General features: G+C 53.2%; 55 protein-coding genes, 4 tRNA genes and 1 pseudogene (2 of these 60 cut by a window edge). 26 read left to right on the top strand and 34 right to left on the bottom strand.

Features of this window, described 5'->3' with window-relative positions; translation table 11 throughout:
• The 3 genes in view from urtC to urtE are tightly spaced (at most 1 nt apart) and all read left to right on the top strand, a layout consistent with a single transcriptional unit that may run on beyond the window.
• On the top strand, window positions 1-53 hold the 3' end of the coding sequence (gene urtC, locus ACPUC8_RS10025) for an urea ABC transporter permease subunit UrtC (protein ID WP_039329499.1). 1,024 nt of this gene lie to the left of the window's left edge; the window shows 53 of its 1,077 coding nt (coding positions 1,025-1,077); the start codon falls outside the window, past its left edge; its stop codon occupies window positions 51-53.
• On the top strand, window positions 46-837 hold the full coding sequence (gene urtD / locus ACPUC8_RS10020; protein WP_039329501.1) for an urea ABC transporter ATP-binding protein UrtD: 792 nt from the start codon (window positions 46-48) through the stop codon (window positions 835-837). The genes urtC and urtD overlap by 8 nt, the downstream gene beginning before the upstream one ends.
• 1 nt (window position 838) lies before the next feature.
• The gene (gene urtE / locus ACPUC8_RS10015; protein WP_494926115.1) at window positions 839-1,537 is read left to right on the top strand and encodes an urea ABC transporter ATP-binding subunit UrtE; all 699 of its coding nucleotides are present in this window, start codon (window positions 839-841) and stop codon (window positions 1,535-1,537) included.
• A gap of 70 nt (window positions 1,538-1,607) precedes the next feature.
• Here urtE and ACPUC8_RS10010 read toward each other — a convergent pair whose 3' ends face one another.
• From ACPUC8_RS10010 to rbsK, 4 genes are all read right to left on the bottom strand, one after another.
• Window positions 1,608-3,194 carry a methyl-accepting chemotaxis protein gene (locus ACPUC8_RS10010; RefSeq protein ID WP_494926114.1) on the bottom strand — a complete coding sequence of 529 codons (1,587 nt, stop codon included), beginning with the start codon at window positions 3,192-3,194 and terminating at the stop codon, window positions 1,608-1,610.
• 209 nt (window positions 3,195-3,403) lie between these two features.
• On the bottom strand, window positions 3,404-4,417 hold the full coding sequence (locus ACPUC8_RS10005) for an aldose 1-epimerase family protein (RefSeq protein ID WP_494926113.1): 1,014 nt from the start codon (window positions 4,415-4,417) through the stop codon (window positions 3,404-3,406).
• The gene (gene fucP, locus ACPUC8_RS10000; protein WP_039329509.1) at window positions 4,414-5,739 is read right to left on the bottom strand and encodes an L-fucose:H+ symporter permease; all 1,326 of its coding nucleotides are present in this window, start codon (window positions 5,737-5,739) and stop codon (window positions 4,414-4,416) included. Before fucP ends, ACPUC8_RS10005 begins: the two co-directional genes overlap by 4 nt.
• A gap of 9 nt (window positions 5,740-5,748) precedes the next feature.
• Window positions 5,749-6,666, bottom strand: a complete 918-nt coding sequence (gene rbsK / locus ACPUC8_RS09995) for a ribokinase (protein WP_494926112.1) — start codon at window positions 6,664-6,666, stop codon at window positions 5,749-5,751.
• Between the two features lie 362 nt (window positions 6,667-7,028).
• On the opposite strand from rbsK, the gene deoR reads away from it, so the two are divergent.
• A complete protein-coding gene (gene deoR / locus ACPUC8_RS09990; RefSeq protein ID WP_039329513.1) occupies window positions 7,029-7,793 on the top strand; it encodes a DNA-binding transcriptional repressor DeoR in 765 nt (254 codons plus the stop codon).
• A 2-nt stretch (window positions 7,794-7,795) separates the two neighbouring features.
• Here the strand turns inward: deoR and ACPUC8_RS09985 are convergent, their stop codons facing one another.
• On the bottom strand, window positions 7,796-8,743 hold the full coding sequence (locus tag ACPUC8_RS09985; protein WP_494926111.1) for a 2-hydroxyacid dehydrogenase: 948 nt from the start codon (window positions 8,741-8,743) through the stop codon (window positions 7,796-7,798).
• A gap of 184 nt (window positions 8,744-8,927) precedes the next feature.
• Between ACPUC8_RS09985 and ettA the strand changes: the two genes are divergently transcribed.
• Window positions 8,928-10,595, top strand: a complete 1,668-nt coding sequence (gene ettA, locus ACPUC8_RS09980; protein ID WP_071885751.1) for an energy-dependent translational throttle protein EttA — start codon at window positions 8,928-8,930, stop codon at window positions 10,593-10,595.
• A 53-nt stretch (window positions 10,596-10,648) separates the two neighbouring features.
• Here ettA and nadR read toward each other — a convergent pair whose 3' ends face one another.
• The 3 genes from nadR to serB all read right to left on the bottom strand — a co-directional run bounded on the left by nadR (window position 10,649) and on the right by serB (window position 14,439).
• Entirely contained in the window at window positions 10,649-11,875 is a 1,227-nt protein-coding gene (gene nadR / locus ACPUC8_RS09975; RefSeq protein ID WP_039329519.1) for a multifunctional transcriptional regulator/nicotinamide-nucleotide adenylyltransferase/ribosylnicotinamide kinase NadR, read from the bottom strand.
• Window positions 11,876-12,065: 190 nt separating this feature from the next.
• The gene (gene radA, locus ACPUC8_RS09970; protein ID WP_039329521.1) at window positions 12,066-13,448 is read right to left on the bottom strand and encodes a DNA repair protein RadA; all 1,383 of its coding nucleotides are present in this window, start codon (window positions 13,446-13,448) and stop codon (window positions 12,066-12,068) included.
• 13 nt (window positions 13,449-13,461) lie between these two features.
• Entirely contained in the window at window positions 13,462-14,439 is a 978-nt protein-coding gene (gene serB / locus ACPUC8_RS09965) for a phosphoserine phosphatase (RefSeq protein ID WP_039329523.1), read from the bottom strand.
• 107 nt (window positions 14,440-14,546) lie between these two features.
• Here serB and ACPUC8_RS09960 point away from each other — a divergent pair, with 107 nt between their 5' ends.
• Window positions 14,547-15,218: a YtjB family periplasmic protein gene (locus ACPUC8_RS09960; protein WP_039329525.1), complete on the top strand. Its 672-nt coding sequence runs from the start codon at window positions 14,547-14,549 to the stop codon at window positions 15,216-15,218.
• Here ACPUC8_RS09960 and yjjJ read toward each other — a convergent pair.
• From yjjJ to ACPUC8_RS09940, 4 genes are all read right to left on the bottom strand, one after another.
• On the bottom strand, window positions 15,215-16,537 hold the full coding sequence (gene yjjJ / locus ACPUC8_RS09955; protein WP_039329586.1) for a type II toxin-antitoxin system HipA family toxin YjjJ: 1,323 nt from the start codon (window positions 16,535-16,537) through the stop codon (window positions 15,215-15,217). The genes ACPUC8_RS09960 and yjjJ overlap by 4 nt on opposite strands.
• Before the next feature lie 115 nt (window positions 16,538-16,652).
• The gene (gene yjjG, locus ACPUC8_RS09950; protein ID WP_494926110.1) at window positions 16,653-17,336 is read right to left on the bottom strand and encodes a pyrimidine 5'-nucleotidase; all 684 of its coding nucleotides are present in this window, start codon (window positions 17,334-17,336) and stop codon (window positions 16,653-16,655) included.
• Window positions 17,337-17,347: 11 nt separating this feature from the next.
• The gene (rimI, locus tag ACPUC8_RS09945) at window positions 17,348-17,788 is read right to left on the bottom strand and encodes a ribosomal protein S18-alanine N-acetyltransferase (protein ID WP_039329528.1); all 441 of its coding nucleotides are present in this window, start codon (window positions 17,786-17,788) and stop codon (window positions 17,348-17,350) included.
• A complete protein-coding gene (locus ACPUC8_RS09940; RefSeq protein ID WP_039329530.1) occupies window positions 17,760-18,170 on the bottom strand; it encodes a DNA polymerase III subunit psi in 411 nt (136 codons plus the stop codon). Before ACPUC8_RS09940 ends, rimI begins: the two co-directional genes overlap by 29 nt.
• A 254-nt stretch (window positions 18,171-18,424) precedes the next feature.
• On the opposite strand from ACPUC8_RS09940, the gene rsmC reads away from it, so the two are divergent.
• The 4 genes from rsmC (at window position 18,425) to ACPUC8_RS09920 (ending at window position 19,925) form a co-directional block, all read left to right on the top strand.
• Window positions 18,425-19,456, top strand: a complete 1,032-nt coding sequence (gene rsmC / locus ACPUC8_RS09935; protein WP_039329532.1) for a 16S rRNA (guanine(1207)-N(2))-methyltransferase RsmC — start codon at window positions 18,425-18,427, stop codon at window positions 19,454-19,456.
• A gap of 144 nt (window positions 19,457-19,600) precedes the next feature.
• Window positions 19,601-19,687: transfer RNA gene (locus tag ACPUC8_RS09930), tRNA-Leu, on the top strand.
• Between the two features lie 30 nt (window positions 19,688-19,717).
• Window positions 19,718-19,804: transfer RNA gene (locus tag ACPUC8_RS09925), tRNA-Leu, on the top strand.
• Window positions 19,805-19,838: 34 nt separating this feature from the next.
• A tRNA-Leu gene (locus ACPUC8_RS09920) sits at window positions 19,839-19,925 on the top strand.
• 98 nt (window positions 19,926-20,023) lie between these two features.
• Here ACPUC8_RS09920 and ACPUC8_RS09915 read toward each other — a convergent pair.
• On the bottom strand, window positions 20,024-20,308 hold the full coding sequence (locus tag ACPUC8_RS09915; protein WP_039329534.1) for a DUF1435 domain-containing protein: 285 nt from the start codon (window positions 20,306-20,308) through the stop codon (window positions 20,024-20,026).
• A 229-nt stretch (window positions 20,309-20,537) separates the two neighbouring features.
• Here ACPUC8_RS09915 and ACPUC8_RS09910 point away from each other — a divergent pair, with 229 nt between their 5' ends.
• The 3 genes from ACPUC8_RS09910 to ACPUC8_RS09900 all read left to right on the top strand — a co-directional run bounded on the left by ACPUC8_RS09910 (window position 20,538) and on the right by ACPUC8_RS09900 (window position 23,156).
• On the top strand, window positions 20,538-21,632 hold the full coding sequence (locus ACPUC8_RS09910; protein ID WP_039329536.1) for a GGDEF domain-containing protein: 1,095 nt from the start codon (window positions 20,538-20,540) through the stop codon (window positions 21,630-21,632).
• 169 nt (window positions 21,633-21,801) lie between these two features.
• Window positions 21,802-22,596: a siderophore-iron reductase FhuF gene (fhuF, locus tag ACPUC8_RS09905; protein ID WP_039329539.1), complete on the top strand. Its 795-nt coding sequence runs from the start codon at window positions 21,802-21,804 to the stop codon at window positions 22,594-22,596.
• Between the two features lie 95 nt (window positions 22,597-22,691).
• Window positions 22,692-23,156, top strand: a complete 465-nt coding sequence (locus ACPUC8_RS09900; RefSeq protein ID WP_039329541.1) for a YbaK/EbsC family protein — start codon at window positions 22,692-22,694, stop codon at window positions 23,154-23,156.
• Here ACPUC8_RS09900 and ACPUC8_RS09895 read toward each other — a convergent pair.
• The 4 genes from ACPUC8_RS09895 to ACPUC8_RS09880 form a co-directional block, all read right to left on the bottom strand.
• On the bottom strand, window positions 23,153-24,373 hold the full coding sequence (locus ACPUC8_RS09895) for an MFS transporter (RefSeq protein WP_039329544.1): 1,221 nt from the start codon (window positions 24,371-24,373) through the stop codon (window positions 23,153-23,155). The two genes, ACPUC8_RS09900 and ACPUC8_RS09895, sit on opposite strands and share 4 nt — an antisense overlap.
• A gap of 226 nt (window positions 24,374-24,599) precedes the next feature.
• Window positions 24,600-25,583, bottom strand: a complete 984-nt coding sequence (locus ACPUC8_RS09890; RefSeq protein ID WP_039329546.1) for a nucleoside hydrolase — start codon at window positions 25,581-25,583, stop codon at window positions 24,600-24,602.
• Between the two features lie 12 nt (window positions 25,584-25,595).
• The gene (locus ACPUC8_RS09885) at window positions 25,596-26,618 is read right to left on the bottom strand and encodes a LacI family DNA-binding transcriptional regulator (protein WP_039329547.1); all 1,023 of its coding nucleotides are present in this window, start codon (window positions 26,616-26,618) and stop codon (window positions 25,596-25,598) included.
• A gap of 76 nt (window positions 26,619-26,694) precedes the next feature.
• Window positions 26,695-28,089 carry an MFS transporter gene (locus ACPUC8_RS09880; RefSeq protein ID WP_494926109.1) on the bottom strand — a complete coding sequence of 465 codons (1,395 nt, stop codon included), beginning with the start codon at window positions 28,087-28,089 and terminating at the stop codon, window positions 26,695-26,697.
• A 581-nt stretch (window positions 28,090-28,670) separates the two neighbouring features.
• Between ACPUC8_RS09880 and ACPUC8_RS09875 the strand changes: the two genes are divergently transcribed.
• Window positions 28,671-29,225, top strand: coding sequence for a histidine phosphatase family protein (locus ACPUC8_RS09875; RefSeq protein ID WP_058970958.1), 555 nt, complete (start codon window positions 28,671-28,673; stop codon window positions 29,223-29,225).
• On the opposite strand, the gene ACPUC8_RS09870 is transcribed toward ACPUC8_RS09875, so the two are convergent.
• Complete coding sequence (locus ACPUC8_RS09870) at window positions 29,218-30,168, bottom strand: YncE family protein (protein ID WP_039329552.1); 951 nt, start codon at window positions 30,166-30,168, stop codon at window positions 29,218-29,220. The two genes, ACPUC8_RS09875 and ACPUC8_RS09870, sit on opposite strands and share 8 nt — an antisense overlap.
• A 417-nt stretch (window positions 30,169-30,585) precedes the next feature.
• On the opposite strand from ACPUC8_RS09870, the gene ACPUC8_RS09865 reads away from it, so the two are divergent.
• Window positions 30,586-31,599 carry a glycosyltransferase family 32 protein gene (locus tag ACPUC8_RS09865; RefSeq protein WP_039329553.1) on the top strand — a complete coding sequence of 338 codons (1,014 nt, stop codon included), beginning with the start codon at window positions 30,586-30,588 and terminating at the stop codon, window positions 31,597-31,599.
• On the opposite strand, the gene ACPUC8_RS09860 is transcribed toward ACPUC8_RS09865, so the two are convergent.
• A complete protein-coding gene (locus ACPUC8_RS09860) occupies window positions 31,573-32,496 on the bottom strand; it encodes a LysR family transcriptional regulator (RefSeq protein WP_494926108.1) in 924 nt (307 codons plus the stop codon). The genes ACPUC8_RS09865 and ACPUC8_RS09860 overlap by 27 nt on opposite strands.
• Window positions 32,497-32,616: 120 nt before the next feature.
• On the opposite strand from ACPUC8_RS09860, the gene ACPUC8_RS09855 reads away from it, so the two are divergent.
• The 4 genes from ACPUC8_RS09855 to ACPUC8_RS09840 all read left to right on the top strand — a co-directional run bounded on the left by ACPUC8_RS09855 (window position 32,617) and on the right by ACPUC8_RS09840 (window position 38,331).
• A complete protein-coding gene (locus ACPUC8_RS09855) occupies window positions 32,617-33,006 on the top strand; it encodes a tautomerase family protein (RefSeq protein WP_039329557.1) in 390 nt (129 codons plus the stop codon).
• Between the two features lie 214 nt (window positions 33,007-33,220).
• Window positions 33,221-35,512 (top strand): phosphatidylglycerol--membrane-oligosaccharide glycerophosphotransferase, encoded by a 2,292-nt coding sequence (gene opgB, locus ACPUC8_RS09850; protein WP_039329559.1) that lies wholly within the window; start codon window positions 33,221-33,223, stop codon window positions 35,510-35,512.
• Window positions 35,513-35,824: 312 nt separating this feature from the next.
• On the top strand, window positions 35,825-37,426 hold the full coding sequence (locus ACPUC8_RS09845) for an APC family permease (RefSeq protein WP_039329561.1): 1,602 nt from the start codon (window positions 35,825-35,827) through the stop codon (window positions 37,424-37,426).
• Window positions 37,427-37,596: 170 nt separating this feature from the next.
• Entirely contained in the window at window positions 37,597-38,331 is a 735-nt protein-coding gene (locus ACPUC8_RS09840) for a coiled-coil domain-containing protein (protein WP_494926107.1), read from the top strand.
• 25 nt (window positions 38,332-38,356) lie between these two features.
• Here ACPUC8_RS09840 and ACPUC8_RS09835 read toward each other — a convergent pair whose 3' ends face one another.
• On the bottom strand, window positions 38,357-39,067 hold the full coding sequence (locus tag ACPUC8_RS09835; RefSeq protein WP_494926106.1) for a GNAT family N-acetyltransferase: 711 nt from the start codon (window positions 39,065-39,067) through the stop codon (window positions 38,357-38,359).
• 104 nt (window positions 39,068-39,171) lie between these two features.
• On the opposite strand from ACPUC8_RS09835, the gene pdxR (ACPUC8_RS09830) reads away from it, so the two are divergent.
• Window positions 39,172-40,620 carry a MocR-like pyridoxine biosynthesis transcription factor PdxR gene (gene pdxR, locus ACPUC8_RS09830; protein WP_494926105.1) on the top strand — a complete coding sequence of 483 codons (1,449 nt, stop codon included), beginning with the start codon at window positions 39,172-39,174 and terminating at the stop codon, window positions 40,618-40,620.
• A 33-nt stretch (window positions 40,621-40,653) separates the two neighbouring features.
• Here pdxR (ACPUC8_RS09830) and ACPUC8_RS09825 read toward each other — a convergent pair whose 3' ends face one another.
• From ACPUC8_RS09825 to ACPUC8_RS09810, 4 genes are all read right to left on the bottom strand, one after another.
• Window positions 40,654-41,148 (bottom strand): RcnB family protein, encoded by a 495-nt coding sequence (locus ACPUC8_RS09825; protein WP_039329564.1) that lies wholly within the window; start codon window positions 41,146-41,148, stop codon window positions 40,654-40,656.
• Between the two features lie 157 nt (window positions 41,149-41,305).
• A complete protein-coding gene (locus tag ACPUC8_RS09820) occupies window positions 41,306-42,487 on the bottom strand; it encodes a serine hydrolase domain-containing protein (protein WP_494926119.1) in 1,182 nt (393 codons plus the stop codon).
• Window positions 42,488-42,634: 147 nt separating this feature from the next.
• A complete protein-coding gene (locus ACPUC8_RS09815) occupies window positions 42,635-43,417 on the bottom strand; it encodes a MetQ/NlpA family ABC transporter substrate-binding protein (protein ID WP_039329567.1) in 783 nt (260 codons plus the stop codon).
• Between the two features lie 21 nt (window positions 43,418-43,438).
• Window positions 43,439-44,452: an isopenicillin N synthase family dioxygenase gene (locus ACPUC8_RS09810; protein WP_039329569.1), complete on the bottom strand. Its 1,014-nt coding sequence runs from the start codon at window positions 44,450-44,452 to the stop codon at window positions 43,439-43,441.
• Between the two features lie 207 nt (window positions 44,453-44,659).
• On the opposite strand from ACPUC8_RS09810, the gene ACPUC8_RS09805 reads away from it, so the two are divergent.
• A complete protein-coding gene (locus tag ACPUC8_RS09805; protein WP_039329571.1) occupies window positions 44,660-45,337 on the top strand; it encodes a YecA/YgfB family protein in 678 nt (225 codons plus the stop codon).
• Between the two features lie 345 nt (window positions 45,338-45,682).
• Here ACPUC8_RS09805 and ACPUC8_RS09800 read toward each other — a convergent pair whose 3' ends face one another.
• Complete coding sequence (locus ACPUC8_RS09800) at window positions 45,683-46,732, bottom strand: DUF1176 domain-containing protein (protein ID WP_039327660.1); 1,050 nt, start codon at window positions 46,730-46,732, stop codon at window positions 45,683-45,685.
• An 84-nt stretch (window positions 46,733-46,816) separates the two neighbouring features.
• Complete coding sequence (locus tag ACPUC8_RS09795; protein ID WP_058970992.1) at window positions 46,817-47,707, bottom strand: LysR family transcriptional regulator; 891 nt, start codon at window positions 47,705-47,707, stop codon at window positions 46,817-46,819.
• Between the two features lie 90 nt (window positions 47,708-47,797).
• On the opposite strand from ACPUC8_RS09795, the gene ACPUC8_RS09790 reads away from it, so the two are divergent.
• Window positions 47,798-48,574, top strand: a complete 777-nt coding sequence (locus ACPUC8_RS09790) for an NAD(P)H-dependent oxidoreductase (protein ID WP_039327656.1) — start codon at window positions 47,798-47,800, stop codon at window positions 48,572-48,574.
• 15 nt (window positions 48,575-48,589) lie between these two features.
• Here ACPUC8_RS09790 and ACPUC8_RS09785 read toward each other — a convergent pair whose 3' ends face one another.
• The 5 genes and pseudogenes from ACPUC8_RS09785 to ACPUC8_RS09765 all read right to left on the bottom strand — a co-directional run.
• Window positions 48,590-48,919 carry a DUF1493 family protein gene (locus ACPUC8_RS09785; protein WP_039327654.1) on the bottom strand — a complete coding sequence of 110 codons (330 nt, stop codon included), beginning with the start codon at window positions 48,917-48,919 and terminating at the stop codon, window positions 48,590-48,592.
• Between the two features lie 114 nt (window positions 48,920-49,033).
• A complete protein-coding gene (flhC, locus tag ACPUC8_RS09780) occupies window positions 49,034-49,606 on the bottom strand; it encodes a flagellar transcriptional regulator FlhC (RefSeq protein ID WP_039327652.1) in 573 nt (190 codons plus the stop codon).
• A gap of 10 nt (window positions 49,607-49,616) precedes the next feature.
• Entirely contained in the window at window positions 49,617-49,958 is a 342-nt protein-coding gene (flhD, locus tag ACPUC8_RS09775; RefSeq protein ID WP_494926104.1) for a flagellar transcriptional regulator FlhD, read from the bottom strand.
• 276 nt (window positions 49,959-50,234) lie between these two features.
• On the bottom strand, window positions 50,235-50,963 hold the full coding sequence (fliA, locus tag ACPUC8_RS09770; protein ID WP_494926103.1) for an RNA polymerase sigma factor FliA: 729 nt from the start codon (window positions 50,961-50,963) through the stop codon (window positions 50,235-50,237).
• A 328-nt stretch (window positions 50,964-51,291) separates the two neighbouring features.
• Window positions 51,292-51,414 (bottom strand): annotated as a pseudogene (locus ACPUC8_RS09765) (methyl-accepting chemotaxis protein); the annotation flags it as partial.
• Between the two features lie 356 nt (window positions 51,415-51,770).
• Here ACPUC8_RS09765 and ACPUC8_RS09760 point away from each other — a divergent pair.
• The 3 genes from ACPUC8_RS09760 (at window position 51,771) to ACPUC8_RS09750 (ending at window position 53,378) form a co-directional block, all read left to right on the top strand.
• Complete coding sequence (locus ACPUC8_RS09760; RefSeq protein WP_158649444.1) at window positions 51,771-52,448, top strand: winged helix-turn-helix domain-containing protein; 678 nt, start codon at window positions 51,771-51,773, stop codon at window positions 52,446-52,448.
• Window positions 52,414-52,938: a hypothetical protein gene (locus ACPUC8_RS09755; protein WP_494926102.1), complete on the top strand. Its 525-nt coding sequence runs from the start codon at window positions 52,414-52,416 to the stop codon at window positions 52,936-52,938. Before ACPUC8_RS09760 ends, ACPUC8_RS09755 begins: the two co-directional genes overlap by 35 nt.
• A gap of 146 nt (window positions 52,939-53,084) precedes the next feature.
• The gene (locus ACPUC8_RS09750; RefSeq protein WP_167347665.1) at window positions 53,085-53,378 is read left to right on the top strand and encodes a flagellar protein FlhE; all 294 of its coding nucleotides are present in this window, start codon (window positions 53,085-53,087) and stop codon (window positions 53,376-53,378) included.
• Between the two features lie 47 nt (window positions 53,379-53,425).
• Here ACPUC8_RS09750 and ACPUC8_RS09745 read toward each other — a convergent pair whose 3' ends face one another.
• Window positions 53,426-53,812 (bottom strand): DUF1090 domain-containing protein, encoded by a 387-nt coding sequence (locus ACPUC8_RS09745; RefSeq protein ID WP_039327643.1) that lies wholly within the window; start codon window positions 53,810-53,812, stop codon window positions 53,426-53,428.
• Between the two features lie 166 nt (window positions 53,813-53,978).
• Window positions 53,979-54,063 (bottom strand) — tRNA-Leu (locus tag ACPUC8_RS09740).
• Window positions 54,064-54,409: 346 nt separating this feature from the next.
• Between ACPUC8_RS09740 and ACPUC8_RS09735 the strand changes: the two genes are divergently transcribed.
• On the top strand, window positions 54,410-54,928 hold the full coding sequence (locus ACPUC8_RS09735) for a YjjA family protein (RefSeq protein ID WP_494926101.1): 519 nt from the start codon (window positions 54,410-54,412) through the stop codon (window positions 54,926-54,928).
• Between the two features lie 150 nt (window positions 54,929-55,078).
• On the opposite strand, the gene pdxR (ACPUC8_RS09730) is transcribed toward ACPUC8_RS09735, so the two are convergent.
• Window positions 55,079-56,383, bottom strand: the 3' portion of a protein-coding gene (gene pdxR, locus ACPUC8_RS09730; protein ID WP_494926100.1) for a MocR-like pyridoxine biosynthesis transcription factor PdxR. The gene runs 72 nt beyond the window's last position; 1,305 of the gene's 1,377 nt are visible here — the last part of the coding sequence; its start codon lies off the right edge, out of view; its stop codon occupies window positions 55,079-55,081.

The raw sequence follows: 56,383 nt of genomic DNA, 5'->3' as shown, positions 1-56,383 counted from the left end.
TGTTCCTGCCGCGTGGTGTGATTGGCCTGCTGCGCCGGAGGCGTGATGACTGAGCAACTGTTTACCCAACCCCATCCAGCAGACCGCCACCGCGATCAGAGCGATCCGGTGCTGCAGCTGGAGAAGATCAACGTCTCATTTGATGGCTTCCGTGCCCTGACCGATCTGTCACTGAAGATCGGCGTTGGCGAACTGCGCTGTGTGATCGGCCCCAACGGCGCGGGCAAAACCACCTTGATGGATGTGATCACCGGCAAAACCCGTCCTGATAACGGGCAAGTGATCTACGACCAGGACACCGATCTCACCAAAATGTCACCGGTGGAGATCGCGCGCGCTGGCATTGGCCGTAAGTTCCAGAAACCCACGGTGTTTGAAGCGTTAACGGTGTTTGAGAATCTGGAGATCGCGCTGAAAAATGATAAATCCGTGTGGGCCAGCTTGCGGGCAAAGCTCAATGGCGAGCAGCAAGACCGCATTGATGAAGTGCTGAAACTGCTGCGCCTCGGGGGCGAACGCCAGCGCAAGGCGGGTTTGCTGTCGCACGGCCAGAAGCAGTTTCTTGAAATCGGCATGCTGCTGGTGCAAGACCCCCATCTGCTGCTGCTCGACGAACCCGCAGCGGGCATGACCGATGCAGAAACTGAGTACACCGCCGAACTGTTTCGTAGCCTGGCAGGCAAGCACTCGCTGATGGTGGTCGAACACGATATGGGCTTTGTGGAAACTATCGCCGATCATGTCACGGTGTTGCATCAAGGCCAGGTGCTGGCGGAGGGATCGTTACGCGAAGTGCAGGCGGACGATCGCGTTATCGACGTTTATCTGGGGCGTTAAGATGCTACAAGTCTCCGAACTGAACCAATATTACGGCGGCAGCCACATTCTGCGCGGTCTCTCTTTTGAGGCTAAATCAGGCGAGATTACCTGCCTGCTGGGTCGCAACGGCGTGGGGAAAACCACACTGCTGAAGTGCCTGATGGGGTTGATCCCCGCGAAGTCCGGTGAAATTCGCTGGCAGGATAAAGTGATCAATAGCCGTAAACCGCATCAGCGCGTGCAGTCTGGGATCGCTTATGTGCCACAGGGGCGTGAAATTTTCCCGCGTCTGACGGTGGAAGAGAACCTGCTGATGGGGCTGGCTCGTTTTTCCGGATCGCAGGCCAAAACGGTGCCAGAGGAGATCTACCAACTGTTCCCGGTGCTACGAGAGATGAAAGCACGACGCGGCGGCGATCTTTCTGGCGGGCAACAACAACAGTTGGCGATCGGGCGTGCGCTGGCCTGTCAACCACAGTTATTGATCCTCGATGAACCCACCGAAGGGATCCAACCGTCGGTGATCAAAGAGATCGGCGCGGTGATCCGCCAGTTAGCACAGCGCGGTGACATGGCGATCCTGCTGGTGGAGCAGTTTTACGATTTCGCCGCCGAGTTGGCCGACAGCTATCTGGTGATGTCGCGCGGGGAGATTGTACAACGTGGCGCAGGTGCCAATATGGAAGCCGAGGGCGTACGCGGGTTGGTGGCGATTTAATATATTGAAACGCGCGATGAATCGCGCCGCTACAGCCCAGTGCCGCAGCGGCGCCATTTATTAGCGGAAATTAATGCGCCGGTTTTGTATCCAGTTGGAACACGCTGATATTCTCCACCAGCGAGCCAACCTGCTGATTCAGCGCACGTGCTGACTGTGCTGATTGCTGTGACAGCGTGGCATTCTGCTGTGTCGCCGCATCCATATGCGTCACCGCCAGATTCACCTGCTCGATCCCCACGCTCTGTTCCGCGCTGGCTGCCGAGATATTTTCCATCAGCTCACACAACTGCTTCACGCTTTCGACAATCTCCTGCATCGACGATCCCGCACCTTTGACCAGCGTGTTGCCCTGCGCAATCAGATTCACCGATCGATCGGTAAGACCACGAATATCACGCGCGGCGGAGGCCGATCGCTGTGCCAGCGTCCGCACTTCTGAAGCCACCACGGCAAAGCCACGGCCATCGTTTCCAGCTCGGGCCGCCTCGACAGCAGCATTCAATGCCAGAATATTGGTCTGGAACGCGATGCCATCGATCACCGTGACGATCTCGTTGATCTCACGCGAGAACTGGTGAATTTCCCCCATCGCCACCACCACTTTTTCCACCACCTCACCGCCTTCTCCGGCGCGCTGGCGTGTATCCCGGGCGATGTCGCTGGCATGACGTGCATTCTCGGCGTTGTTTTTGACCACCGACGTCAACTGCTCCATGGAAGCCGCCGTCTCTTCCAGTGCGCTTGCCTGCGCTTCATTGCGCGCCGACAATTCACGGCTGCCATGCGCCACCTGATCGGTGGTATCCGCAATCGCTTCGGTGCCGGATCGCACACCAGTGACGATGCGCGTCAGGTTGTGGTTCATGTCGCGCAGTGCCGCCATCAGTTGCGCGGTTTCATCGCGTCCTGATACTTCAATTTGCGCACGCAGATCTCCAGCGGCCACGGTTTTTGCCACGCTGATCGCCTGCTTCAAAGGGCGGGTGATGCTTTGCACCAGCCAGGCGGTAATGCCGATACCCACCAGCAGAATACAGACCATGGCGATGAGCAGCAGCATGCGGGTTTTCTGGTAGTGGGCGAGGTTATTCGCCTCGATCTCCTGATGCATCTGCTGCGCGCGCTTCAGGGTGGCAGCCACCAGATCGTCGATTTGCTGCGTGGGTGCGCGGTCAATCCCTGTCACCAGATGGTCAACGCGGGTGGCGCTGCTACTGTCGCTGATGCGGTAGTTTTCCAGCGCCGCCAGATATTGGCTCTCCAGCCCTGCATGCACCTGGCGTGCCTGCTCAACTGGTGCAGTAGGCAGCCCCAGCGCCGTCTGGATTTGACTGAGTTTACTCAGCAGTGCCTGCGTTTGCTGGCTCTCTTTCAAAAATGCCTTTTTGTACTTATCGAAGGTCTCCTGCCCTTGCGTGCCGCGTAACAGGGTATTTTTCCACTCCTGCACTTGTATCTTGAACTGCACCTGCGCACTGCGCGCGGTGTCGATGCTGTCAGCAATCAAGACTTCACGTGCCATCACATCTTGATTGTTTTCCAGCGCCTGCATATTGACTTGCAGTCCGTGCAGTCCCATCAACAACGTTGCGAACAGCAGCAGCGTGGCGAGAAACCCCAGCCGCTGGCCAATTTTAAACTGGTTGAGCTTCATAAATCTGAACCCTGGTAAAAAGAGAGGAGAACGACTGTGACGAATGTCGCAGGAGTTATCGTCCAACAGGGGGATGGGCTTTATACGATTGGCGAGGATATTGCGTGACAGTTTTATGACGGCACGCACGAGGACCGCCAGCCTCTGTGCGGTCCCAGACGGCGTTACCGCTGGGCCTTCATGCTTCAGGCCCCCCGCCGTCAAAAAAATTACAGAATTCCCGTCTCCACGCTAAAGTGGCGCTTCTCACCTGGAGCCAATTCAATCAGCGTGCCGGCACGCTGCGCCGCCTTAAATCCTTCCGGTCGGCAGGTGGAGGGCAGCACATAGGCCGCGACCTGCTGATCGTGGTTGTACAGCATCCAGCGCGTGGCGTGCGGGAACTGGCGGCTATCGAAGCGGGTCATCAGTGCGAAGCCTTCCGGCGCATGCAACTCAAACTGCACTTCGTTGCCGTACTGCGGCAAATTATCGGCAAAGAACACAATCTCCGGATCGCACATCTCCGGCTGATCTAACTGCTGGAAGGCTTGCGGATCGCGTGCCAGTTGATCGGTATAGGCGCTCCACTGCGGTGTCGGCTTCACATGGGCCGGAATCGACGTCCGTAACTGAAAGGCATCCTGTGGGATCGACTGATTAAAGCGGCCATTTGCCAGCCAGGCGCTGTTCAGATGACACATATACTGTAGCGGCATCGGTGCCCCCGCCAGATTGGTGACGTTCATTTCAATCTGCAGGCGCGGCGTGTCGGCGTGCAACCGCACCGCCGGAGAGGCTAAATAGTGATGGCCGAAACCTTTTACATACTCGGTTTCGCCTTCCAACGACACACGATCCTGCTCCAGCACGATCCATGCGCTGTCCATGCGGGCGCAGGCCATTTCACCGTGCAGCGGATGGTCATCCTCCGGGGCCGGACAACCGTTGGCCAGCAAACCCGAATGGAAGGCAAAACAGCCATAGGTATCGATAATCGAACTGCCGAGCAGCGGCTGTTTGAAACTGTGCCCCATGGTCAGCGAGTGGCCATCGAACGTGGCATCCCACACCATCTGGCCGTAAAACGGCAGCACGATCACCGTACCGCGCAGATTGCTGATACGCACCGCTTCAACACCCGCCGGATAGCGGAATAACTCGACGTGGAAAGAGGCATTGTGCAGCAGCGTGCTGGGCGTTTCATGAAACTGCTCCCGGCGCAGCGGTAAACGGGTTTTCATGGCATCTCCTCCACTAAACGGCCTGCCTGAATCGCCTGGTTTTTATGGCGCAGCTCGCCCCAGAAGTAGAAGCCGACCCACGCGAAGCACAGCAGCGAAACGCCGAACGCCAACTGCATCGATCCCAGATGATCGGAAACAAAGCCCTGAATGGCCGGAATAAAGGCGGCACCCACAATCGACATCACGATGAAAGCACCCGCGACTTCCGTGTACTTGTTATCCACCGTAGCCAACGTGCCGGCATAGATGGTGGCCCAGCATGGTCCGAACAGCACGCTCACAAATACCGCCGCGTACACCGCAGTAAAGTTGGGGACAAACATCACCCACGCGAGGGTGATGACACCGAGGACTGAGTAGGCAATCAGCACTTTCTCTGCACGGAAGCGCGTCATCAGGAAGTTAGCGACAAACTTACCAATGAAGAAACAGATAAAGCTGTAAATCATAAAGTTAGAGGCATGACGTTCGTTGGTCGCCCCCAGCGTCAAGGCCAGACGAATGGTAAAGGACCAGACGGCTACCTGCATCCCGACATACAGGAACTGCGCGACGATACCGCGCTTAAAGTGACGATTCCCCGCCAGATAGCGGAAGGTCTCACCCAGTGAAGGCAGCGACTTTTCGCTCGACTGAGGTTTGCAGCGGGGATAGCGAGTGAACAGGAACAGCAACATCACCACCACTAACACCATCACCAGATATTTATAAGGTTCCAATGTATGTTCCAGCATGCTGAGACGGAAAGCATGCGCCTGCTCCGCGTTCATGCCCGCCATTTGCGCATGCAGGCTTTCACCGTCCTGGAACACCAGATACTTGCCCAACACGATGCCCATCAGCGCGCCAATCGGATAGAACGTCTGGCTGATATTGAGACGCAGCGTGGCGTGATCGCGATGCCCAATCATTGAGCTGTAGGTATTAGCTGCGGTTTCGAGGAAGCTTAAGCCAATGGCGATGGCGAAAATCGCCGCAAGGAACATGGTGTAAGTCGCCATGTGCGAGGCGGGATAAAACAGCACGCAACCCACAATGTAGAGCACAAGACCCATCAGGATCGCCAGCTTGTAAGTGGCTTTGCGGATCACCAAAGAAGCCGGGATCGCAATCAGAAAATAGCCGCCGTAAAACGCACTCTGCACCAGTGCGCTGGCAAAGTCGCTCAACGCGAACACGCTTTTGAACTGGGTGATCAGGATGTCGTTCAGGCTCGCAGCACAGCCCCACAACGGGAACAGGCACGAGAGCAAAATGAACTGAAACAGCGGCGTCTTATTCAGATAGCCGTCAGGTTGCTGAACAATGTTCGGTTGCATAGCTCGACCTCAGTGTACGTTGAGAAAACGCTGGAAGGTTTCCGCGTCAGGATAGGAACGCTGCGTACCGCGACCGGTCACGCTGCAAGCGGCGTAGGCCGAGGCTTGCGCCATCGCCGCCGCGATATCACCACTTTTCACCAGCGCATGCGCGAAGCAGCCGATGAAAGCATCACCCGCACCGCTGGTGTCCACAGCCTTCACTGGCGTGGGGGCCACATGGTGCAGAGTGTCACCCGCCATCCATAGCGAACCGCGCCCTCCGAGGGTAATAATCAGGTTTTTCAGACCGCGCTTAAGCAGCGTCTGCCCTGCCCGTTTCACCTCGTCATCCGTGCCCACCGGCATGCCCGTGAGGATCTCCAGTTCGGTTTCATTGGGCATAAAAAAATCGCACTTGCAGGCATAGTCGATATCGAGATTCGCCACCGCCGGTGCCGGGTTAAGGATCACTTTGATATCGTGCTGACGCGCAAAATCGATGGCGTAATAGACGGTTTCCAGCGGGATTTCTAACTGCAGGATGATCAGCTTGCAGGCTTTCAGCGCCTCAGCGGCCTCATCAATGTCTGCTGGTTTGAGCTGCTGATTGGCACCCTTGATAATCAAAATGCGATTCTGTGATTGATCGTCAACGAAGATGGGCGCCACGCCGCTGGACGTACCCGCTGCGGTGGTCACATATTGGGTATCCACGCCCTGCTGTTTGAGGTTCGCCACGGTGTTAGGCGCAAACAGATCGTCGCCCACTTTGCTCACCATCATCACGCGACCGCCCATTTTCGCTGCTGCCACCGCCTGATTTGCCCCTTTCCCTCCGCAGCCGATAGCGAAATCGGGAGCTTCCAGCGTCTCCCCGGCTTTCGGTAGCTGATTGGTGTAGGTAATAAGGTCCACCATATTTGACCCAATAACCGCGATATCCATTGTTAACTCCCCGGTGAATTTTTAACCTTATAATGTTATTAAATTAACAATAACAGTTAAATTAAGGTTGTAATGTGACAAAATTCACACCTCAACATCATCAACAAAAGCGATATAACGCCAAAGATTACCGAGCGAGAGTGTTATTATTCTAACAATGTAACATCATCGTGTTGCAGAGATAGCGTTAAGCGAAACGGCCATCACGGACCGGAGAGAGGGGTTTGCGGGCCGATCCTATTACAGGTAATATTGAAAATCGTTGTGCTACAGGTATCGCAAATCATTAAATTTTTTATCATTTATCGTGATTTCACCTTCAGCATCCTCGACCTCAGCCTACTCAATCAACAGAGATCATCATGGAAACCCGGCGCGACGAACGAATTCACAAGCTGGCACAGGCGCTGAAGCGTACCGACAAGCTACACCTGAAAGATGCGGCTCAATTGTTGGGTGTATCAGAGATGACGATTCGCCGCGATCTGACGGAACCGGCTTCGGCGGTCGTACTGTTGGGGGGGTATATTGTCAGCGATCCGAAAAGCCACGCCGGACACTATTTTATCTCCGACCAACACAGCCAAAACGCCGCACGTAAACAACGTCTGGCGCAGGTGGCGGCAAGTTTGATCAGCGAAAACGATACGGTGTTTTTTGACTGCGGTACCACCTTGCCCTACATCGTGGATGCTATCCCGGACGCCTTGCCCTTCACCGCGATTTGCTGCGCCATGAATACCTTTCTCGCGCTGAAAGAGAAACCGGCCTGTAATGTGATCCTGAGCGGCGGAGAGTTTCATGCCGATAACGCGCTGTTCACGCCGATCGGTGCCCACTCGATCCTCGACGATCTCTGCCCCACGCTGGCCTTTATCTCGGCAGCGGGCATCGATCAGGAACAGGGCGCAACCTGCTATAACATCAATGAATTAGCCATGAAGCATCACGCCATGTTACGGGCGCGCACCCGTGTGTTGGTGGCCGATAGCAGCAAATTTGGCAAAGTACTGCCCGCCCGCATCGGTGAGCTGCGTCGTTTTGATCTGCTGGTGAGTGACAGTGCGCCAGAAGCGGCGCTGAAAAACTGGCTGGCGCAACAGAATATCCCACTGCGCCTGCCTTGAGATCAGGCTTTACGATCGATCACCGCGTCGCCATCGCGCAGACGGCGCAGGTTATCGCAGATCCCTTTGATGTTGCCTGCCAGGGAAATGTCCGTCACGCCACCAATGTGCGGGGTGGCGATCACGTTATAGCGGAACACCGGATCCTGCGGATCGGGCGGCTCCTGCCAGAACACATCCAGCCCGGCCCCGGCTAATTTTTTGCTCTCCAGCGCCGTCAGAAAAGCCTGTTTCTCTATCAACCCACCGCGTCCGAGATTAATCAGGAAACTGTCCTGTTTCATCTGCGCCAGCGCATCCGCGTTGATGATGTTATGAGTATCGGCGTTGTCTGGCAGGCTGAGCACCACAAAGTCCGCCTGCTGTAGCAGTTCCGGTAACTGCGACATTGTACCGATCCAGTCGAGCTGATGCTGACGCGCAAAGGCTTCATCCGCCTCGCGTTTTACGCCAATCATACGCATACCAAACGGGGCAAGGCGCTTCGCCAGCGCTTTGCCGATGCCACCTAATCCCACCAGCCCGACGGTTTTGCCCATCAGTCCCAATCCAATTGGCTGTCCGAGCCTCTGCTGTGCAAGGCAATCGGCAATCTCATGCTGGCGACGCGCCAGCCCAATCATCATCCAGATACCCAGCTCCGCCACTGAATCGGCATTGCCTGAATTATCGGAAGGGACATTCGCCACCATAATGCCGGCTTGCTTTGCCGCCGCAAGATCAACACCTTCCAGCCCGACGCCCGCCTGCTGAATCAGCTTTAGTCGATCGGCAGTGGCGATTAACCGTGCATCCACACGACACATGCCGGGGATCAGCGCATCGAAACCGGCCAGGCTCTCCGCCGCATGGCCCGCCGAGGCGATAAATTCCATATCAGGTAACGTCTGGCGGATCGCGGGAATCAATCCACCCCAGGCATGTTCATCTGCTGCAATCAGCACTTTCATCGAACTCCCTCCGTTTTCAGGCAAAAAAGCAGCATAGCGACTGTTGAGTGAGAATCAATCAGTTATCGGCTCTGTTACCCCACTCCAGAAGATTCAACGCCATGCGGCTGTGATTGCCGGGTGAAAACGGCTAAACTTCACCATCTGAAGTTCCACCATTCACAGACCAGAGGCTCATTACAACGTGGCTCAATTCGTCTATAGCATGCATCGCGTCGGCAAAGTGGTTCCGCCGAAGCGTCACATCCTGAAGAACATCTCTCTTAGCTTCTTCCCTGGCGCCAAAATCGGTGTACTCGGCCTGAATGGCGCGGGTAAATCCACCCTGCTGCGCATCATGGCCGGTATCGATACCGATATCGAAGGGGAAGCACGCCCACAACCGGGCATCAAAGTGGGCTATCTGCCACAGGAACCGAAACTTAACCCAGAGCACACCGTGCGTGAATCTGTGGAAGAAGCGGTTTCTGAAGTGGTTGGGGCGCTGAAACGTCTTGATGAAGTGTACGCCCTGTACGCTGATCCGGACGCGGATTTCGACAAGCTGGCGGCAGAACAGGGTCGTCTGGAAGAAGTGATCCAGGCACACGATGGCCACAACCTCGACACCCAGCTGAACCGTGCTGCTGATGCGATGCGTCTGCCAGACTGGGATGCCAAAATTGGCAACCTGTCCGGTGGTGAGCGCCGCCGCGTCGCGCTGTGCCGCCTGCTGCTGGAAAAACCAGACATGCTGCTGCTGGATGAACCGACTAACCACCTGGATGCAGAATCCGTGGCCTGGCTGGAACGCTTCCTGCACGACTTCGAAGGCACCGTGGTAGCGATTACGCACGACCGTTACTTCCTGGATAACGTTGCAGGCTGGATTCTGGAGCTGGACCGCGGTGAAGGTATTCCGTGGGAAGGTAACTACTCCTCCTGGCTGGAGCAGAAAGATCAGCGTCTGGCGCAGGAAGCCTCTTCTGAAGCGGCGCGTCGCAAGTCGATTGAGAAAGAGCTGGAGTGGGTTCGTCAGGGCGCGAAAGGCCGTCAGTCTAAGGGCAAAGCCCGTCTGGCGCGCTTCGAAGAGCTGAACAACACCGAATACCAGAAACGTAACGAAACCAACGAACTGTTCATTCCACCTGGTGCGCGCCTTGGCGATAAAGTGCTGGAAGTGACCAACCTGAACAAATCGTATGGCGATCGTGTCCTGATTGATGACCTGAGCTTCTCTGTGCCGAAGGGTGCAATTGTTGGCATCATCGGTCCAAACGGTGCGGGTAAATCCACGCTGTTCCGCATGATGTCCGGTCAGGAACAGCCAGATTCCGGTACCATCGAGCTGGGCGAAACCGTCAAGCTGGCGTCAGTGGATCAGTTCCGTGACGCCATGGACAATTCGAAAACCGTGTTCGAGGAAGTCTCGGGCGGTCAGGACATTATGCGTGTCGGCAACGTTGAGATGCCAAGCCGCGCCTATGTCGGTCGCTTCAACTTCAAAGGTACCGATCAGGGCAAACGTGTTGGCGAACTGTCTGGTGGTGAGCGTGGTCGTCTGCACCTCGCGAAACTACTGCAGGTCGGCGGCAACCTGTTGCTGCTCGATGAACCGACCAACGACCTGGACATCGAAACCCTGCGCGCGCTGGAAAACGCCCTGTTGGAATTCCCAGGCTGTGCCATGGTGATCTCGCATGACCGTTGGTTCCTTGACCGTATCGCCACGCACATCATCGATTATCAGGATGAAGGCAAAGTGGAGTTCTTCGAAGGTAACTTTACCGAATACGAAGAGTACAAGAAACGCACCCTCGGCGCTGACGCGCTGGAGCCAAAGCGTATCAAGTACAAGCGTATGGCGAAGTAATGGTTATGATGTGAAAAAGGCGCCGATTGGCGCCTTTTTTATGGCTGTGAAGATCATCCCCCCAGCATCTGTTTCACCAACTCAACGCAGCGCAGGAAGCGTGCATCGTAGTCATCCTCTTTGACGTGGACGAACTCAATGTTGTTTTCACGCAGCATGGTGACCAGCATCGACTGAAACTCACGGCGATCCATTGAGCTGCCGAGGCTACGCAAGCCATCCGCCACCCAAGGCACATTGTTCTCCAGCAGAATCACCAGATCGAAACGATACTCATCAATCAGCGCCTGCACGAACGGATGCTCACGCCCTTCATACTTCAGGCAAAACGCCTGGGTGGTGATGAAGTCGGTATCAATAAACGCGACTTTGCTGGCGTATTTCACCGCGAAATCGATGTACTGCGCCTGCCCCAGTGCGATTTTGTCGTAGTCGGAGTATTGCAGCGCCATCTCATCCCCACCCAAGTGTGAGAAGACATAATCACGGCCATACTCCCAGGCACTGGTGGTATTAAAGATATTCGCCAGCTTGTTCACCAGCGTCGATTTGCCGCTGGATTCCCCACCAAGGATCGCCACGGTGCGCACAAAGAACGGCTTCACTTCGGTGGGGATGTACTCCCAGTAACGGAACGGATCCTGACGAATCTGCCCGCCGCTGATGTTCATAAAGGATCGGTTAGGATCCACCACCACGGTAGGAATGCCGAGGTGCTGCTGATACATCGCCGCGTCAGGCTCTTCACTGGTATAGATGCAATCGGGTTCAATCCCCTGTTCTGACAGGAATTTTTTCACCCCTTCACTCCACACATCCCAGCCATGCGGATAGGGTTCGATCCCCTCTTCATCAAAGGAGTGAATACGGATATTTTTCTGGTATTTGAAGGTCTGTAGCAGCCAGCGCAGACGGTCGCTGATGGTTGGCTGCTGCGACATGGCGCTGTTTTCAAACAGTTCACGATCGCGCGGATCGTCATGGCCCATGATGATGTGCAACTCATCGACCTGGCTACAGGCGCGCTGAATCAAATAGATATGCCCGGTGTGCAGCGGGTAGAACTTACCGAACACCACGCCGACGGTTTTGTCACGGCGTGGGAATTCCAGTCCGAGAAAACGGTGCAGTGCTTCCAGCTTCTGCGCGCTCGGGCTTTTAATTTTGGCATTCAGCAACTGGCTTAAGTAGCCTTTGGTCATCCCGCTGGCATCTGCAACCTGCTGCAGCGTATGGCCCTGCTGGCGTATGGCTGTTTTCAGGTAGTCGAATGATGACATTTGGTGCCTCCTGCGTGGAAAAAAATGGGGTGTGGTGCGCGTTGGCCCTCACCCCGGCCCTCTCCCGCAAGCGGGCGAGGGAGAAATCTGTGCATCTTGCAAAAGCGTGACTCTGAATGCGAGCTCACAGCCCCTGCTTTCGGTTCCCTCTCCCTGTGGGAGAGGGTTAGGGTGAGGGCATCAGACCACTTTACAGCTCATCCAATATCGCCAGCGCATCCGCCAGCTTCTTGGCGCTGTACACCTTCATGCCATCAATGGTCTTCTTCGGCGCATTCCCTGCCGGCACAATCGCACGTTTGAAGCCGTGCTTGGCCGCTTCAGAAATACGCTCCTGACCGCTCGGCACCGGGCGGATCTCACCGGCTAACCCCACCTCGCCGAAGATCACGAGATCCTGTGGCAGCGGGCGATCGCGCAGGCTCGACACCATTGCCAGCAACAACGCCAGGTCAGCACTGGTTTCCGTGACTTTTACGCCACCCACCACGTTGACGAACACATCCTGGTCCGCCATCTGCAAGCCGCCATGACGGTGCAACACCGCCAGCAAGATCGCCAGACGGTTCTGTTCCAGACCCACAGCAACACGGCGCGGGTTGCCCATCATCGAATGGTCCACCAGCGCCTGGATCTCCACCAGCAACGGACGCGATCCTTCCCACACCACCATCACCGAACTGCCGGACGTCACTTCGTCACCGCGCGACAGGAAAATAGCTGACGGGTTACTGATTTCACGCATGCCCTGCTCGGTCATGGCGAACACGCCTAACTCGTTCACCGCACCAAAGCGGTTTTTATGGCTGCGCAGGGTGCGGAAGCGAGAATCGGCATCACCATCCAGCAGCACCGAACAGTCGATACAGTGCTCCAGCACTTTCGGACCGGCCAGCGAGCCATCCTTGGTGACGTGCCCCACCATCACAATGGCCACGCCGCGCGTTTTGGCGAAGCGCGTCAGGTATGCCGCGGTTTCACGCACCTGCGCGACGCTGCCCGGCGAAGACTGGATATCCGCCATATGCATCACCTGGATTGAGTCGATCACCATCAGCTTTGGCTGCTCTTGCTCGGCGATCAGACAGATCTGCTCGATGCTGGTTTCCGACAACATATTCAGGTTTTCGGTGGGTAATCCCAGACGATGGGCACGCATTGCCACCTGTTGCAGTGATTCTTCACCGGTGACGTACAGGGTTTTCATCCCTTCTGCCAGCTTACACATCACCTGCAGCAACAAGGTGGATTTACCGGCACCGGGATTACCACCAATCAAAATCGCACTGCCCGGCACCACGCCGCCACCGAGTACGCGGTCGAACTCTTTAAAACTGGTGGAGAAACGCGGCAAGGCTTCAAGGCTGATTTCTGACAGCTTCTGCACCCGACTGGCACCGGCATTCCCGGCATAGCCCGTCAGACGGTCGTTGCGCGCAGCCGCGGGCGAGGCGGCAATGCGCACCTCGGTGATGGTGTTCCACGCCTGGCAGGCGCTGCATTGCCCCTGCCAGCGCGGATAATCAGCGCCACATTCGTTACAAACGAAGGCGCGTTTTGCCGCTTTGGCCAAATCAAATCCTCTGTTAACGCTCTTCGTGAATCAGGCTGCCGGTCAGGATGCAGAATACACCCATCAAATCGGCATGGCGGATGATGATCGACGCCTGCTCATTCACTTTCGGTTTAGCATGGTAAGCAATACCCAGACCCGCCGCTTTAATCATCGGCAGATCGTTCGCGCCGTCGCCAATCGCCACGGTTTGCTCTGGGGCGATCTCATAACGTTCGGCGAGATTTTTCAGGGTATCGGCTTTAAATTGGGCATCCACAATCTGCCCCAGCACTTCGCCGGTCAGCTTGCCATCGCGCATTTCCAGCTCATTAGCCACCGCTGCCGTCAGGTGCAGCGTCTGGCGCAGATAATCGGCATAGTAGGTAAAGCCGCCTGAAGCAATCGCCACCTGCCAGCCCAGCGCCTGCAGTTTCTGCACCAGCGTGGTCAGGCCCGGCATCAGCGGCAGCGTGTCACGCACCTGCTTGAGGATGTTGGCATCAGCACCCGCCAGTTTCGCCACGCGTTCACGCAGGCTGGCTTTGAAGTCCAGTTCGCCACGCATCGCGCGTTCGGTGACTTCCGAAACCTGCTCGCCGCAGCCCGCCAGTTTAGCGATCTCATCAATGCATTCGATCTCAATGGCGGTCGAATCCATGTCCATCACCAGTAACCCAGGGGTTTTCAGATGCGGGATTTTGCCGAGCGGTGCCACATCAAAACCGGCATCATGCGCCAGTTTAGCGGCACGCGGTGTCAGTGAACCGGCCAGACGAATCACCTGATATTCATCGACGTTCCACGCGCTGACGATCACCATCGCCGCACCCAGCAGATGCTGATAATCGGTCAGTTTTTGTTTATCGAGCCCACGCCCATACAGCAACCAGCCAGTTCGACCGGCACGGTAATCCAGCGGCATCACTTCATCACCGCTGAGGGAAAGGGGTAGACCCGGCCAAAGTGAAACATCGGCGGGCAGATCGCACCAGGTAAGACGATTTGGCATTACAGCTCCTGTAGGGACAACAAAACCACGCAAGAGGCTACCTTGTCTGCGCGGGTTCTGGCAACATAATTGCCAGCCTTTCTGCTGTTACGTCACACGGGTTCCTGATGGTTAAAACCGCACTGAAATTTCGCCTGCATCGCACGGTGATTGTTCTTATCTCGCTGGCCCTGTTAGTGGTGCTGATGCAAGGGGCATCCTGGTTCAGTCTCGGCCATCAAATGGCGCGCTCTGAACAGGTGGAAGAACTGGCGCACACCTTGACACGTCAGGTGGCGTTTAGCCTGAAACCACTGATGGACAACAGCGACGATAACCGCACGCAGATCGAAGCTATCCTGGATCAGATGACGGATAACAGCCGCATTTTGGATGCCTCAGTGTATGCCGATGATGGCAGTCTGGTGGCCCACAGCGGCGAAAGCATTAACGTGCGCGATCGTCTGGCGCTGGACGGCAAACGTGCCGGTAGCTATTTCAATCATCAAATTGTGCAGCCGCTGGAAGGCAAAGAGGGACCACAAGGTTTCCTGCGCGTCACCCTCGATACCCACGTACTGGTCACCGAATCGCGCCAGGTGGATAACACCACCAACATCCTGCGCCTGATGATGCTGCTGGCGCTGGCGATTGGCATCATCCTGACCCGTACCTTGCTGCGTGATCGCCGCACCCGTTGGCAGCAGTCGCCGTTCTTGCTCACCGCCAGCCGCGCAGTGAAAGAGGACAAAGAGGAAGAAGAAGCGGTCGCAACCGCTGAGAATGAAAAAAAGAGTTAAGCCATTTTGTTCAGCGTTGCAGCTAACGCAGTTAACTGCTGCAAGGCATGTGCAGCAATTTGCCGAAAATCGAGGCTGAACTGTTCATCACTTTCAATTGCCTGCCAGTAGGTTTTTGCCATTGCGCTGGCAGCGCGCCATACTTCAGCGGACAACGAGAAATCCAACGTCAGTTTGACTTCCATACGCATGTGCCCCTGCGAATTGGGCGCCAGAGCCATCGGCAGCATGTCGTAAGCTGGAGTCAGGCTAAAAGGCTCATGCCCGGTGAAGAACGACAAATTACCTGCATGCATATCGCTATTGGCAATAAGGCGACCAAATGCCCATTGCAAGGTGCCACGATGTTGCGACTCATCGTCAATACGACGTTGCTGATGTAACTCTCGAAGCGCATCAGGCCAGTGCTGTGGGTGGCCGATAAATTCCGCACTGACCGCTTCCAGTGAAGCCATCTCGTGCCGACCGCGCTCACCCGTACGGTCAAAACGCTGCACTTCGAGAAAAAGCTGATCTTCACTTTCAATTAACTGGCTATCTGCCGCGGCCAGGCCACCGGCATTTAAATGCCGTAGTGCCAGATGCTCAGCGCGCACTAAATCACGCCATCGTTGAGCATTATCGCCTTGCCGTGAGGCAGTGAATTTCACCAGGCAGTGGCGGGCGCCGTTTGGAGTATCAGCAAAGCAGAGAAATTTGGGATGTTCCCCCCCTGCTGACGATCCTGGCTCGTCACCGCTCAACGCATGCTGCGCCAGCTGCGGATAGCGATTAACTTTCTCCACTTCGCGAATGGGTTGCGGAGACGCCTGCAGCAACCAGCGTTGGTAAGGGCGCTCACCGATGAGAAACGCACCCGGCATATCGATTCCACCGTTTGCCAGCGCCATTAAGCACTGCTCATCACTCCATAACCGAATGTCATCATTTAATCCCAGCTGTGCTGCATGTTCTATGCCCCATTGACGACCAATAAATCCCTGCGGTCGCAAGTCCTGTAAGAACCAGGGTAAACCATCATAGAAATGACCGCGTTCATGCTGGTCAAGATACAGGCAACTGCCTTGTGGCCATGTCGGCAACAGATAACCGGCTGACATGGCCTGCCCTTGAGCGGAAATGCAGTAGAGCGGAAATTGATTTTCACCCTGAATCGGACGAAGCAAAGCATAACGAGTGGCGCGTGCCCGGCCCCATTTAATGATGTGCGGCTGTTGCCGCAACTGACGCGATAATGTCGCCTGGCTCACGCCCGACCGTTGTAGCAGCTCGGCGGCACTCAGCGGTCCTGCTAGCAAGAAGTTCTGCAAATCCACCATAACCATCATCTCATGAATAGATTCATGAATAGATTTATGCATAGATACTTTCAAAAAAAAAGCCCGCACGGCGGGCTTTTTACGATAAATGCACATCAACAGTGAATAGATACTTTTAGATATTAGTCAGCAACGCCTGCAGTTCCGCCAGGTTTTTGACCTGCCAGGTTGGCGTGATGTGTTCCGGCAGCGGGCGTGTGCCGTGATCGATCCAGCAGGTTTTCACTCCCGCGTTCATGCCACCCAGAACGTCGGATTCTGGCGTATCGCCCACCATCAGCACGCGGCTACGATCTGGGTTGCCGAGTAACTGCAATGTATGATCGAAAATCGCCACATCGGGCTTGGGTACACCGACCTGCTCCGAAATGATCAATTCATCAAAGAAGTCACGGAAACCGGTGCGTTCCAGGCGTGCCTGCTGCAACGCGGTAAAGCCATTGGTGATGATGGCGATTTTCACCTTGCCTTTAAGCGTGTTCAGTAACTCGGCAGCCCCTTCAAGCGGCAAGCAGATCTCCGCCATGGCTCCGAGAAAATCACTGTTCAGCACTTCTGGTGCCACGCTGAGTTTCTCACCCCATAGCGTGAAGCGGCGAGTCTGTAGCTGTAAGGCTGAAATGGTGCCGTTTTGGTAATCCACCCACAGCGGTTTATTGATCGCCTGGTAATCCGCGTAATCCTGGTCGCTGAACTGCACGTCATAACGGGCGAACATGCGTTGCAAACCGGCATAGGCGTCAAAATGAAAAAGTGTGTCGTCTGCATCGAACAGGATGCATTCCCAGTCGTTTAGCATAATGTCCCTTTTTACAGCGTTAGCGCCATGATGATGGCATCTTCACGCCCATTGGCGGTGGGATAATAGTTGGGCCTGATACTGACCTGATGAAAATCGAGCAGTTCGTACAGTGCAATCGCCGGATGATTCGAGGCCCGCACTTCCAGCCACAGCGTCATCACTTCGCGCGCTTCCAGCTCAGCAATCAAATGCTGTAACAGCTGGCGTGCATAACCGCGGCGCTGAAAATCGGGATCGACGGCGATATTGAACAACGAGGCTTCATCCAGCACCACTTGGGTGATGGCGAATCCCGCCAGTTTACCCTCGGCTTCGAGGCGAAAATTAACAAAACGTTCGCCCTGATTGCTGGCAAAAGTTTGCTCGCTCCATGGGAAAGCGTGGCTACGGCGTTCAATGGCCAGCAGTAGCGGCTGGTCTTCAGGGGTGACTAAAGAGATGGTTGTCATGGTTACACATCTGTTGCCACAGGGCGCGTTTTGCCGCACCGCTGCTGATCAATTCGTTGAAAACGGCAGTGGTAAAGGTGATGCCGTTAAAGGGATGTTCGCTCTCCACGCCCATTAGCCAGCCGGCACAATCGACCTGCTCGGGCAGCATGGGCAGCTGTTCTGGCGTCAGCGTCATGACCTGAGCAGGCTGGATGTTCAGCACGCGCAGCACGTCGCGAATCAGCGGTTCTTGCAACTCAGGAGCCTGTTCAGTCACCATCACCAAACGTGTACCCGGCGTCAGCGTGACAGCAATTTCGCCCTGTAGCACGCGTGGACGCCGCAATTGGTACTGCGTAATCCCCATTTGCTGTAGGAGCCAGTCGCGTCTTGTACTCATGCTGTTACCCGTTATGCTGCCAGAATGCGACGCTATGCTAGCAAACCCATCGAACATGCGCCAACAAAGCACAATACCCAAAATAATTCGAGTCCCCTCATGGGGCCTACTCTTGGTTCAGGAAGGAGGGAAAAGGAGTGAGTCCGATGAGCTTACTTCAGGTAAGTGATTCGGTGAGCGAGAGTCGCCAACGCACCTGTAACTTGAAGTATGACGTGTATATAATCGCTGCTCTGATTTAACAGGAGTGTTCCATGTCTGCTTTTACCCCGGCCAGCGAAGTCATTCTGCGCCACAGTGATGAATTTACCACCCGCCATGTGCTTTTTGCTGGCGACCTGCAGGATGACCTGCCTGCCCAGCTGGAAACGGCCTCTACACGTGTGCATACCCAGCAGTACCATCACTGGCAGAACCTGAGCCGTCGCCTCGGTGAACGAGCGGTTTACAGCATGGTAGCGACTGCTGATGATGTCGCTGGCTGCGATACGCTGGTTTATTACTGGACGAAAAACAAGCCCGAAGCGCAGTTCCAGTTGCAGAACTTGCTGTCATTACTGCCTGTTGGCTGCGATATTTTTGTCATCGGCGAAAACCGCGCCGGTGTGCGCAGCGCAGAAGGCATGCTGGAAGCGTGGGCAACGCTGGAGAAAGTCGATAGCGCTCGCCGCTGCGGACTGTATCATGGTCGTCTGGATAAGCAGCCAAGCTTCGATGCCAGCAGCTATGGCAACACTTACATGATTGAGCATCTCACTATCCATACGCTCCCTGGCGTGTTCAGCCGCGATGGTCTGGATATCGGCAGCGATCTGCTGCTCTCGACGCTGGAACCGCATGCACGCGGTAAAGTGCTGGATATCGGTTGCGGAAGCGGCGTGCTGGCGACAGTACTGGCACAGATCTCACCGCGCGTGCGCCTGTGGTTATGTGATGTTCATGCAGCAGCGATTGAAGCCAGTAAACTCACACTGGCTGCTAACGAGTTAGAGGGTGAAGTCTTCGCCAGTAACGTCTTCTCGGATGTCACCGGTCGTTTCGATATGATCATCTCCAACCCGCCGTTCCACGATGGCCTGCAAACCAGTCTGGACGCGGCCAACACGCTGATTCGCGGTGCACTGAAGCATCTGAACAGCGGCGGCGAACTGCGTATCGTCGCCAACGCCTTCCTGCCCTATCCGCAGATTCTGGATGAAACCTTTGGTAACCACGAAGTGCTGGCCCAAACCGGACGCTTTAAGGTGTACCGCGCGGTATACGGTCGTGGTGCCAAAACGCGTTAATGGCGCGATTGCATCAGCGCGACGGTGAAAACGTTGTTTTTTGCAGCAATCGTTTCATCGTCGCGAAATATGTATTGACGCAATGAGTAAAATCTCTAGAATGCGCCTCCGTGGTTAGCAATACTTTAGGGTGTTGCACGGTACGCGATGGTGGCGGAATTGGTAGACGCGCTAGCTTCAGGTGTTAGTGTTCTTACGGACGTGAGGGTTCAAGTCCCTCCCTTCGCACCAATAATCACAAAGTTTATATCATAGCACTGAGCGATGGTGGCGGAATTGGTAGACGCGCTAGCTTCAGGTGTTAGTGTTCTTACGGACGTGAGGGTTCAAGTCCCTCCCTTCGCACCAATGCGATGGTATAAACAAAAAAAGACAACACAATGCGATGGTGGCGGAATTGGTAGACGCGCTAGCTTCAGGTGTTAGTGTTCTTACGGACGTGAGGGTTCAAGTCCCTCCCTTCGCACCACGTTGTCTTACTTATCTGGCAGTAAAATCCCCTATTTAGAAAATGAAAATATCACGCCTTTGCGTGATGTTGTCGTTTCTGCCGTTCAGCAAACGGCATTAGATGATATGGAAGTTCACCGTGATGGCAGCCGCGCCGCCCGCCAGTGCCAGACAAGAAGGCAGCAGTAAATAGTGACGTAAACGATGGTGGAACAGCATGACCACCGTGAGCAGCAGCGCAACAATCATTACCACGCGCCACTGACTAAAGCTCGGTTCCCACAACGCAAAAATCGGCAGTGCCGCACACGGCAGTAACACACCCCAGCCACTGTCCAGGCGTTTACCCATCATCCAGCTCACACCCCATAAGCCGCAGGCGGCCATCATCGCCATGATCATCGCGCAACCCTCAAATGATAAATATTCGTATTATCATATGACAACATTTCTCATCTTGCAGCGATTTTTTTTAGCTAAGTGACGTTGGATGACAGATTTACTGAAAAATGCTAAATTGCCGCCGATAACATTTTCAATAACACAACAATAACGTGCTCACTATCCGGTTTGCGGGATTAATTCCCTCGGGTAGCGCTTTGATATTTCAGGGCTGTCACGAGTAATAATAATGAAATTACAATCTTATGATGAGTTGAAACACAGCAAATATCGGCTTTCGCTGATGCTTTTTTTGTTTTTAAATGTCGCCGTTTCGCTTTTTTGCCTGTTACCTTTTTTAGGCACAGATAGCCCGGTAAGTTCGCTGCCAGTGGGGTTGGTCGCCGCTTTTAGCCTGACATTACTGACAATCTGTTTAGTGATGCCAAAACAAAAATTACCGCTATTAAATCCTGTCGCCCTGATATTAGGTGCGCTGTGGGCCTGGCATATTAACCATAGATATCATCAGGTTTTTTATTTCGATGGCAGCTTTTTAATAATCAGCTTGTTAAGCGTGTTCTTTGTCAGTGCGATTGCGCTGAGTGATTATTTGATTGCATTCTGTTTACACATTACGCCGCCAGTATTAACTGTGCTGTTATTAGATGATGGCCAGCATTTAGTGATGATCATATTCACTATTGCCCTGCCATTAATCGGTTTCTCATTGCACCATTTAATGCGCCGCCGCTTTGATACGTTTACGCGACGCCTGGTGAGCCAACTGTATGAGGAAAAAGAGAGTTTCAGCGATTTGAGTATGCTGGACCCGCTGACGGGCCTCTACAACCGCCGCGGACTCAAGAATCGACTGGATACCATCATGGAAAACCATGCGGGTAGTCATTATGTGTTGTTGCTGGATATCGATCACTTCAAAGCCTATAACGACAACTATGGCCATGCGATGGGCGACCAGGCCCTGGCGCGCGTCTCCGTTGCCATTCGTGATGCGGTGCGTTCCCGTGATGTGGTGACACGTTACGGTGGGGAAGAGTTTCTGGTGTTGATGACCAACGTCAATGCCTCGATTGCGATGAAACTGGCAGAGCGGATACGTCAGTACGTGGTGGATTTAGAGATCCCCCACCGCTTTAACGAAAAGGTCTCTACCCATGTCACCATCAGTGCGGGCATCGCCCCGATTTTCGCTGAAGATTTTGATCAGGCGGTGTCGAATGCAGATCGTGCACTGTACGTGGCAAAAAATCAGGGCCGAAACACTATTCTGGCGTGGGAAGATTTGCCGAAACTGAGTTCGGTGAGCAGCGAGTTACAGTAAAATCAGACATATAACGAAGCAGCGCGATTTATCGCGCTGTTTTTTTATGCGTACGAAACCCGGCGGGTTAAATGCCAACGTTACGGTGGTTGTGCTGATGACACCTTGTCCATTAATCTGGTAACGATTATCATTTGTTTCTCGATTCCCGTTATCACTCAGGACCGGCATGCCGATTATCACGCATCAGGATCATCGCTACAGCGAGCATCCCCTGATCTTTATGCAGAGCGACCGCACTTTAGCGAGCGCGCTGGAAGATCTGATGCGCGATCAACGCAGCTACATGCTGGATAACGTGAAGCTTGGACAACCCGCCCCGGCCGGAACTTTGACGCTCGCCGAATGGTCGAAACCCGTGCATTATCGCCGCCTGACCCAGCGCTACAGCGATTACCTGTATCGCAATCACCCTGATGTGCAGCAGGAAGCCAAGCCGCTGCAATCACTGTGGGCGCAGTGGTATTTTGGATTGCTGCTCTCACCACTGATGCTGATGCTACTGCAGGAACCACGGGCACTGAGCTGCGCGCCACATCTGATTCATGTTGAGTTCCATGAGAATGGTCACCCTTGCGCCTTCTGGATTGATGTGCAGGAAGACAGCGAGGCTCGCTACCTCAGCGCACAGCAGCGTATCGATCGCCTGATCCAGCAATGTCTGATACCCGCCGTCAACGGCATGACGCAGCACGGTGATATCAATGCGAAACTCATCTGGAACAACATGGGTTTCTCATTTTACTGGTTCCTGGGTGAGCTGAAAAACCAACTGCCTGAGCACGTTATTGCGCAGTTGCAACAGGCGCTGTTCTTTACCCAGACACTCTTAGATGGCAGTGACAACCCACTGTACCGCACCATGATCCCGCGCAACGGTGAAATGGAACGTCGTAGTTGCTGCCAGCGCTATCGTATTCCTGATGTTGAACGTTGTGGTAACTGCACGTTAAAAGTGGTTTAACCTCCGCGCATTCTGTTACAGATTCTCTTTTTATCTCGTTTACACTTTTCCCCCCTTATGGCAGCTTTTAGTCTCTGTTTTTGCCGGAGAAAAAAATGAGCCTGGAGTCGGTACGGCACTTCTTTGCCGAACATGCACCTGATATCGATATCATCGAGATGCCAGAGAGCACCGCCACGGTAGAACTGGCCGCACGCGTTCATGGCGTGATGCCTGGGCAAATCGCCAAAACCCTGTCGTTGAAAGTGAAAGATGCCATTGTGCTGATTGTCACGCGTGGGGATGCCCGCCTCGACAACCGCAAGCTGAAAGCCGCGCTCGGTGCCAAGGCACGCATGCTCAGCGTCGATGAAGTGGTGAACTGGACCGGTCATCCGGTGGGTGGCGTTTGCCCGTTCGGATTAGAGAATCCCCTGACCGTCTATTGTGATGTGACGCTGCGCAGCTTTGAAGAAGTGTTGCCCGCTGCTGGCTCAATCCACAGCGCCGTGCGCATTTCACCGCAGCGAATGGCTGACCTCACTGCGGCGAAATGGATTGACGTCTGCGAAACGCTCTAACGTTGCTCGCGCGCCACAGCACCAGAGATTTCGATGCCGCGCGTCTCCCGTCCAAAGGCGACAAACACGCAAATCAGTACCGCCACCGTCCCTGCAACAATGGCCATCCCGAGGCCATAGTTGCCGCCGTGGGCCTCTGCAATCCGTGACTGCAAGGTCGCATTGACGGAGGCAATCAGATTACCCAGTTGATAAACAAAGCCAGGCAGCACCGCACGGGCGTTTGCCGGCACCAGCTCGGTAAGATAGGTAGGAACAACACCCCACGCGCCCTGCACCATGAATTGCATCAGGAATGCGCCGATGCCAATCATCCACGAGCCGCTTGAAAACGCCCACAATGGCAGCACCGGCAGCGCGAGGAAAGACGCCAGAATAATCGCTTTCTTGCGGCCAATACGTTCTGACAATGCGCCAAACGTGATCCCGCCGAGCATCGCCGCAATGTTGTAGCTGATAGCGATAATACTGACGGTATGGGGATCAAACTGATGCTGCACCTTCAGGAAGGTGGGATAGAGATCCTGTGTACCGTGGCTGAAGAAGTTAAAGCACGCCATCAGCAGCACCATATAGATACAGATCTTCCAGTGCTGACGAATGATTGGTAGCAGTGCCGTGCTCTCTTTTCTCTCACGCGCTGCCAACCACACCGGCGATTCCGGCACTTTGAAATAGATGAACGGCAGCAGCAGAATCGGCAACGCGCCAATCAGGAACATACCTCGCCAGCCCACCGCTTCGAAAAACAGCCCAAAAATAATCGATGCCAGCAGATAACCGCAGGGATAGCCTGCCTGGAAAATACCGGACATCAAACCACGTGAGCGGTCGGGGATGGTTTCCATCGCCAGAGACGATGCCACCCCCCAGATTCCGCCCATCGCCACGCCGTAAATCACGCGGAACGCCAGGAAGGCAGAGAAATTGGGTGACCAAGCCGACAGCAGTTCGAACAGTGAAAACATCACGATATTAAGCATCAGGATCGGGCGTCGGCCATATTTCTCAGCAAGACGACCAAAAATCAATGCGCCAATCGGTCGTACCGCAAGCGTGAGCATAATGGCAATGGAAACATCGGAGACGCTGGTGTTGAAATACTGGGCAAGATCGCTGAGTACAAACACCAGGATAAAGAAATCGAACGCATCCAGCGTCCAGCTGGCGAAACTGGCAAAAGCCACGTTTCGCTGGGTCGCAGTCCAGTTGAACATAGGGGTATCCTGTCTGATTGCTTCCGGTTCGTTGACCGGAATTTATTGGAACGTTATCCAGCAAATGGTTTCACTGGTTATTATTGTGTTAACCATTTGTATATAGCATGTCAGAAAGACCGGCTGCGGCGGGGAATTGTCAGGGAGTGATTCGCGGTGTAAGGAAGCGTGTCGGAGGGTGAGGATAGTGCACCGCAAGGTCGCGGTGCCTTTTATTGCACATCGTTCAGCGTTTCAACCGATTAAATGCCTGCTCGATCATCTCCAGCAGTAACGGATTATTCACGCTGTGCATCACATGCACCAACGCGCCGGTTTGCTCAGGCACGCCGATATCCAATCGCAAGGGTAAACGATAGCGCCAGCTTTTGCCCCGCGTGGCACCGGCACGCAGTTCAATATCGACATGATAATCGACCCCATCCGCCACTCGTTGATTCAGCAACCAGGCAATCACCAGCGCATCATGGATCCAACAGCCTGGCAAATGACGTGTACGAATGGAGTAGTCAATCCACGGGCGCAGCGTCTCGCGCACAAACTGCGGTAGAGGATGGTCATTGGCGGTAAGGCGGTTAAGATCCTGATGCGTCATCAGCGTTTGCGTGGTCGCATCCATCGGCACCAGGGTGATGGTGGCACCGCTGTGTAACACCTGGTGGGCCGCTTCCGGATCAAGGCCAAAATTGGTGTCTTTGATGTAATCATCCAACGCAAAGACGCCGCCCATGATGACAATCTCTGCCACCGATTCCGCCATCTGTGGGTATCGCTGCAGCGCCAGCGCCACATTGGTCAATGGGCCGATGGCTACCAGCGTAAACTCACCGGGGTTATCGCAAATCAACTGCCCCATCACGCCAGCAGCATCATTGCCATCAGCCGCAAGCACCTGGGGCTGACGCACGCCACGCCATAGTTCGCCGAGTTTTTCGTCCTGCACGCCATCAAGGCGGGCGCGCCACGGCGCCGGGTCTTCACGCAGCGCCTGCAATGCCCCCTGCACCACCGGAATATTGAGGCCAAGGCGTTGCAACAGGTCTTTAGCCACCTGCGCGCCCACGGCGCTCGGTGTATTACCGGTGACCGTCGTAATCAGCTCTACTGATAGCGAAGGTGAAGCCAACGCTAATGCCAGCGCAAGGCCGTCATCAGTGTTCGCACCTGCAATTCCATTCCCCGGATCACAATCAATAATCAGTCTTTTCATAATGTTATAAGTTTATTTTTGTTGGATAAGCTGGCAGCCGCAGGACTCACCGAGTTCGAGATAGTGAGGAAACTCTGCCAGTTGTGCGTCGCCATCCCAATTTTTCAGCATGGCAATAGCGCTGCGAGCCATTTCACGCAGCGGTTGACGTACGGTGGTCAGCGTGGGGACATGAAACGCTGATTGATCGGTCCCGTTGAAGCACACCAGCGCGACATCTTGCGGCACACGCAAACCGTGCTCAGAGAGCGCACGGATGCAGCCTATCGCCTGGCCTTCATTACTGGTAAACAGGGCGCGCGGAACACGTCCGCTGGCGACCATACGCTTGGTTGCGTCGTAACCGCCCTGCCGCGTAAAGTTGGCTGGGAAAATCAGGGTTTCATCAATCGGTAAGCCCTGTTCGGCCATCGCCTCCCGCCAGCCCTGAATACGGTCCTGGGCATTGAGCATCTCCAGCGGGCCGCTGATGATGCCAACCTGCTGATAACCGTGGCTCAGTAAATGCGCCGTGACCTGACGTGAAGCCTCTTGTTCATTGACGCGTAACATGCTGACGCCGGGGCGCGGCTCAACGCGATCCAGCATCACCAACGGTGTTCCACTGGCCTGAATCACATCAATGTAGGGATGCCGATCAACGCTGTTATAAAACAGCCCATCAACCTGACGATTTAACAATCCCTGGATCAGTTCCAGTTCGCGTTTACGATCGTCCCCGGCATCACCCAGCAACATCACGTGGCCGTGATTAAGTGACTCCTGCAACAGCATATGCGCCATCGAAGCGACAAAGGGGTTGCTGATATTCGGCACCACCAACCCAAAAGTCTTGGTGCTGCCAGAAGCCAGCGCACGCGCCACGGCATTGGGCCGATAACCGGTTTGTTTGATCGCATCCAGTACACGCTGGCGCGTCGCTTCCGCCACCGGACGTGGACCGTTATTAATGACGTAGCTCACCACCGCCACTGAGGTTCCAGCGACTTTTGCAACATCACTGCGTGTCACATTTCCGCTTGGGGATTTCGCCAAGGATCTTGCCTCTGTATCAATGCCATTGGCCGGAGAATCCGGCCAATGGCGATGTTTAACTCATAACCTCTGAGCGCTAAATGGCATCTTCCGGGAGATTCAAATCGCGCCCGCGCGTTTCGGGTGCCACAAAAGTCGTGAGGAATCCGATGCTCGCCATCGCCGAGAAGTACACGGCAATCGCCCACCAGTGACCGGTGTAAGACAACAGCGCTGCAGCCACTAAAGGTGCGGTTCCACCTGAAAGGATAGACCCTAGCTCTTTCGCTACCGCCATCTTGGTGTAACGGTGTTTAACACCAAACATCTCAACGCCCCACGCAGCCTGCACGCCAAAAATGCCCAGCGAAGCCAGCGCCATGCCGACCACAATCACCGGAATCACGATGGCCGGATCATGGCTATCCATCAGACTAAAGGCGGGCCAGGCGTAGATCATCAGCAGCAGGCAGAAGCTACGATAGGTAATGCGGCGACCAAAGCGGTCTGATAACCAACCGGCAAAAGGAATGATCAGGAAACCCAGCAGCGAAGCGATAAACACCGCGGTGGTCGGCACCGATTTATCGAGCATCAGCACTTTGGCGACGTAGCCCACAATAAAGCCCTGCGCCAGATATGAAGGACCGTTTTCACCGATGCGCAAACCCACCATGGTCCAAAACGCACGGCTGCGTTGCCAGAAGCTGCGGGGATCAATCTCGGAAGCAGCCTGTTGCAAGGTGGCATTACGCTCGGCCTGCAATTCCGCCTGCTGGCGTTCAAAGACCGGGGTTTCACGCAGGTGACGACGAAGCCACAGCGCGACCACCGCGATCAGCACACTGCTGAGGAACGGGATGCGCCAGCCCCAGGCGAGCAGGCTTTCTTTATCCATCTGAATCACGGCCAGCCACACCAGTGAGGCGATCAGCGTGCCGCTGTTGGAGCCGAGGGCAATAACAGAGGAGACCAGGCCACGACGCTCAACCGGTGCATATTCACCTAACATCACGGTGCCGCCTGAAAGCTCAGCCCCTGCGCCAAGGCCTTGCGTAAAGCGCAGCAACACCAGACAAGCAGGCGCCCACACGCCAATGGTGGCGTAGGAAGGAATCAGACCAATTAAAGTGGTGGAAGCCCCCATCAGGATGATGGTGGCGATCATGACGGTTTTTCGGCCTTTGCGATCGCCTATCCAACCAAACAGCAGCGCGCCGATGGGACGGGCAATAAAGCCGACCGACCAGGTGGCAAAGCTGGAGAGCAACGCCATTGTCGGGGTGGCATTGGGGAAGAACACATCGCCAAAAATGATACCGGCAGCCAGACCATAGAGTGCGAAATCCGCATATTCCATGGCAGTGCCCAGCCAACATGAGAAGGTAGCGCGCCAGAAATCTTTGCGGCCAGAGGGGGTTTCCAACCGCGCATCGGCAGCTGAAGTGGAGGTCAGTGAAGTTTGTTGCGAAACGGATTGATGTACCGTCATAACCCTTTCCCTGAAATAGGTGAAAACAGCAAACGCCCTTCCGTGGGTCGATTCCCTTGCAACAAGCGGAACACCCCGGTGACGACGTTCAGTAGGCAAACCTGGATGAAAGTCAAAGAATTCCCCTGGTGTTGGAATTCGCTTATTCGCCTGTTCTCGCCGATGTTATTTTCATCGATCGCATTAGTAAGGCAAATGTAACTGGGTCATCTCAAGGCCAACTTCGTCTCTGGCACCGTGAGCTATCACTGTGGATACAGTCTATCTACGCGCGTAGATAAATCAAGTGATAAAAGTAAAAACAATTAATTTATCTTTACTATAGATCGGAATAAAAAGACAAAAATGGCGTCAATTCATGACATTACATCTCACGCGCCTGAATCATCATTCGTCAAACCGCATGTTATTAACGATGATTACTTATCATTGGCAGAGTGGCAGCTGAACTTTCATCGCGGTTTTTTTCGCACAATACAGTTAAGCTTTGATGACAATTGCGAATTAATCTTAAAACGAGCTTACCCTCGCGGTTGAGTTGATGTCTGCATTACACTGGATAAAAATCAATCAGGACGCTTATGACTATCATCCTTATGCGACACGGCAAACCTGACCATCCGGTGAGCGGACGCTTCTCTGCGCGAGCGTTGGCAGACTGGTGCGAGGGGTATGATCTGGCTGATATTTGTGACACGCCCCCGGCTCGCAGCAGGGCGATTGCGCATCTAGCCAGCGTGATTGCCTCCAGCCCGCTGCCGCGCGCGCGCTCATCCTTAGCACGTCTCGGTTTGCAACCGCATGCCGTGGATGACATTTTCAGCGAAGTGGCGATGCCCCTGCTGCCGTTTGAGCGCCTGCATCTGCCTCTGACGGTCTGGCTGGCACTGTTGCGCCTGTTATGGCTGTGTGGTTATGCCGGGCATGTGGAATCGGTTAAACACGCGCGAGAACGCGCGCGTCAGGCCGCAGACAAGTTGGTCACGCTGTCCAAACAGGGCACCGTTTTGTTAGTCGGCCATGGCATCATGAACAAATTGATTGCACGTGAGTTACGTAAGCGCGGCTGGCAAGCTGAGAAACATGCCAGCAGCCGCCACTGGAGCAGCGCGATTTACCACCGCCCATTCATTTAAGCTGGAAATAACTCAATATTTCACACCCTTTCCCCGCCGTCGGTGTAGCAACCACCTTCATCTGCTGCAAATCAATCACGCTCAACGAACCATCACCTTCATTGGCGATCAACAGCGTACGGTTGTCTGAGCTGAAACAGCCATCCATGGGTTTATTGCCGACCGGAATGTCACCGAGCGGATTGAGCAGATCGTCAAACAGCGTCACCAACGGCTCTTGATCGCCAATCGCCACTAAGCGTTCACCGTTGGCACTAAAACGCACCACCTGACAGGGTCGCTGATGGCCTGACAATCTAATGCGCTGACGAATACGATGACTTTGGCGATCGACCACATACAACAACGGCGCATCTGCGGCGCTAGCGACTAAATAGGGGTGCTTTGGTGAAGCGGCAATACCCGCGATGGGGCCGGGCATTAAAATATTATCAATGATGCGCCCTTCTGCCTCACACAGATCCACCACCGTGATGCTCGCGTCTTCCTCGTTCTCAGTAAACAACTTGCGCCCGCTGGGAGACAACGTCAGCCGATGGGCATTGTGTGAAGGCAGGGTGATCACTTTCTCGACTTTGTCGGTTAAAGGATCGATAACGGCCACGGCCGCACTGTTTTCACAACAGAGATACACTTTGCCATCACGCCCCAGTTGACCACTGTGGGGGGACTGCAAAGGCGATAAATCGATAAAACCGCTGATCTGGCGCTGGCGTAAATTGATCACAGCCACTTTATGGCCCGGATGCGGGTTGTCACCGTGAATGCCATCGCCATAGATCGGCACATAGGCCTTCTCCTGTTCGGGTAGCATCAACAGCTCATGCGGACGCGGCGGAAACGCATTCAACTCCTGCTGCACAGCATAGGTATCGGGATCGAGAAACAGGACACGATTCCCCTGTTTATCCACCGCCAGTAACCCACGGGTGTATGACTGCATAATGCCTCCTTTGTTTTTACCCTCTGGTGTAAGCGTAGCTAATCGGCATCAACGAGGGGCAAATCCCTGCCAGGCCAGCAGAAAATGTAGCTGCCTTAACCGGTCGGATCAGCGGCTACTTTTAATCCAGGCCGCAGCTATCGCCATGCGTAAGTTATTTTATTAGGAATAGTCCTAATGATGATTAATTAAAGAATCAGCAATCAACGCACTTATTTATCGAAAATTTTATGCTTAACGGATCCTTCATTTTCCGGTTTATCTGAAAGCAAAAAAAAGTAATAGCCTCTAAGGCCAGAATGTTTTATTAAGCTGAGGTGAGTACTTTTTACACACAGCCGTGAGGAAACATAAGAGCGCTTAAGCCGCCAGCATCAGGGAATCCTTGCCACCATAACCACAATAATTAGGTGCATCATGAAAACAAAACGTCTCCAGCCAGCGCTTGCGCTCTGGCATAACTGGAAAAAAATCGCCTTTACCAGCCAGACCTTACTACAGAAAAAACAGCATACTGCGCTCTGCGCGCCGGAGTACGATCCCAGCGAAGAGGACAATATCGTGTTGTTTTCTGGCGAGAAAGCCTTGCCGGAAATCCCGAAAAAAGTCTGGATGTATTGGGATGATGAGTATTTACCGAAATCAATGATGTTAAATATTCAAAAATTACGAAAAGATAATCCCGATCACGATATTTATTTATTAAATCGTTTAACAGTAAAAGAAGTGTTGCCTGATTTTATTTTCACTTCAACGCAATTAAGCAAACAGCAGAAAAGCGAAGTCATTCGTCTGGAGCTGTTATTACGCTACGGCGGCATTGCCATTGATTGCAGCACACTGTTATTTGAAGATCTCTCTTGGGTGCATCGTGCACATCAAGAGCGCCGTATGGATGTGATTGGTTACTATCGCGAAATTTCCACCGTCAACTATCTGGCTCCGGTGATTGAAAACTGGTTCCTCGCTGCTGCACCTAACAATCCGTTTATTCGCGAATGGCAGAAGCAGTACGCACCAATCAAGAACCTTGGCGAGCAAAACTACTTCAACGAACTCGCAAAGCGCGATGACTATGCGTTGCTGACTCAAAAAATTGAGCAGCCCCAACAGCAGCTGGGTTCACTGGCGCAACAAGCGGCCATGCGCGAATATCGTCGCGTGAACCTCTATCTGCGTAAATGTGAAGCCAACGCCTATTATTATCAACGCCTGAGCGGCTGGAAAAGTGAAGCCTTTGCCCATGCGGTGCTATTCAACCAACGCCCAATGACACCGCCGCCGGTGATCAAATTGAGCGGCAATGAGCAACTGCATCTCGACTTTAACCTGCGCTTAGGTAATTACAACCGCAGTAGTTTGTTAGGTGAGATGATGCAACCGCAGGCCACTGTTGCACTGGCTTCAGCCATCAACAAAGCGCGCGCGTAGCCAATGGACAAAGGTGGTGACCGCCCGTGGCACTTGTGCGGCATACGGGCGCACCACCCATAAGCGATCGGCGAAAGCATCCACCGTTTGCCACTGCGGCAGAACGTGTGAAAGCGTCCCTGCGGATAACGCGGCGGTCGCGCTGAAATCCGGCAGCATGGCGATACCGAGTCCTTGCAGCGCGGCATCGCGAATCGACTCGCTATTATTGGTGGCAAAATTCCCCTGAATCTTCACCTGTACGGTCTCGCTTCCCCCGTTAAAAGGACGGAAACGCCACTGCGGTGATTCCAGCCCGCGCGGATAGTACAAACAGTTATGCTGCTGGAGTGCCTCGGGTGTCTGCGGTACGCCATTTTGTGCCAGATAAGCGGGCGAGGCCACCAGCAAAGCTTTCGTCTCACACAGCGGCAAAGCCACATGGGTTTCCGGCAATGTCTGGCTGTGACGAATCGCCAGGTCAAACCCTTCACTGCCGAGCGAGACCAAACGATCGGTCACGTCCAGTTGCAGGCGTACCTGAGGATATTCTCTGAGGAAATCGCCGATAATCGGCACCAACTGCTGGCGGGCAAACGCCACGGGCGCACTCACTCGCACCATACCCCTTACCGGCCCGGCTGCATCACGCACGCTGAAAAAGCTTTGTGCAATGCGCGCAAAAGGGTCACGCAATTCATCCACCAGTTTTTCACCGGCTGAGGTCAACCGCACGCTACGCGTGGTGCGCTGCACCAGCGAAACGCCCGCCATCTCTTCCAGCTCTTTAATTTTTTGACTCATGGCTGCTTTGCTGACGTCTAATCGTTCAGCTGCACGAGTAAAACTGCCCAACTCGGCTAATACGGTGAGCCAATGTAAATGCACCCAGAGGGCATCAGTTTTGATTTCTTTCATCGGGATTGTTCAAAATAATAAATAATCATTTCAACCAGCACGCTTTTTCTTTCCTGCAGCAAGCGGCAGCATAGAGCCACATCCTACTCTTATCTTGTGAGCAAAAACGAGGGTTTATTTATGCCGTTATTGACATTTGACATCATTCAGGGCCGTTCAGAATCAGAGATCCGCACCTTACTCGACGCCGCGCATCGCGCCGTGCTGACAGCGTTTAAAGTGCCCGCGCGCGACCGCTATCAGATTGTTCATGAAAACAAAAGCTACCAAATGGTATTCCAGGACACCGGCCTGGGATTTGAACGCACCGATAACCTGGTGATGGTACGGGTTTATACCAGCCCGAGAAGTGAAGAACAGAAATCGTTGTTCATGGCAGAGTTAGCACGCGAGCTTTTAGAAAATTGTGGCGTAAAGGGCACCGATCTGATGATTAGTTTTATCACCAACAGCAAAGGCGACTGGAGCTTCGCTGACGGTGAAGCGCAGTATCTGACTGGCAAACTCTAATCTCCCCTCCCTTCCCTCGCTGGCAGCCTCGGTGACGTTGCTGCCAGGTAAAACCATAGTCAGCCTAAACCCGCATTAAACGAATCGGAATGCGCCGCACAAATCTGTTTGGTTATGTTGCAGCCCTGTGACAGCCCAGATAGATTGACGCATAACCCCCAAAGAGGGCCGTGGGCGCAAGGATTGCGTCACTCTTCAATGTGAGGATCTGATCTTGTCCGAGATAGTTTCGGTTGTTCTCTTTTTGGCTGCAATCGCCGTTTACTCCTACAAAGCCGGGCGAAATAAATTCTGGTTTATCTTGATCTTACTGTTGTTAACACTGTTTATCGTGCTTAACGCCACGCTTTACGCCAGCAATTATTTTACTGGCGACGGCATTACCGATGCAGTGCTTTACACCTTAACCAACAGTTTGACCGGAGCAGGTGTCAGCAAATATGTGGTGCCCGCCATTGGATTAATCATTGGCCTGTTCCTGCTGTTTTGCCTGCTTTCCTGGCTGCTGCGCCGCCGAAAACGACCGCATCATTTGGGTTGGAGTCTCCTGGCCATTGCCTGTGCCGCCGGTTCAGTGCAAACCACACCTGCTTTTCGTCAGGTGAAGGATCTTATTGCCTCGCATACGCAGCAGGCAGACACTGACTTCGATGATTATTATAAAACGCCCAAAAAAGTCATCTCCGAGCCCAAGCTCAACCTGGTGTATATCTACGGTGAAAGCCTCGAGCGTACCTACTTTGATCAGCAGGCCTTCCCCGGCCTGGCACCTGAGCTCAGTCGTGAGAAAGATCAGAGCATCGACTTCAGCGAGACCGAGCAGCTTCCTGGTACGGATTACACCATTGCCGGTATGGTCGCTTCACAATGTGGCATTCCGTTGTTTGCGCCTTTTGATGGTAATGCGTCGGCTTCGCTCTCCAGCTTCTATCCACAGAACATCTGTCTGGGTGACATCCTGAAGAATTCCGGTTATGAAAACTGGTTTATTCAGGGGGCCGACCTGCGCTTCGCCGGAAAAGATACCTTCCTGAAATCACACGGGTTCTCCCCCGCGAATATGTACGGTTCGCAGGAGCTGCAAAGCCGCGTGGCCGATCCCAGTTATCGCAACAACTGGGGCTACTACGATGACACAGTGATGGACGAAGTGTTCGAGAAGTATCAGGAGCTGTCACGTCAGCAGAAGCGCTTTGCTCTGTTTACACTCACGGTGGATACCCATCATCCCGATGGTTTTATCTCTCGTAGCTGTCAACGAAAAAGCTACAGCTATGACGGCAAACCAAACCAATCCTTTAGCGCAGTGGCGTGTTCGCAGGAGCATGTCGCGCGTTTGATCGAGCGTATCAAAGCCTCACCCTGGTTTAAAAATACCATCATCGTCGTGAGCTCCGATCATCTGGCGATGAACAACACCGCGCACCAATACCTGATTAAACAGCCACGCCGTGACCTGTTTATGGTTATCCGAGGCGATCAACCTCAGGCAGAAGTGTTAACGGGCAAACGCAGCACCCTGGATAATGGCGCCACGGTGCTGGATATCATGGGCGGTGATAATGCCATTGGTCTGGGCCGCAGTGGGTTATCTTCAACCTCTCTGTCGACCCAATTCCAGGACATGACACAGAAGGTCACTGCGTGGAAAGCTGACATCATTCAGTTGTGGAATTTCCCGAAAAAACTGGATGCCTTTACCATCGATCAGCAAAAAAACACCTTCAGTTTCTCCGGTTCAACCTTCAAATTGCCGATTCTGTTTCGCGTGGGCAGCGATCGTGTTGAGCCGCTGCCCGAGGGGGAATATTCGGCACCGCTGCGTTTCCAGCTGGCCGATTTCACCTCTTCCGATAAATTCGTCTGGGTCGATCGCTGCTTTAAAATGGCACGTTTGTGGCAACCAGATTTAGCGCTGTCTACCGACCTCTGCCTTGCGATGGGTCAGATGGGTGCGCATCCCACCGTCACGCGCATAGATAAACCGCTGTGGAAGGGCAAAGCCAGTTTCCCGAAAGCCGAAGTCAGTGCTGCGACCTATCAACTTAATGAACAGCAGATACGCATTGAGGACAATGCCATTCGCTACCAGGCAGACAGTTTCTTACTAACCGTACCGGGCGCACCTGAGGGCGTGAAGAGCTTTAAAGGGATATCACGTCCTGAGAGCTGGGGGCGCTGGTCTAACGCCAATCTGGCACCGGAGGTTAACATCGAATATGTCGATCCCCTGCCGGCACGATTTGATGTGGTGATTACCGCTCGTGCTTTCGGTCCGAACGCGCATCGTCCCATCCCGGTACGCGTCGGTGATGAGGAGCAGCAGCTTAATCTGGGTGATGATTTCTCCACCACCACGCTGCATTTCAACAATCCTAACGGAAGCCACAATTTGGTTATTACGCCACCTGAGCCACAACTCTCCAATGAGGGCAATATCACCGGGCAGGACCCGCGCAAATTGGGTATCGGCATGGTGGATATAAAAATCGTCCCAACGCTGTAGCACTATAAGATATTATGTCACTCTTACTACTGGGGTGACATAATATTTCCAACGGTCACATATTATATATTTTGGATCTTTTAAGTGCAGCCTGCACACTCCACGAAATCATCATTACCCTATATTCCTCTCGCATCGATGTAACGCATGCAATAACTATGCTTTTAACCCCGCATAGAATCTCAATTGTGCAAACAATTAATTTACCCAATGAACTATGTCGTATTAAAACTTATTCTGGCACGCAACATGCTTATAAACCCTTGAGCGAATATATAAATCAATCAAATGACCAGATCGCAGAGGTAATTTATGGCATCGAGCGGATTAAAACAAAAATTGGGGCTAGTCGATTTATCCTTGTTAGGCATAGGATCGATGATTGGTTCCGGGTGGCTGTATGCGGCATTAAATAGCTCAGGCTACGCGGGAAGCAATACTGGCTGGGCCTGGGTATTAGGTGCAGTGATAGTGCTGTTAATCGGGCTGGTCTATGCTGAGCTCTCCTCCGCCATTCCCCGTGCCGGGGGCTTTGTGCGTTATCCCAATTACTCGCACGGTAATATCGTGGGCTTTGTGATTGGCGTTAGTTCATTACTGGCGTATACCAGCACGGCGGGGGTTGAAGTTGAAGCCGTGCGTCAGTACGCGCTTTATTGGTGGCCAGCGTTAGGCCACAGTGATGGCAGTCCAACAGGACTCGGTTTTGCCGTGCAAATTGGTTTGTTAGTGGCCTTCTTTTTACTCAATTACTGGAGTGTCAGTTTCTTTGGCCGTGTGAATACCATTATCACCACGTTTAAATTTATCGTCCCTCTGTTAACCATTATCACCCTGCTGCTCTATTTCCACGCTCCTAACCTTTCCGTGCCTCCTGCACCTCCCGGCGGCGCACATGGTGTTTTCTCTTCTTTAACCGGGGCGGGAATTGTTTTTGCCTATCTCGGCTTTCGCCAGGCCGTTGATTTCGCCAGTGAGGCGAAAAATCCTCAACGCAATGTCCCCTTAGCGATTGGCATTGCGATTGTGGTGAGCTTTGTGATCTATCTGGCGTTGCAGTATGCCTTTATGGGTGCAGTGCCGACAGACGTGCTTAATCAACATGGATGGGCAGGCTTGAAGCAGGTATTCCAGTCTCCTTATGCAGATTTAGCGCGCAGTCTGGGGTTAACCTGGCTTATCAACTTAATACTGATCGATGCGGTCATCTCGCCTGCTGGCACCGGCAATATTTATCTGGCTGGCGCTGCGCGCGTGCTCTTTGCGTGGGCACGTAATGGCCATCTGTTTAAGGTGTTTGGCAAAGTGGATGCTAAGTCTGGAGTGCCGCGTGGTGCGTTATGGTTATCACTACTGTTGGCTATCGTCTGGACATTGCCTTCCGAATTTCAGGTCTGGGGAGGTTTAATTGGCGCAGTGACCTCAGCCACCGTCTTCACCTATATGCCTGGCCCAATTACGCTTGGTGCTTTTAGAAATCACCTTCCAGGGCTTAAGCGTCCCTTCCACTTGCCAGTTGCCGCTGTTTTGAGCCCGCTGGCATTTGTCGCCAGTACTCTGCTGATTTACTGGAGTGGCTGGTCAGTGAATGAAATTCTGGTGCCAATTTTAATGGTGGCATGGATTGGCTATGCGATTTTTGGCAAGAAGAACAATGAATTTCAGCAAGACCTCCATTGCGCCTGGTGGCTGTTGGCCTACTACATTGCGATCCTGGTCATTTCGATGCTGGGCAGCTACGGCGGCAGCGGCATAATCAGTTCACCCTTGGATATGATCCTGACGATCGTAGCTGCTCTGGTGTGTTACTTCTGGGGGGTTAAGGCCAGTTTACCTAAACCTGATATCAGTGATGACGAGGAAGACACTCCCACTTCCGACCGTTCTTTGAGTAAAAAATACGCCGCCAATTAACCTCTCAAGCCTGCTTATTTAAGCAGGCTTTTTCTTATACGAAAAATCGTTACCCTTTGTACTAATTGATTTTTTTCGAGGCATCGCGCAAAATAACAACGATTGCATAGGTAAATTATCACCTGTCGGATAGTCTTCCTTTTATTGAGGAAGATGACAGGAGTACACGGATGACACTCGCTATGATGAATACGCACAAAGCCTACAAATCTCTGCAACAGGCCGGTATTGAAGACAGGCAAGCAGAAGCCTTGGTTGAAATATTTGCGGAGATGCAGCAAGAAAATGCCTTAACTAAGTCTGACCTGTCTCAGGCGATGGGGAGTTTGGTGCGCGCCCAGAGTGACACCAATCATCGTATCGATAAGCTGGATATTCGCATTGCGCAATTTGAAAAGGAGGTGCGTTTACAGTTTCAGGGCATAGACCAACGCTTTGATGCTAATGATAAAGTCATTTTAAGTTTCAGGGAGAGATTCGATAAAATCGATGCCGAATTCGTCAAAATCTACGATAAATTTGACAAGATTGATGTGGAATTCGTCAAGATCAATGAGAGATTCGTTAAGATTGACGAAAAATTCGCGAAGATTGATGAGAAATTCGAGAAAATCGACGAGAAATTCGCGAAGATTGATGAGAAATTCGCGAAGATCGACGAGAGATTTGACAGGATCGATGAGAAGTTCGATAAGATCGATGAAAAGTTCGCTAAGATTGACGAAAAATTTGAGCAAATAGACCTTAAATTTATAAAAATGGACGCCAGGATCAGCGACTTAGATCAGCGAATGCAAATAGGCTTTGCGGAATTGAAGCGAGACAACATTTGGTTCCGCCGACTGTTACTCGGGATGACCACCGCAACTGTACTCGCCGCCGCCAAATACATTTTTGTCGGTTAGCCGGGCCTGATGCCCGGCACGATCATCATCTTACACGCAGTGTCTCAAGCCTGGTGCGCTGCGCTCCATCCTCACTGAAATTCTCCACCGCCAGCCAGCGCTCAAATGCCTGTTTCAATTCCGGCCATTCACCATCAATCATCGAGAACCAGCAGGTATCACGGCTGCGGCCTTTATACACAATTGCCTGACGGAAAATACCTTCAAACTGGAAGCCCAGGCGTAATGCTGCCTTGCGTGAAGGCTGATTACAGCTGTCACATTTCCATTCGTAGCGGCGATAGCCTAATTGATCGAACACATAACGCATCAACAGATAGTGCGCCTCTGTCGCCATACAGGTTTGCTTGAGCAGCGGTGAAAAAGCCACATGCCCCACTTCAACCGACCCGTGCGCCGGGTCAATACGCATCAGCGCCAGAGTTCCCACCGCTCGCTGACAGTACAAATCAATCACTGCGAAATGCATCGGGTCACGGCCCTGTTCAATTTTTTGTGCATACGCGAGATAAGCCTCTTCATCCGGGAAAGGCTCTGCAAACATATAGGTCCAGTCGCGCCCATCAGCAGCTTGCGCGTAAGCGTTGTAGAGATCGCGCCCATGACGTTCAGCACTTAACGGCTCAAGGCGGCAATAATGGCCGGTGAAAATTTCGTAAGAGGGCCAGCTGCGCGGTTGCCATGCTGTCAGTGGCGCGCCAACGGGTTGCCCGTAAGCATTGGTGTATTGCGTCATTGCTCAATTCCCTTGTCAGTGAAAGCCTGTTGCACAGCGTGCCAGTTAGCTGGCATGTTAAAAAGCACCACATTCGATGAAATTTATGGGTCCACGTGATGACCATGAACGAGAGTGAACTGCATCAACTCTTATTGGCTCCGCTGGAAATGAACAGCGAGCTAACGCTCCAACAGCAGTTGTTTAAGCGCATCAAGCAGGCCATTCTGACCGGCGCGCTCCCTGCTGGCACGCGTTTACCTTCGACCCGCCAATTAGCGGGTGATCTCAAGGTGTCACGTAACACCGTGACCGGGGTGTGGGCGCAGTTACAGGCTGAAGGATTTTTGCTCAGCGATCGCCAGGGCAGCCGCATCAGCGCTATCGCTCAACTTCCCTCTTCTCCATACGATGAAGTTGATGCCAGCAATATCACGCTGTCCCCCAGAGTCGCTCAGTTGCGTTCAACCCATCGCGTTTTGAGCCAGGAGATGGCTCTGCGGCCTGGCATCCCAGCGCTGGCGCACGTCCCGCTGGCACAGTGGCGGCGAGCACTCAATCATGTAATGCAGCATCAACCCCAGCCATTGCTGGGCTATGGCGATCCGCTCGGTGAACACACGCTGCGTGAAGCGTTGGCACAGCACCTGGCACTGGCGCGTGGGGTGCGCTGTACGCCCGAACAGATCGTCATTACCGATGGCGCACAGCAAGCGCTCACATTGTGTGTGGCGCTGCTCAGCCAGCGCGGAGATATAGGATGGGTGGAAGAGCCGGGCTACCGTGGGGCTAAAGCCGCCATGCACTTGGGTGATATGCGTATCAAACCCATCGCAGTGGATGAGCAAGGACTGGCACCGCAAGCCAGTGACTGGCAACAACGCACACCGACGTTGATTTACACCACGCCCACCCATCAATATCCCACTGGCGTAGTGATGAGCGCCCCTCGTCGTTTGGCACTGCTGGCTGCCGCTCGACAACATCAGTCATGGATTATCGAAGATGATTACGACAGCGATTTTCGTTACAGCGGCGAACCGATTGCTGCGATGCAAGGCATGATGCAGCCCACGCCAGTGATTTACGTGGGATCGTTCAGCAAGACGCTGTTTCCATCACTGCGTATCGGTTTTATGGTGCTTCCTCCTCAATTACTGCCTCAGTTACGCCCGGCTTTGCATGAATTACTCCGCGGGGGGAACCGCCTCGAACAGCAAGCGCTGGCCCTGTTCCTCCGCAATGGGGATTTCAATCGCCATCTCAGCAAAATGCGCCGTCTTTATCGCCAGCGTCAGGCCAGCTTACGTAGCGCACTACAGCAGGTCTTTGGGGCACAGGTTCCGCTGTTGGGTGGTGAGTGCGGTATGCATTTGGTGTTGCGTCTGTCTGAAGATCAACAGGACCGCGAACTGGTGGATAGATTGATATCCCATGGTTACGCACCTGGCGCACTATCAGGATTTTATTGGGGAGAGGAAAAACAGCAGGGATTGGTGCTGGGTTATGGCAACACCAGCACCAGCCAGATGGTGGCTGGCGTTGCACATATCGCACAATATCTATCTGGATAATCGCGGCGGCATCGTGGCCACCGCGAAAAGGGATTACCCCTTAAAGAAGATATCGCCAGATTTACCCATCACGATCTTGCCGCTATCGTCGGTGATCAGGATGTAGTTGGCATTAATATAAGCCCAGTGTGTCCCTGGCTGAGGTGCTGGCAGATGGCGTGGTTGCCACTCTACAATGGTGTACTGCTTTTTACGGTACTCATCCGGCACCACATCACCGACCTTGTACTCTTTGTAGTCGATCACAATAGTATGCAGGTCGTAGTTATTTTGGCCTGCTGGTGCATCTTGCATGCCATTTTGTGACGGGCGAATCGGTGCAACATCACCAGAGGACTCAGCCGGCTCATTGCTGGCAGGTGCATCTGCGGCCGGGGCCTGGGTTTGTGCATCAGGTGCCACCTGCTGAACTTGTGGTGGCGGTGGTACGTTATCCGTTTGCTCGCCTTCAGCCAGCGCGGCTGGGGTCAGGCTCAAAGCGCCCAGAAAAATTCCTGCAGAAAGAAGGGTGACGTGTGTCCTGCGCATTGGTGATTTCCACTCTGGTTAATTATTAACTGTCCAATTTAGTGACAAGTGCAGCACGCAGAAGGTTCCCTCCACGCGCTTAGCGCGTCAAATATTGCTGCACAGCATACCTCAGCGCTAGCTTTTTTTGGCGCAGCAAAATTGCAAGCAACCGTGTTCAGGGTTCTGCGTTTTTTTTCTGCGCCAGGTCCATTAGTAAGGCGATACCCAAATAGTTGCTCCAGTTAAATGCATTCTGCAGCACGACGATGGCATTACCATTCTGCTTATCAAAGCCGATAAAGCTGGCGTATCCGCCGATATAGCCCACTTGATAGGTAATTTTTTGTTGGCCGTAAGTATCGGTTACCCAGGCAATATTCTGCGTCTGATTACCGTGCTGCTCATAACCGCGATTCACCTGAGCAAAAGCCGCGTTAATCGGCGCATTCGCATCATCGTGCAGATGCGCATCCAGATAGCGGATCAGATCACGTGCGTTGCTGTAGAGACTCGCGGCGGCCACCATATTATTACTGAACGCCCAATCCGGCGTCAGATCGCCACGCGGAATGAACTTAGGCTGATCGCCTGCATGCCCCAAGGCGCGCCATGGATAGCCAGATAAGGTTTGCGGGTGGAAACTGCTGCTGGTCATGCCCAGTGGCTGGAACAGATTGCGTTGCGCCAGCGTCTCGATATCCTGGTGCAATCGATACTTGAGAATGTAACCGAGGAGCGCGTAACCCAGATTGGAGTATTGCGCAGCAGGTTTTGCGGGGGCATTAAAATCAGCCAGATAACTCAGCACCGCATCGCTATCGAGATTGCCGTAAAAATTCTCACCGCTGCGTAGATAAGCCATAAACTTCATGAACATCGGCAGGTCCATATCCTGCCGCGGCAAGCCGGAGGTATGCGTCACCAGTTGCAGCAGGGTGATACGTTTGGCATCGGCACTGAGCGGCACGCCTGGCGGTAACAGTGTGGCGAGGGTGTCATTCCAGTGCAGTTCACCGCGATCCACCAGCTCAATGATCACCTCCGCCGTCATGCCTTTGCTGAGTGAACCAAGCGCAAAGAGCGTATCCGGCGTAATCGGATAACGGTGCACGGCATCGGTGACGCCAAAGCTGTAAAATTTCGGCGCGTGGCGTTCATGGATGATCGCAATGCTGATGCCAGACACCTGCTTTTGCTGCATGTAATGCTGCACAATGTCATCGACGTTTTCATTGAAGGTGGCATGCGTGAGATAGACTTTATCGCCAACCGGCGCTGAAGTTTGCGATAGCGTGCCACAGGCGCTCAACAGCAAACTGCAGCACAACAGCAGCGAGCGCGACATAATGCGGCGCATCACCGATAATTCCTGGTGAAAGTTTTCATAGCAATTGATTTATATGTTGTTTTTGATTTTTAGCAAAACGTGCGATGGGTGTTTGTGGCGAAATATAACACAGAAGAGGCTATCCGCCACCTGCCAGAATCAGGTGGCGGAAGGGGATTATTGATTAACCGGAATAACCGAACCGCGATAGTGCTGGTTGATAAATTCAGCCGTTTGTTTTGACTCCAGATCTTTCGCTAATTCGAGAATGCGCGGGTCATGAGCCAGCTTTGGCGTGGTGACCAGCACATTCGCATACGGGTTGTCCTTCGCCTGTTCCAGCGCCAGCGCATCCTTTGAGGGGACTAACCCCGCCTGCAACGCATAATTACCGTTAATGATCGCCAGCTGTGCATCATCCAGCGCACGCGGTAGCTGCGGTGCCTCGATTTCAATGATTTTCAGGTGATGCGGGTTATCACTGATATCCGCCGTCGTGACCAACGTCGTGCTACTGCTACTCTTGAGTTTAATTAAGCCACTGGACTGTAAGAGATAAAGCGCTCGGCTAAGGTTAGTGACGTTATTCGGCACCGCCACCTGCGCCCCATCGGGCAGATCTTTCAGGGATTTTACTTTGTGCGAGTAAATCCCCAGTGGCTCAATATGCACCGTTGCCACCACCGCAAATTTCTCTCCCAGGGCTTTTTCCTGATCGCGCAGATAAGGCACGTGCTGGAAGTAGTTGGCATCAACATCTCCTCGCGCCAGCAATTCATTCGCATTGAGATTGCCATTCAGCTCAATCACTTTGAGATCGAGGTTTTTGTCACTCTGTTTGATGTGGTTGAGGATTTCACTGTGTGGCACCGGATCGGCCGCTACGCGCAGAGCGGCAGCTGAAGCGTATGAACTCATGACTGAGATCATTACCAGCGTTGCTATCACCTTTTTAGTCATGGGCTTTCCTTACTTTTATGATTATTTAACGGGAGTCAGAGCGTCGGCGTAATACCGCGCCGCCACATCACGATGGGAACGCAAGCGTCCCTTGAGATAATTCCAGCCCACTTCCCGCAGCAGCGGATTGGTCGGGTCGCTGGTCGGCCCCCGTGCTTCTGCAGCCAGATGCGGGGGTAATTGATAGAGAGGGACTTCGGCATCTAATTGCGCACCGAGGAAAAAGGCGATGGAGACGCGCGCTTTATTCGCAGGGGGTGACACCACGCGATGTACCGTGGCGCGCAGATAACCGTTAGTGGCGATTTCCAGCAGTTCACCGATGTTCACCACAAACGCACCGGGTTTAGGCAACGCATCTACCCAGTGATCAGGGGTCACTTCCACCTGTAAGCCGGGTTGATCGTCCTGCAACAGAAAGGTCAAAAAACCGGAGTCTTTATGCGCCCCCACCCCCTGCTGGCTGGCGCTGGCCGCCTGTCCGGGATAGCGAATGAGTTTTACATGCTCATTGGGATGCGTACCGTATAACGCATCAAAGGCATCGGCGGGCAGAGACAGAGATTTTGCAAAGGCGCGTAACAGGCGCAGAGCAATGGCCGTCATTGCCTGTTGCCACGCGTGAATCACTGGGCGCAACTGCGGCAGCGCTTCCGGCCACAAATTCGGCCCTTGTAGTCGGAGCCAGGCTGGATCACCCGCCTGTAACGTCAATGCAGCTCGCTCGGCCCCAATATCAAACTGTTCACGCTGATCGCGCTGTTCACGGGTGTATTCCACGCCCGCACGGTTGTAGCCGCGAAAATGTGGCGAGTGGATCATGGAAACGCGCTGCTTCTCCTCATCTGGCAGCGCAAAAAACGCCTGAGTGATAGTCTGAACGTTCTGCAGCAGTTGCGGATTAATGCCATGATTGGTCAGGTAGAAAAAACCGACGTCGCGCGCGGTGGTTCGCAATTCAGCAAGGTATGGTGAGCGCTCGGCATCGGGTAATTCCAGCAGCGCGAGATCCAGCACAGGCAATGTTTCAGCCATTGTTTGGCGTCCTTTATGCAGAAAAATTCTGCTTTTACGCTGACATCTGGCGTCAATTCCAGCCAATACTGTTGGGAAATATGTTATGGCGAATGATTTTTAGCAAAGCTCCTGCAATCGTTATGCAAAAAGCGATAAATCGCGGTCACTTGTGGCTATAATCGCGCCCACTTAATGTCTGCCCAAGCCTCGAACAGGAGATGTCATATGAACCAGGGTCCATTAACCGAAAAAGAGCTGAACTGGCTGGAAGATATGCTGGAGAAATACGGCAACGAACAGTCAGTGGTGGATACGTCTGAACTGGACGGTATGCTGACCGCACTGCTCTCTGGCCCCAATGATATCGAACCCAGCGAGTGGCTGGTGGCAATGTGGGGCGGGCAAAAGCAGATTCCAAAATGGGCCAATGAGCGCGAGATGGATCGCTTTATGGCATTGATCTTCCAGCATTTCAACGATATTGCTGAGCGTCTGGCTGAATTCCCGGATCAGTTTGATCCGCTGTTTGGCTTCCAGGAGATGGAAGGTCAGGAGTTCACCGTGGTGGAGGACTGGTGCTACGGATATCTGCGCGGCGTGGCGTTGGATAAAGACTGGTCCGAATTGCCGGAAGCACTGCAACCCGCCATGGACGCCATCACCCTGCACGGCAGTGAAACACAGTTGGCTAAGCGCGAAGCCTTCTCGCCGGAAGAGTTTGAAGCCAGCATCGAGGCCATCCGCCCTGCCGCATTGGAGTTGCACGAGTATTGGCAAGAGCAGCGCCTGGCACAGCCCGATCCTGAGCCACAATTGCCCCATTTTGCCGGCGAGAAAACCGGTCGTAACGACCCTTGCCCGTGCGGCAGCGGCAAGAAATACAAGCAGTGCTGCGGTAAGTAACCCTGCTTTTGATGGAGCATGGCTTCAGACAATGTGCCCTTTCTGACAACACACACCTGTGCTGATGAGCAGGCTGGTGCCGCACAGGGGCTGGCATTCCGCAGCGCTGAACGGAACGAGTATGCCAGGAGAGCCCGCAGGACGCGGGCGAAAGGTGGCGCTGGAACATGGATGTTCCATCGCCACCGGTCCGTAAGGCAGACGAGTGCAGTGAGGGCACCGCGCCAGCGGCGCGAGGACCGCCAGCCCCAGTGCGGCAGCAGACGGCGTAAGCGCCGATAACTCAACTGGCAAGCATCACGCCATTAATGATGACCCGGCGCGCATAAAAGCCCACCCACCGAATTACGGTGCCGGTCTGACCTCCGTCACCAGCGTTGGCAACTGCCATGCGCCGCCCGCACGAATCGCGCGGCACATGCCGGTTGTCGCATCGCTACTCTGCACAAAATCTTTGCCATCCCATACCCAGGCAGCAGTGCTCCAGCAGTCGCCAATGCCACGACCTTTTTGCGCTTCGGACACCACTCCTTCGCTGTAGTCTGAACCGGAATCGGTGATCAACTGCGGTTTGCCCTGCAAGGATTTGTCGATTAACCAGTAGCCATAACCTTCGTTATACGCCCCGCGCCAGCAAAGTGCGGCGATCAACACATGTGCATCATCTACTGGCGTTAACGTTAGCGGTTCGGCCCCCTCTTCGGGCTGATCGTCGGTCGGCGCCAGGTTGTCACAACTGTCATCGTCAGTTAGCGAAGCAATCAACTTTGGTTTCAATAGCGCCAGCTCATCATCCGTCAAGGGGCGAGGTGTGGCTTTTTCTACTTTGACCTGTTGGATCACTGGCATCGATACCGCCGCCGGTACACTGCTCTCAGACTTATTGCCCTTGCGCACCAATGCCCCTGGCGTGCTGAGTCGCCCTTGCGCATCATCCATTTTCAGCAGCGTGGCGAACGCGCCGTTGCTGGAAAGCTCAAACGGCTCTTCGCCGCCGCGAAACTCCACTTTACCGTTGCCCTTAATGGCATTGATCAGCGCCAGCGTTTGCACATCGGTGAGTGTCCACTCATCATTCTCGGCTTTTGCTACCTCACCCTGCGCATGGTCATCGATCCACAGCGCCAACGTATCCACCTGCTTGGAGTCGTCATCACCGGTATCGGCCAACACCACACGACCGTGGGTAACGGCGTTTGGTCCCCCTTCACGCGTGAGCAACACCGAACCGCCAGCACCCTCTTCAGCGCTGTAACCGGCAGCGCGACAGGTTAAGGTATTATCACAAGCGAGCTCCCAGTCTTTGTGACTAAAGGAGACGCCGTCTTCGTCTGCTAACAGTGGCGCGCTTAAACTGGTGAGCAGCGCTAACGCCAGCAGCAATCGGGTTTTCATGCCATCTCTCCATAATGGTAAAGGTGGCTAGTGTGATGATTTTTAGCGCGCGGGAGAAGTGAATTTTTTGCGCTAAGCGTGAGCTTATAACGACGCCACAATCTGCTGTCGCAGCCACTGCTGCGCCGGATCGCGGTGCAGGCGTTGATGCCACAGCATCAAAATATCAAAACCCGGTATCTCCAGCGGAGGCGTGCAGACACGAAGATATGGCGTATTGCGCACCAGTCGCTCCGGCACCACGGCGACTAAATCGCTGCTCGCCAGCACCTCCAGCATAAACAGAAAATGGGGCACTGACAGCGCGACCCGCCGCTTACGGCCCAGCTTAGCCAGCGCGCTATCGGTAGCCGCGCTGAATCCGCCACCATCAGGTGAAATCAACACAAACTCCAGCTGACAAAATTGATCCAGCGTGGGCGGCTGCTGCAGTTGTGGATGATCTCGTTGCCCGGCCAGCACGTAGCGCTCACTGAACAACTTGCGCTGATGTAAGGTCGGGGGCGCGTTGTCACCGGTATGAAACACCAGATCCAACTCGCCTTTTTCCAACTGCTGCGCCACCTGCGGTGGATTCAAAGTGAAGACCGCCATACGGCTGCGCGGCGCAGCATCACGAATTAAATTGAGCGCCGGCAGTACAAGTGCCGAGGACATGTAATCCGTTGCGGCAATGCGCCAGGTCTGGTCGGCGTGGGCAGGATTGAAAACGTCAGGCGGCGCCACGGCGCGGGTTAATGCTTCCAGCGCCAACCGTAACGGATCGCGCAGTGCTTCCGCTCGTGCCGTTGGTAACATCCCACGTGGTCCCGGCAGTAACAGCGGATCGTCCAGAACCGTGCGTAACCTGGCAAGCTGCGTACTCACCGAGGGTTGTGACAGGTTAAGACGTTGTGCCGCACGCGTGACATTAAGCTCTTCCAGCAACACATCAAGTGTCTGCAACAGATTTAAATCCAGCGAGTTGATATTCACCGTGGCTATACCTGAGATATCCGTAATTGATTTCTACTATAGCCAGCCTCGGCTTAACCTGCAGGGGTTTTCATCTCACAGGATTCAGCCATGAATGTACTGATTGTGTATGCCCATCCAGAACCTCGTTCACTCAGCGGTTCATTGAAAGATTTCGCCATCGAGCACCTGCAAAACGCAGGGCATCAGGTGCAAGTATCGGATCTCTACGCCATGCAATGGAAAGCGCAGCTTGATGCAGCCGATACGTTAGCGCCCCTGGTCGGTACGCATTATGACGCGACGCTGGATTCACGCTATGCGTTTGACCATCAGCAACAGCCTGCCGATATCGCGGCAGAACAGGAAAAACTGCGCTGGGCCGACACGGTGATCTTTCAGTTCCCTCTGTGGTGGTTCACCATGCCCGCCATCATGAAAGGCTGGTTTGACCGCGTCTACGCTAACGGATTTGCCTACGGCGTGGGGGAGCACAACGAACAGCATTGGGGCGATCGTTACGGCGAGGGCAATATGGCAGGCAAGCGCGCAATGTTGGTGATCACCACTGGCGGTTGGGAATCACACTATAGTCCACGGGGCATCAACGGCTCGATTGATCAGCTACTGTTCCCGATCCAGCACGGTATGCTGTTTTATCCAGGCTTTAGTGTTTTGCCCCCGCTGGTGTTTTATCGCGTACAGAAATCCGCACAAGAGCGCTTTGCAAGCTGGTGCGATGCGTTAGCGACGCGACTGGATACACTGGCCGAGACGGCACCGATTGCGTTTCGTCAGCAAAATGGCGGCGATTATGAGATCCCGGCGCTGACGCTAAAAGCTTCACTGGCGTCCAATGAGAGCGGCTTTGGTGTGCATGTGAAGTGATGACGTGGCGCTAGCTTACTCGAACAGCCAACGCCCCGCTTTGGCCGACTCAATCAACATAGCGAGCGTGAAGTCCGGCACCACCGGGACTTCACGCTTGTTAAACGGGTTGAGGATCTGCACCAGAGAAGGCTCATTGGGATAGTAGGTTTCAATCGCAAAACCGCCACGTTCAACTGCAAATTCAGCAAAGAATTCATCCATTAACGCCTGCGCTTCTTCACGCTCAAAGTTGAGATCGCTGTCGATATCAACCTGTGGAGTTAAGGTCTTCTGCTTAAACAGATAAACGCCGTCGTAGCGACGCACTAATTCATAGATGCGCTGGTCGATGTCATCGGTCATGAGCTACCCTCCTGCTAAATGAGGGGGCTATTCTGCCATGCTATCTGACCAGCGGGGTGAAAAAACTGTGCACCTGGCGTGCGCTATTCTCTTCACCACCATGGTAACCCATCGCTATAAGAGTGCGTCCGTCACCGCGTCCAGCACATGCCGTGAAACAACGTGGCTGATATGAGTCCGTTTACTGGCGCGTGAGGGCGGGCAGCACAAACTGCAAGTAAACGGGTTCTTAATATTTTCGATAATCACTACAAATCCCCCTTGGCAAATGCGGCAGGCTTTGCGTGAAATAATGCCGCAGTCAATAAAACGTAATAATGTCCATGCCCGTGTCAGATCCAGTACGGGTTTTTTCTGACTTTGGCAATAACATTGTTCAAGATAAAGACGGTAGGCTTTCATGAGCGCTTTAATAGGCGGACATTTTTCCGTTTTAATTAAATAGAGGTAAATGTTGTAAAACATGGATGAATGAATATTTTTCTCCCACGACATAAACCAGTCTTCAGAAAAAGGTAGCATACCTTTGGGAGGAGGACATCCACGTAATTCTTTATATAAACGCAAAAGGCGTCGTCGACTTAATGAGGTTTCAGACTCCAGTACCTGCATCCGCGCACCTAATGCGATCAACTCCATAGCAATATGCATTTCATGCAACTCCTGCAACAAGTTTTTCTCACACATGCCACACCTCTTAGCTAACGGTTAGAGATTCTGTATTCAATGAATTAAGCAGGTCGGTTGATAAAATAATTCCAGTGTGAATTTTCTGCAGTGCTTCTATACGTGAATATTTTGTGAGGTTTTCGATCATCACTTCGTCATTGATTCGCAAACGACAAATAAATTGATTAGTGGCAGACATTTTAATTAACTGCGGCAATGTCAATGCTTTGATATTATCTAGCGTGGCTTCTGACAAACCCAAACGAAAGCCTGCAGCAAACTTGTCTTGCCTGATCAACTGTTGTGCTAATAGCAGGTAAGATAAATTCATATCATGGATATGTTGCAAGTACTCATCAAAGTTAGACATTAATACACCTTAATCATTCAGAGCAGAAGTAAGGTAACAGGAAATATCAATTCCTGGTTTAAGGCTGATAAGCGATTTTGCACTGCAATGGAACAGAATTGAAAGCAACGCGCAACATAACCGCTTACAGCAATGGGGAAATAGTATCCTTCAGAATTTTTACGACAACCCATAAGAGAAATAACATATGCCAACCAATTGAAAATCAATAGAAATAATATTATTAAATGTTATTAACCACGATGAAAGCTTTCCCATGAATACAAAAAATAACAATCACATCGTGTAATCACGATCCATTCTTCTTCGCAACCTTTTTATTGCCAAACTGTGAAGTTGACTCACGCGAGTTTCTGTGACATTTAGAATCAGGGCTATATCATGCATATTAAGATCATAGTGATAATAGAACTGAAGTATTCGTTGTTCACGTTCAGGGATAGAGGCTATATGCTCAGCAATACGCAATGCGAGGTTGTTTTTTATCGATTGATGTACCGGGTCCAGCAATGCATTCTCGTCATCTGGCTGCTCCCAAAGATCATCATAACTTTCTTGTAATTCATCAATTGATAAAATTTGAATGCTGTTAGTATCAGCCAGCATCTGCTGAAATTCACACAGCGGCACCCCCATACGCTCAGCGATTTCCATTTCGCTGGCATTTCTCCCATTTTCTTGTTCGAGCTTTTGTATAAGGGCAGAAATTTCTCGCGAATGCTTTCTGATCCGCCGAGGGACCCAATCACGATCACGCAGTTCATCCATTAACGCCCATTTTATGCGTTGAGTAATCCAGGCACTCAGTGCCACCCTTTTACGCGCATCAAAACTGTCGACAGCAGAGATGAACCCGATAGCTCCCGCCTGAATCAGATCATCGAATTCGATACTGGCTGGAAGGCGTTTTTGTAAACGTAACACCTCCTTCCTCACCAGACTCTGATATTTATTCCACAACGTGATTTTATTATCTAAGCCAACATCCATATATACCCTACGCATCACATTTCTCACCCAACATTAATTCATTCAAAGTATCGGATGAAATTCAGCGTTCACATAGCGCAATAAGACTACGTCAACTTGACTAATTCATTTAATGAATTGTCGTGAATTTTAATCATTAAAGTAGTGGCTAATATTTCTTATTTAAAAAAACCAATACGGAGCCTATTTTTCAGCCAACAATCCTTGGCGTTTATCATGCGGTTTGGCTTTCAGCCGAACGGACTAGGGTGCAGCCTCATTGCTAAGCATAAAATTGCGCCCCCCGTTTTTCCAACGCATCCAACTACGCTTCTAATCCACCCGCGACCATGGCCGCTCCTGTCACCACTGCAAACCCGCGCCTTTGTTCGCCAGCGCGCGCCACTTTCACGGCAGAATTAAGTGCCAGAATATTGGTTTGATTGGCAATACTGTCGATCACACCATTGATATCGGCAATATGGCGCTAATTCACGGTGACCTACCCCATGATTTGCTCCACACTCAGCGTTAAAGCTCAGTGCTATATCAAGCTAATCAGGTACCACAGAAAATCTAAAGTCTGCTGTGTTAACTCCGCGTAATTAATATCTTCCATGTGCATGCTTTGCCCTCCTTTCAAGGGCTTTTTTAGTCCAAGGGGCTGCAGTTTATAGACGAAAAACAGACATCATTATTTGTGACCTCTGGCGCGAATTAGCCGCTCTGGCATTGTTAATAATCGACAAAAATTATCTAATGAACGATATGATATCTCTCGGTTTTTCTGCCACGTTAGCCAGACATAAACGCCTCCTGATCCGTAATCATGATGGGAAGTCTGTGACGCTCCCTGCCAGTGCCGCGCTCTGTTTAGCGGCACTGGTAGAGGCGCAAGGTGAAGTGTTATCACCGGAACAGCTAATGGATATTGGCTGGCGTCAGGTCGGTTTTGCCGCCACTGAAAACAGCGTGCGCGTGATGATCAGCAAATTACGTCGTGCGCTGGTGTCGCTGGATCTTGATCAACAGATTCACCTGCTGGCCGTGACACGCAGCGGTTACCGTTTGATAGTACATACCTCAGATCCTGAGGATCTTCCTCCCTGCCCAGCGCCGCTCGATGCCCACCAACCCGAAGTTCAGCCTTTCCGCTGGCAACGCGCGCTGTCGATGACCCTTGGCGGCATTGTTGCCGGTATCGCGACAGGGTTGGTCGCACAACACTTATGGCTTCTCACACCCAAAAAAATCGATTTTGTCACCTGGCATGGTGGGGCGGTGTCGGTTGAGAGCCGGGTATGGGTGCCGAAGCATCAGCAAACGCACCATGAACTGATTGAAGCCACACTGCTGACCTACACACGCTATGTTTTGGGCCCCGATCGGCCCGCTGCTCGGGAGTTGTATATCACGCTGGGTATCGCCAGCTCCCATCATCATCAAGGCTTGATCGCCTGCCACCAACCTTTGCAGGAAGCCAACAATGGGTGTGAATCCTACTATTTCCGGGTTAATTAAATTTCCACTTAGCGCGCTGTTTCTGGGTGGTTTTCTCCTCGCGCTGACCATCTTTATCGGGCGGTGGTGGCTGATCTCATCCCAGCAAGTGCAATGCAGTTTCCCCCTGGCGTTTTATGACATCAAAAACCAACAGGAGGTGGTGCTGACACAAGGCATTTATCGCAGCTATCGTGATGGTTTTTATCACGGTCACACCAGTTATATCGGCACATTGTCGCGCTTTATCGATGGTGTGCCGATCGCGCCGGTGACCCATATCAATCGCGCCATCTGGTTTGAGCACAAATTCCATTACAACCTTTTGAAAATTAAGGCCACACATCTCAGTCGGGGGTTGGGGGACAAGAGTCATGACGACGACGTCAGAGAGTATGTGTTCCCCCATATCCAGTTAGGCGATATCAGCGTCATTGGCCTCTATCTGTTGAACGGCAAGGTACTGGCCTCTGGCACCGAGAATACACCGCGCAACATCTGCATCAGGTAGCGCCGGGTTAACGCAGTGCGGCCACAAAGTGCGAAAGGCAGGTGAAAATATGCGCCATCAGTTGTGTAAAGAGAGGTGCCAGCGTGACGGTGTTTAGGAACATCGCTATTAAATTGAGAAAGCGCGCAGTAACCGGCATGTTATCGATGCTGAAAAGCCGCCCGGTGCAGCTTGCTACTGCGCCACCAGCAGGAATGATTGCCACGAAACTGGCCTGCCGCATTACCACTGACGGCAAGGTGCCAATGGGGTTTCAGGTACGGGTGTGCGGTGGCAACCGCTGTGTGCGTTTGTCCGGTTTAAGCGGTGAAATGGTGCTCCCCGCAGGATTCCCGGCTGGCGGGCCACTGTGGTTTGAGTATGTTTCAACGGTGCGCGGCGTGATTGCGCCTGCGGTGACGATTTTGAGTAATCAGGTGACTGTGGGGTATGTGTGGTAAGCGGGCGCTTTACTGCGCCCCACGGCTAATATCGAGAAGTCATCGCGCTACTTTGCCAGCATCGCTTTTGCTCGATTTAGCTCATCACGTGCGTCATCCAGTTTGCGCTGCTGCTTCTCAATTTTCTCGTGGCGACCATCGGCTTGTGCTTCACGCAACGACTGTTCACGCTCCTGCACCTTCTGCTGTTTTTCCGCCACTTTCTCCTGGCGCGCTTTAAGTAAACCACTGTCTGTGCAGTGTTCACTATTTTCACGCAGTGCTTTCTCCAATCCTGCAATACGCGCCTTATTGCCCTGCTCACGTGCCATTGAAAGCTCTTGCTGAATCTCCTGCTTTTTAGCTTCACAACCGGTTGTGTCATTGGCCGCTTGTGCAGACATCACCGTCAGCGAAGTCACTAAAACTGAAAGAGAAATTAATACCTTTTTCATCATGTACCCAGTGTTTAATAATAGAGGAGCGATTATAAGGATTGTTCTTAACAGGTTCTTAAGGGTGATCAATTTCAGGCAAATAAGGGAGACGGGATGTGTCAGGGAGATAATTCAGGCAAAAAAAAAGCCGCTCGTAAGCGACTTAGTTTTTTGCATCAATCGATGGTGCCGAAGGTCGGACTCGAACCGACATGTATCTCTACGGTTGATTTTGAATCAACTGCGTCTACCGATTTCGCCACTTCGGCACTGAAGAGGATGCGGAAAACGTTGGGGATTATACCGTTACGAACGAAGTGCGCAACCGGAATCGACAGGGTTGTGCGCTAAGCGTTGAAAAAATCAGCACTCTGTGTGCGAATACAGCAGATAGGGTCCTCATACAGGGTAATTTTCCGTTTTGTGCATCGGGAAAAGCATCTGTGTAGGCAGCGGGCGGCCTAAAGGTCGCCCCTACAAGACTGGAGCCCACACTGGAAAAACCAGAACACTCCCAAAGTGCCGCACTCCCCTCTTTGATTTGGAACTTTCCTGGCATTCCTGGTTCATAACCCAAACTGACAGTGTCAGATGTAAAAAGACAACGAGGTTGAGATGATTAAAGTAGCGAAAAGCACGATTTGGGGATTGGGGATCGCGGCAGCACTGGTTGCAGGAAGCGCATCGGCGGCGAGCTGGCAGGATCAACTGAGCAGCGCGGCGTCGCAGCTGTCTCAGCAAAACAGTAGCAACACGACCACCAGCAGCAATACGCAGAACGGCGGTCTGTCACTTTCGTCGCTGACTGGATTGCTGAATGGCGGTGATAAAGCGGTTAGCTCTAACAGCATGACGAATGCCGCAGGCGTGATGTCTTACTGCGTGCAACACAACGTGGTGGATAACAACGTGGCATCGGTGAAGGATCAGGTCCTGAGCAAGCTCGGTCTGAGCAGCACCACCGCGCAAGAGCAGAAAACCGATTACCAGCAGGGTCTGCAAGGTTTGCTGAACACCGGCAACGGCCAGCAGCTCAACCTGCAGAGCCTGAGCAATTCACCGATGGGTGAGAAGGTGAAGACAAAAGCCTGTGATGTGGTTCTTAAGCAGGGCAAGAAGTACATCGGCATGTAATATCCGCCATCATTCAAGGCGCAGGTGCGTTGGCTGCTCTCGTTCCCCCGAGCTCATCGGGAGTCTCTCGGTTGCTGCCTGCCTGCATCAAGAATGGTTTGGGATAGCAATATTCTGGCGCGAGCTGTCCCTCGCGCCTTTTTTCTGTCTTCAGCGCATCAAATCATGCGTTTCCGCCGCCACGCGTGCCAACACTCTCACCGCTTGCTCATAGGATTGGATATTGGTGTAGCCAATCACCAGCCCGTAGCGCTTTTGCGTTTGTGTGTACCAGCCGGAAAGCGGTAATACACGCAGTTGATGACGCTGCCAAATCTCCGCCAGTGCCACGTCCTGAATGCCCCGTTGCAGGAAGGCGACGATGTGCATGCCCCCATCGGTCAGTTCAAACTCAAACAGCTGAGGAAAACAGTGCTGAAGCGCATCCAGCATCATGCGGCGTCGCTGCTGGTAAAGTGTGCGCATCTTCTTGATGTGGCGATAGAAATGCCCTTCACTGAGAAACTGTGCCAGAATTTTTTGCGGCAATAGCGGCATGCCGGTTTCCAGGATTTCACCCAGCTCACGGAAGCGCTCAATGGTCTCTTGCGGCATCACCAGGTAACCGACGCGCATGGCGGGCATCATGGTTTTGCTGAAGGTACCGGTGTAAATCACGCGATCGTGCGCATCCAGGCTTTTTAGCGCGGGGATCACTTTGCGCGTGTAGTGAAACTCTCCGTCGTAATCATCCTCAATGATCCAGCTCTGATTCTGCTGCGCCCACTCCAGCAATTGATGCTTGCGCGGCAGTGAGAGCGTGACGGCCAGCGGGCTGTGATGTGTCGGCGTCACCACCGCAAAGCGAGCGTCTGAGTGATAGCGCTGCAGGTAATCAACATCAACGCCTTCACGATCCACTGGCACGTAGTGCAGGTTTGGCGCGATGCGCTTCAGCAGTTTCTGACCGAAAAAGTAGCCGGGATCTTCAAACAACACCTTGTCATGAGGATGCGCTAACACCGCCAGAATCAGCCGCAGATTCGCGCGGTAGCCGGTGGTGATAAAGATCTGCTCCGGCTGACAGTTCAGGCCGCGCGAGATATTCAGATAACTGGCAATGGCTGCACGCAACGGCTGATAGCCCATGACCGAAGGCATGATCATCTCGTCCGGACGCAGTGTGCGTGCCGCTTTACCCGAAATCAGCAGCCACTTTTTGTGCGGAAACTCATCCAATGCCGGAATGCCCAGCCGCAGCTCGCCTTTGCTTTCAATCACCGGGCGCTCAAGACGGGCGGGCTCTGGCGCGGATGAGACTGGTGACGCATCGCCAAGATTGAGCGCGGGATTCACACGCGTGCCTCTGGCGCCCTGGCTCACAAAATACCCTTCACCGATCAGGATCTCATAGGCGGTTTCGACGGTTTTCCGCGCCACTTGCAGTTCACTGGCCAACGTCCGGATCGCAGGCAC

The organism is Pantoea sp. CFCC18177, from assembly GCF_059412425.1.
The sequence above is the reverse complement of the archived record's forward strand: the minus strand, read 5'-3'. Positions and strand labels throughout refer to the sequence as shown.

Excerpts from the sequence above, each read along its gene's own strand:
- yjjJ (WP_039329586.1), bottom strand. The coding sequence starts at position 16,537 with ATGGTGGATTTGCAGAACTTCTTGCTAGCAGGACCGCTGAGTGCCGCC.
- ACPUC8_RS09815 (WP_039329567.1), bottom strand. The coding sequence starts at position 43,417 with ATGACTAAAAAGGTGATAGCAACGCTGGTAATGATCTCAGTCATGAGT.
- ACPUC8_RS09745 (WP_039327643.1), bottom strand. The coding sequence starts at position 53,812 with ATGAAAAAGGTATTAATTTCTCTTTCAGTTTTAGTGACTTCGCTGACG.
- ACPUC8_RS09755 (WP_494926102.1), top strand. The coding sequence starts at position 52,414 with ATGGGTGTGAATCCTACTATTTCCGGGTTAATTAAATTTCCACTTAGC.
- rimI (WP_039329528.1), bottom strand. The coding sequence starts at position 17,788 with ATGACAACCATCTCTTTAGTCACCCCTGAAGACCAGCCGCTACTGCTG.
- ACPUC8_RS09870 (WP_039329552.1), bottom strand. The coding sequence starts at position 30,168 with ATGCAGTCATACACCCGTGGGTTACTGGCGGTGGATAAACAGGGGAAT.
- ACPUC8_RS09890 (WP_039329546.1), bottom strand. The coding sequence starts at position 25,583 with ATGAAAAGACTGATTATTGATTGTGATCCGGGGAATGGAATTGCAGGT.
- pdxR (WP_494926105.1), top strand. The coding sequence starts at position 39,172 with ATGAACGAGAGTGAACTGCATCAACTCTTATTGGCTCCGCTGGAAATG.
- ACPUC8_RS09750 (WP_167347665.1), top strand. The coding sequence starts at position 53,085 with ATGCTGAAAAGCCGCCCGGTGCAGCTTGCTACTGCGCCACCAGCAGGA.
- ACPUC8_RS09735 (WP_494926101.1), top strand. The coding sequence starts at position 54,410 with ATGATTAAAGTAGCGAAAAGCACGATTTGGGGATTGGGGATCGCGGCA.
- ACPUC8_RS09790 (WP_039327656.1), top strand. The coding sequence starts at position 47,798 with ATGAATGTACTGATTGTGTATGCCCATCCAGAACCTCGTTCACTCAGC.
- fliA (WP_494926103.1), bottom strand. The coding sequence starts at position 50,963 with ATGCGTAGGGTATATATGGATGTTGGCTTAGATAATAAAATCACGTTG.
- ACPUC8_RS09895 (WP_039329544.1), bottom strand. The coding sequence starts at position 24,373 with ATGTTCAACTGGACTGCGACCCAGCGAAACGTGGCTTTTGCCAGTTTC.
- nadR (WP_039329519.1), bottom strand. The coding sequence starts at position 11,875 with ATGTCATCATTCGACTACCTGAAAACAGCCATACGCCAGCAGGGCCAT.
- flhC (WP_039327652.1), bottom strand. The coding sequence starts at position 49,606 with ATGTGTGAGAAAAACTTGTTGCAGGAGTTGCATGAAATGCATATTGCT.
- ACPUC8_RS10005 (WP_494926113.1), bottom strand. The coding sequence starts at position 4,417 with ATGAAAACCCGTTTACCGCTGCGCCGGGAGCAGTTTCATGAAACGCCC.
- serB (WP_039329523.1), bottom strand. The coding sequence starts at position 14,439 with ATGCCAAATCGTCTTACCTGGTGCGATCTGCCCGCCGATGTTTCACTT.
- ACPUC8_RS09910 (WP_039329536.1), top strand. The coding sequence starts at position 20,538 with ATGAAATTACAATCTTATGATGAGTTGAAACACAGCAAATATCGGCTT.
- ACPUC8_RS09805 (WP_039329571.1), top strand. The coding sequence starts at position 44,660 with ATGAACCAGGGTCCATTAACCGAAAAAGAGCTGAACTGGCTGGAAGAT.
- ACPUC8_RS09845 (WP_039329561.1), top strand. The coding sequence starts at position 35,825 with ATGGCATCGAGCGGATTAAAACAAAAATTGGGGCTAGTCGATTTATCC.
- ACPUC8_RS09860 (WP_494926108.1), bottom strand. The coding sequence starts at position 32,496 with ATGAAAGAAATCAAAACTGATGCCCTCTGGGTGCATTTACATTGGCTC.
- ACPUC8_RS09835 (WP_494926106.1), bottom strand. The coding sequence starts at position 39,067 with ATGACGCAATACACCAATGCTTACGGGCAACCCGTTGGCGCGCCACTG.
- ACPUC8_RS09875 (WP_058970958.1), top strand. The coding sequence starts at position 28,671 with ATGACTATCATCCTTATGCGACACGGCAAACCTGACCATCCGGTGAGC.
- fhuF (WP_039329539.1), top strand. The coding sequence starts at position 21,802 with ATGCCGATTATCACGCATCAGGATCATCGCTACAGCGAGCATCCCCTG.
- ACPUC8_RS09840 (WP_494926107.1), top strand. The coding sequence starts at position 37,597 with ATGACACTCGCTATGATGAATACGCACAAAGCCTACAAATCTCTGCAA.
- urtD (WP_039329501.1), top strand. The coding sequence starts at position 46 with ATGACTGAGCAACTGTTTACCCAACCCCATCCAGCAGACCGCCACCGC.
- deoR (WP_039329513.1), top strand. The coding sequence starts at position 7,029 with ATGGAAACCCGGCGCGACGAACGAATTCACAAGCTGGCACAGGCGCTG.
- flhD (WP_494926104.1), bottom strand. The coding sequence starts at position 49,958 with ATGTCTAACTTTGATGAGTACTTGCAACATATCCATGATATGAATTTA.
- ACPUC8_RS09900 (WP_039329541.1), top strand. The coding sequence starts at position 22,692 with ATGAGCCTGGAGTCGGTACGGCACTTCTTTGCCGAACATGCACCTGAT.
- ACPUC8_RS09820 (WP_494926119.1), bottom strand. The coding sequence starts at position 42,487 with ATGCGCCGCATTATGTCGCGCTCGCTGCTGTTGTGCTGCAGTTTGCTG.
- ACPUC8_RS09960 (WP_039329525.1), top strand. The coding sequence starts at position 14,547 with ATGGTTAAAACCGCACTGAAATTTCGCCTGCATCGCACGGTGATTGTT.
- ACPUC8_RS09855 (WP_039329557.1), top strand. The coding sequence starts at position 32,617 with ATGCCGTTATTGACATTTGACATCATTCAGGGCCGTTCAGAATCAGAG.
- ACPUC8_RS09940 (WP_039329530.1), bottom strand. The coding sequence starts at position 18,170 with ATGAGTACAAGACGCGACTGGCTCCTACAGCAAATGGGGATTACGCAG.
- urtE (WP_494926115.1), top strand. The coding sequence starts at position 839 with ATGCTACAAGTCTCCGAACTGAACCAATATTACGGCGGCAGCCACATT.
- ACPUC8_RS09810 (WP_039329569.1), bottom strand. The coding sequence starts at position 44,452 with ATGGCTGAAACATTGCCTGTGCTGGATCTCGCGCTGCTGGAATTACCC.
- ACPUC8_RS09785 (WP_039327654.1), bottom strand. The coding sequence starts at position 48,919 with ATGACCGATGACATCGACCAGCGCATCTATGAATTAGTGCGTCGCTAC.
- fucP (WP_039329509.1), bottom strand. The coding sequence starts at position 5,739 with ATGCAACCGAACATTGTTCAGCAACCTGACGGCTATCTGAATAAGACG.
- yjjG (WP_494926110.1), bottom strand. The coding sequence starts at position 17,336 with ATGCTAAACGACTGGGAATGCATCCTGTTCGATGCAGACGACACACTT.
- ACPUC8_RS09825 (WP_039329564.1), bottom strand. The coding sequence starts at position 41,148 with ATGCGCAGGACACACGTCACCCTTCTTTCTGCAGGAATTTTTCTGGGC.
- rbsK (WP_494926112.1), bottom strand. The coding sequence starts at position 6,666 with ATGGATATCGCGGTTATTGGGTCAAATATGGTGGACCTTATTACCTAC.
- rsmC (WP_039329532.1), top strand. The coding sequence starts at position 18,425 with ATGTCTGCTTTTACCCCGGCCAGCGAAGTCATTCTGCGCCACAGTGAT.
- ACPUC8_RS09880 (WP_494926109.1), bottom strand. The coding sequence starts at position 28,089 with ATGACGGTACATCAATCCGTTTCGCAACAAACTTCACTGACCTCCACT.
- ACPUC8_RS09915 (WP_039329534.1), bottom strand. The coding sequence starts at position 20,308 with ATGATCATGGCGATGATGGCCGCCTGCGGCTTATGGGGTGTGAGCTGG.
- ACPUC8_RS09985 (WP_494926111.1), bottom strand. The coding sequence starts at position 8,743 with ATGAAAGTGCTGATTGCAGCAGATGAACATGCCTGGGGTGGATTGATT.
- ACPUC8_RS10010 (WP_494926114.1), bottom strand. The coding sequence starts at position 3,194 with ATGAAGCTCAACCAGTTTAAAATTGGCCAGCGGCTGGGGTTTCTCGCC.
- ACPUC8_RS09865 (WP_039329553.1), top strand. The coding sequence starts at position 30,586 with ATGAAAACAAAACGTCTCCAGCCAGCGCTTGCGCTCTGGCATAACTGG.
- ACPUC8_RS09800 (WP_039327660.1), bottom strand. The coding sequence starts at position 46,732 with ATGAAAACCCGATTGCTGCTGGCGTTAGCGCTGCTCACCAGTTTAAGC.